Source organism: Arthrobacter rhizosphaerae (assembly GCF_023062595.1).
Taxonomy (GTDB): domain Bacteria; phylum Actinomycetota; class Actinomycetes; order Actinomycetales; family Micrococcaceae; genus Arthrobacter; species Arthrobacter rhizosphaerae.
Window position 1 is genome coordinate 359618 of sequence record NZ_JALLAN010000002.1, and the last position, 56745, is coordinate 416362.

The window sequence follows — 56745 nt, forward strand, 5'->3', positions numbered from 1 at the left end:
GAAGGTTCCGTCGATTGGCTGTGCCTCCCACGGTTTGACTCCCCGGCGTGCTTCAACGCCTTGCTGGATACCCCTGCCGCCGGCCGCTGGCTCCTGGCACCCGTGAACGGCGGGAAATGCACCCGGCGCCGATACCAGCCAGGGACGCTCATCCTTGAGTCGGAGTGGGACACGCCGGACGGTCAAGTCCGCATCATCGACTTCATGCCACCCCGTGACGAAGTGGCCGACATCGTCCGGATCGTGGTGGGTGTCAGCGGACAGGTCAGGATACGCGGCGAACTGGCCTTGAGGTTTGACTACGGCCACATTGTTCCATGGGTACGCCGTGACCACTACGGGGTGCATGCCATTGCCGGCCCCGATGCAGCGTACCTCGTGACCCAGGCGCCCTTGCGGGGTGAGAAGTTCCAGACGGTCAGCGACTTCACGGTGCACGAGGGGGAACGCATCCCCTTTGTGCTGACGTGGGCGCCCAGCCATGTCCGGAGACCCCGCTCTGTTGACGCTGAACAGGTGCTCCAGGCCACCGAGGAGTTCTGGCTGGAATGGACGGAGAAGTGCCCGGTCAATGGACCCTATGCAGAGGCGGTACAGCGCTCGCTCATCACCCTCAAGGCACTGACCTATGCGCCAACCGGTGGAATCGTCGCAGCGGTTACCACCTCTTTGCCTGAGCAGTTGGGCGGTCCGCGGAACTGGGACTACCGCTACTGCTGGCTGCGGGACGCCACCTTGACCCTGCAGGCCCTGCTCGCCGCCGGCTACACGGAGGAAGCGGCTGCCTGGCGGGACTGGCTGCTGCGGGCTGTTGCCGGGGACCCGGCGGACCTTCAGATTATGTACGGAATCCATGGTGAACGCCGGCTGCCTGAGATGCAGCTTCCCTGGCTCGCGGGGTACGAGAACTCCAAACCGGTGCGGATCGGGAATGCGGCAGCAGACCAACTGCAGTTGGATGTGTGGGGCGAGGTGCTTGACTGCCTGTCCTTGACGCGGAACTCGTTGCTCCGCCACACCGATGAGGCGTGGGATGTCCAGATCGCCCTGATGGAGTACCTCGAGGGTGCCTGGGACCAGCCTGACAACGGGTTGTGGGAAATGCGTGGGCCCCGCCGCCACTTCACGCACTCCAAGGTCATGGCCTGGGTGGCTGCGGACCGAATGGTCAAGGGTGTCAGGGAGTCAGGCCTGCCCGGGCCGGCGGACCGTTGGGAAGTCCTTCGGGACACGATTCACCACGAGGTGATGACCAAGGGTTTCGACGTCGAACGCAACACGTTCACGCAGTCCTATGGGCGGCCGGAGCTGGATGCAAGCCTGCTGTTGATTCCACGCGTAGGCTTCCTGCCTCCCGACCACCCACGGGTTATTGGCACGATTGATGCCATTCAGCGTGAACTGTCGCGGGATGGTTTCCTGCTCCGCTATCAGCCCGAACACAGCGATGACGGTCTGCCCGGGGACGAAGGAGTGTTCCTGGCCTGTTCATTCTGGATGGTGGAGGCACTGCTGGGAGCGGGGAGGCATTCCGAAGCCAAGGACCTCTTCGAAAGGCTCCTGGCGCTGCGCAACGACGTAGGCCTGCTCAGTGAAGAGTTCCATGTGGGCGATGGCAGGCATCTGGGAAATACTCCCCAGGCCTTCAGCCACTTCGCCATGGTGTTGAGCGCCTTGGAACTCGAAGAAGACACCATGCACCGCAGTGATACGCCATTGCGGGGAAGTTGATCGGCAGCCAAGAGGCATCCTTCCGTTTTCCTCTCAGGCATCGGTAAGTATACTTACTACTACGTCACGACGCCGTGAAGTATGGAGGAGATGCAATGTCTGGATATTTCGAACTCGTAGACGCACCCGACGGCGGATACCGCATCAGGTTGCTGGACGGAACCGGGGCCCTCATGGCCGTCTCCATTACCTTCCCGACGAAGAAGGCAGCAGTGGCAGGTATTGCCAAGGCTCGCGAAATCGCAGGCACAGGCCTGATCCGTGACCGCAGCCATGACCAGCAGCCCGCACGCCCGAGACAGCAGAGCATCAAACAGCACGTCAAAGCGACCAGGAAGTCTACGGCCGGCGGGGGGCACGGTCAGTTGGTAGCCGCAGGAAGGCGCACCGGCATCGGCCACTGATGCTCAACGGCAAACCCCGCGGGGGGCATCGGGCAGCGGTTCTGTTTGACGTGGACGGGACACTCGTGGACTCGTCGTACCTGCACGCCATGGCCTGGTGGCACGCCTTCCGAGGAGCAGGTTTCGATGTGCCCATGGCTTCGATCCACCGGGCGGTGGGCATGGGCGGGGACAAGCTGGTAGCGCATCTTTTGCCCGCGGAACGTGACAGAAGCCAAGACGCCTCGGTGATGGATGCCCACGCCGCCATTTTCTCGACCTACTGGCCATTCCTGCGGGCCTTCGACGGCGCCCGCGACCTTCTGTTTCAATGCCGCGAAGGCGGGCTCGCCGTCGCGCTGGCCTCTTCCGCGCGTGAGCGGGACCTGAAGATGCTCAGGTCAGCCCTTAATTCGGACCCCTACATCCACGCGGCCACGAGCGCCAACGATGCCAAGGAAAGCAAGCCTGAACCGGACATCCTCTTGGCCGCCCTGGAAGCCGTCGGCGTGAGTGCCCATGATGCCGTGTATGTGGGCGATGCAGTGTGGGATGTGTATGCGGCCGCCAAAATCGGAGTACCCACCATTGGAGTGACTTGCGGGGGTACCAGCGAGGCTGAACTCAGGGATGCAGGTGCGATCGAAATCTATTCGGGACCGAGGGAGCTATTGGGCAATCTCAGGGACAGCGCCATCGGAAAGCTCCTTCAAAGCAAAGCGTTCCGCTAAGGCCCCAACTGCCGGTTGCTGCTTATTCAATCGGTGCCTTATCAGGCAGTTGCTCAGATTCCACGCCACTCGTCGTCGGGCAGCTTGGCTCCGGCCGTCGGACCCATCTGGAGCATCCCGCCGTCCACCACCCACGACGCACCTGTGACATAGCTCGACGCCGGCGAGGCGAGGAACGCGATGACGGCCGCGATCTCCTGGGCGCGGCCCGATCGCCCCAGCGGAACCCCGGGCTTGTTCCGTGGTTGGGGGTCGTCGCCCTCCTGTCCGGACATAGGAGTCGAGATGGCGCCCGGAGCGACGGAATTCGCTGTGATGCCGTGGCTGGACAGTTCCAGGGCAATCGTCTTAATCAGCCCGCCCAGCCCGTGCTTGGCTGCCACATAAGCCGAGGAGCCTACTTTGGGCTGAGTTTCATGGACGCTTGTCACCGCGATGATCCTGCCGCCCTTCCCGGCCCGGACCATGCTGCGGGCTGCAGCCTGGATGCAGAGGAAAGCCCCGTTGAGGTCCACATCCATGGTGTCGGCCCAGCTGTCGTATCCAAGATCCAGGAACGGTGTGCCTTCACCTATTCCGGCGTTGTTGACAAAAACATCCACCCCGCCGAGTTCCGCCGCGAGTTCATCCACCACGCCGGAACATGCCGGAATATCAGAGGTGTCCAGTTGCCGGACCACCGCAGTCCTCCCGGCCTCCCGGACCTGCGAGGCGGTGTGTTCCGCGCCCGCCTGGTCCGTGTGCCACGTGATGCCGATATCCAGGCCGTTCCTGGCCAGGGCCACGGCGGTGGCCCTGCCGATGCCTGAATCGCTGCCCGTGACGATTGCGGTTCGGGGGGAAAACTCCCGTGGTGAAGATTCCATAGTGTCTACGCCCCGCTCGCATCCACGACGCAAAAACGGTTGCCTTCGGGATCTGCGAGCACTATGAAGTCCGCGTCGTCGGGGTAGAGATCCCAATCAACGCGTTCGGCTCCCAGGTCCAAAAGCCGCTGGACCTCCGCTTCCTGGTTGTCCGCCCAGAGGTCGAGATGGATCCGCGGGTGCAATTGAACAGGAGTCTCGCTGAGCATCAGCGCCAGCCGGGCGCCGTCGCCCTTTTGCGGATTCAGGATGACCCACGTGTCGTCCCCGTTATCCTGGGGCGCATAGTCAAGGGCGGCAGTCCAGAATGCGGTAGCCCTGGCGACATCACCGACGCCAAGGACAGTGGTTCCGACTGTCAGCATTCCTACACGGCCTGACCTGTGGCGGCCTCGTTGGCAGTCTCATCCTTCCGCCAGGCCACGAATACGCGGACTGAGCCGTCGTCGTTTCGCTCCACTTCCGTTACGATGTCCGCCACGCTTGCCCCCATGCCCATCAACTTTGCCCGATAGGTGGTGACCAGCTCTTCAAGGCTGGATTCGGTCCATTCTCCCGGCCGCATTCTGGTGGAAATCTCGACGGGCTCGGGCTGGTATAGCGTCATGATGCTGCCTTTCCTTGGGGGACTGGGGCACCTTCAACGCTAGTGAGTTTGCACTCCGGGAGGCAAGGGATTTGATCAGGTTGCTTAGTTTTTCTCCGAAACAAAACTGATAAGCATGCTGATCTTCACAGGAAACTGATTCGGCGCTACGGTCAAAGTACCCCCGGAGGGTTGTGCGCCATCACCTCAAACGGGGGACCAATTCCATATCCATTCCGGGCAGGGGAGCGCCGCCCGGAGGACTTTGTGAGGAGTGATCAGTATGCCAAAGGCACGCGATTTTATGACTCCGGGCGCTGAATGCATCGGAGAAAAGGAAACCCTGGAGGCGGCGGCCCGCAAGATGAAATCGCTCAACGTGGGTGCACTTCCCATCTGCGGAGAGGATCAGCGGCTCAAAGGAATGGTCACTGACAGGGACATAGTCATCAAATGCCTGGCTGAGGGCGGAGACCCCCGCAGTGCCACGGCGGGAGAGATGGCTGAGGGGAAACCGGTCACGATTGGTGCCGATGACTCCATTGAGGAAGCCATCAGGACCATGCAGGAACACCAGGTCCGGCGCCTTCCGGTGATTGACGGACATGACCTCGTAGGCATGCTCAGCCAGGCTGATATTGCCCGCAACTATCCCGAGGACCGCGTGGGTGAACTCGTGGAGTTCATTTCCTACTGATCCTACGGACCCCTTACCGTCCGGCTACGGCTACCCGGTTCCCATCGCGTTGAGAGGCAAACGATGAAGGCACTCACCTGGCAAGGCAAACGATCCGTCAGCGTCGAGGAGGTTCCTGATCCCGTGATCCAGGAACCCACGGACGCGATCATCCGGATCACCTCCACTGCCATCTGCGGATCCGACCTCCACCTCTACGAAGTGCTGGGCCCGTATATGCATAAGGGTGATGTGATTGGCCATGAGCCGATGGGCATCGTCGTGGAGGTGGGCAGTTCGGTGACCAACCTGACGGTGGGAGACCGCGTCGTCATCCCGTTCGGTATAGCCTGCGGCCAATGCTTCATGTGCCGGCGAGGGTTGCAGTCTCAATGCGAGACCACCCAGGTCAAGGAGAAGGGCTCCGGAGCGGCCCTGTTCGGCTACTCCGAGCTCTACGGTTCCGTGCCGGGCGGACAGGCCGAGTATCTGCGGGTTCCCTTCGCAGACTACGGCCCGGTCAAAGTGGGAACCGAGTTGCCTGATGAGAGGTATCTGTTCCTGTCCGACATCCTCCCCACGGCCTGGCAGGGGGTCAAGTATGCCGACGTCCCTGATGGGGGGACGCTCGCTGTTTTTGGCCTTGGGCCTGTCGGACAGTTCGGGTCAAGGATCGGGCGCTATCTGGGGCAGCGGGTCATTGGCATTGATCCCGTTCCGGAGCGGCGGGCAATGGCCGCGAGGCACGGTGTGGAAACGCTCGACTACTCCAAGACCGTGGCAGATGAACTGCGCGATATGACGGAGGGCCGCGGCCCCGACGCCGTGCTCGATGCGGTGGGGATGGAAGCCCACGGCTCGCCTGTCACAGGGTTTGCGCATCAGGCGTTGGGACTGCTGCCAGACAAGCTCGCGCAGAAGGCGATGGAAACGGCGGGAGTGGACCGGCTTGCCGCCCTCCACGCGGCGCTTCATGCTGTGCGTCGGGGTGGCACGGTTTCCCTCAGCGGCGTCTATGGGGGCCAGGCCAGCCCGATGCCCATGCTCTCGATGTTTGACAAGCAGATCCAGCTGCGGATGGGGCAATGCAATGTTCGGAACTGGACGGATGAACTGCTTCCGCTGGTGGAGGACGACGCCGATCCGCTGGGGGTGATGGACCTCGTCACCCACCGTGCCGGCTTGGGAGAGGCGCCTGCCCTCTACGAGAAGTTCCAGAAGAAGCAGGACGGCTGCATCAAAGTGGTGCTGAACCCGTAGCCGCCGCGTTTCGCTTAAGGGAAACCCTTCCATGCCTTGAAGAACTCCTTCTCGGCTTCGTCAGCGCGTCGTTCTTCCAAGGCATGCAGGCGACCGAAGGTAAAGTCGCTGTCTCCGTCGGACTTTGATCCCAGCCCTGATTTTGTTCCGAGTCGCAGAAGCTGCTCCCTGGCCACGACACTGTCCTGGTGCTGGCCAAGGATCTTTTGGATCGTGTGGGCTGCCTCCTCGATCCGGTCAGCGGATTTGGCCTTTGCCAGGGAGGCGGCCTCGGCGATGTAACGCACCCGTTTGGCTGCTTTCCGCACGTCGTGGAAAGCTACGTTCCGGGAGTCCGGGTCTGAACCTGAGTCTGCACCCGCGTCTCCCGGCTTTCGTGGCCCCACTGCAGCGACCTTCCGGCGCAGCCTCCGTACATCTTTCTTGGCCACCTTCGCGAGACCTTTCCGGGCCGGCCGCTCAGCCTTATCACCCGAAAGCGGTGTCTCCGGAAGTGATTCCAAGGCCTCAACCAGGCGGGCATAGCGGTCGCTGCCGAATGCCTTCAATACCTCTTCACGGGCTTCCCGGCCTGCTGCTGCGAGAGCCTGCTGTATCCGCTCTGCCGCAGGGCCCACAAGCAGGGCGTCCGGCTGCTCGGCCATAAGGGCAGTCAACCGGTCCCGGATCACCTCCGGATCCCGGGCCTTGCCCAGCACCCCGGAGAGCCACTTCAGTTCAGCACGCAGCTCAGAACACGACAGGTTCCGGCTGCTGCCGTCTACAAGAGCGAGGCCCGGCTCGAGGATCGACCTGGCAGACCTCAGCACGGCGCGGAGACGCCGGGCCGACATTCTCATCTGATGAACCGAGTCGGGCTCGTTGTCCCGGACACGCGGCGCCTGCTGCTGGAGTTCGGCGACCTGGCGTCGCAGGTACTCCAGCAGGACTTCACCGGAGGTCGGATTGGACGACGTCTCCGCAGGTTCCAGGCTGCTCGCCATGCTTCACTCTACGGCCGGAAGGCTGGCGATATACAGCCCCGGGCGGGGCTACAGTTGGCTCATGAATTCAATGGGGGATGGGCTGGGCAGCTCACGGGCAAAACGAATAATAGGGGTCGCGCTATCGGCGGCACTGGTGCTGCTGCTCCTGGGAGGGCTGGTGCTTGTCTTGCTTCCGAGCACTGAAACGTACGGCTGGTTTGCCTATGCGCCACTGTCCCAGCAGTACTTCGTGCCCGATGGACTCGTGTTTCTTGGGGCCCGGGCCAGGGTTGGCATCGCGCTCATTGTGGTGGCTCTGCTGGGAGCTGCTTTCTGGGCCGGCTTCTGGCTGGGCCGCCGGCGCGAGGATCAAACCACGAGCGTGAATCCGTAGCCTGGCGGAATAAATCCTCGACCGTACACAGCTACCGAACGACTGATTTTCCGCCCCGCAACTCCTGAGACAATCTACAGGTGGCAATGGAAGATCCCCGCTCTGTTATCGCCGCTGGGCGTCGGCACTCCCTGGGCGTGACCGCGGAGGGCTCGGTGCTGAGCGCCGGTATCTCTACTGCGGAGGAGTGTCGGGTCGATGGGTGGAGCGGCATCGTCGCAGTAGCAGCCGGAAACGTCCACACGGCGTCTAACACTGGCCGATCCCACACAGTGGGACTGCGCGCGGACGGTACTGTCCTCGCTGCGGGCTGGAACAATGACGGGCAGTGCGACGTCGACGACTGGAGGAGCGTCGTGAGTATCGCCGCCGGTTGGCGTCGCACACTCGCGGTTTTGGCAGACGGGACGGCTCGCGCGACGGGCCGGCGTGGCGAAGGAGCGTGCAATGTTGATACGTGGAATGAGCTGGTTGCCGTCGCAGCGGGAGACTGGCACTCCGTCGGGCTCCGGGCAGATGGCACGGCCGTGGCTGTGGGAAACAACCGCAAGGGGCAGTGTGAGGTATCAGGGTGGCGGGACCTCTGCGCCATCGCGGCAGGCTATCTGCAGACCATCGCCCTTACCGCGGACGGGCGTGTGCTCGCCACCGGTTCCCGAGCGTCCGGCGTCCAGGAGGTATCCGCTTGGCGCGAGGTCATCGCCATTTCAGCGGGGAGCCATCACTCCGTCGGCGTCGTCGCAGGAGGCCGTGTGCTTGCCGTCGGTGACAACAGTCACGGGCAGTGCGAGGTCTCGTTGTGGAGGGACGTCGTGGCGGTCGCGGCAGGCTCCACTCATACATTGGGACTTCGCGCGGATGGGTCCGTCCTGGCAGCCGGCAACAACGACGATGGTCAGTGCGACACCGCGCGCTGGCACCTCTTCCCGAGCAGCTGAGCCAAAACCTGGACTGAATCTTAGGTGAGGCGGATCTGCCGGTTGACGTCCTTGTACAGCAGGTAGCGGAAAGGACCAGGACCGCCGGCGTAGCAGGCCTGTGGGCAGAAGGCCCGAAGCCACATGAAGTCGCCGGCTTCCACCTCCACCCAATCGTCGTTGAGGCGGTAAACGGCCTTGCCCTCCAACACGAAAAGTCCATGCTCCATCACGTGCGTTTCGGCGAAGGGGATGGTGCCGCCAGGCTGGAACGTGACGATGTTGACATGCATGTCGTGGGCGAGGTCGTCCGGGTCCACAAACCTGCTGGTGGCCCATGCCCCGTTGGTACCAGGCATGGGACGGGGTTCAACAGCCTGATCACTGGTCACGAAGGATTTAGCCTGGAAACCCTCCAACTGCTCGTACGCCTTGCGGATCCACTGGAAAGTGGCGGTTTCCCCGGAACTGTTCCTGACGGACCAGTCCGCGCCGGCTGCCAGGTAGGCGTAGCCTCCGGCTTCAAGATGGTGGATATCGCCGTCGAGCGTCAGGGCCAGCTGGCCCTGCGTCAGGAAGATGACGCCTTCGACGCCGGATTCGGCCTCCGGTTTCTGCGAGCCTCCCCCCGGGGCTACTTCAACGATCAGCTGCGAAAACGTGGTGGCGAAGCCTGCGATGGGACGCGCAATAATCCAGGCACGGCTCTGGTTCCAGCCGGGGAGGTTGCTCGTGACGATATCCCGCAGCACGCCCTTGGGGATGACGGTGTAAGCCTCTTTGACGATTGCGCGGTCGGTGAGGAGCTGGGTCTGCGGTGGAAGGCCGCCTTCGGGAGAAAAGTAGCTGCTCATGGGTTTGCTCCTGGCGAGGTGGACGAATGGGGTGAGCTGTTGGTGGTTTGTGGGTGGGCCAGGGACCGGAGCCGGGGGAGTTCCAAGCCCGCGAGCAGCTTCACTTCCGCGCTGCCGACAGCGCCGCACTGCAATCCGCGGAGCACGAAGGCTGCGAGGGCACGGGCGCTGGCGGGCTCGTCCATCACACCCTTTTGCGTGCTCTGCACATAGTTCCGGAGCCGCGTGGCAGCGGGGATAAGCCCCTGCCGGTAAAAGGCATAAGTAGCTGCAAAGCGGCTGGGAAGCTGTGCCGGATGAAGATCCCACCCCTGGTAGTAGCCGCGCTCCAAGGAACGCCGCACCAGCCGCCCGTGCAGGACCCACGCCGCCTCGACGTTCTCACCCACCGGAATGATGTTTGTTGAGCCGTCTGAAAGCCGGATCCCTGTCCCGGCCACTGCGAGCTGCATGACCTCTTTGGCGAAATCCGCCACAGGATGCTCCATGGACTGATACTCGGCAGAAATCTGGAGCGACGCCGAATAGTCGTAGGTGCCGTAGTGCAGGCCGCTGATTCGTCCCGGGATCACGTGCGGCAGCTGCGCCACCGGCGAGGTGCCGTCAGGCCCGAGGATGAGCTGGGGCGTCTCCACCTGCACCTCGAACCGCAACCTTCCGGAGGGGAGCGAATGGATCTCCTCCAGCCGGGACACCGCAAACTCCAGAGCCTGCACCTGGGCCACAGTGGTTACTTTTGGCAGCGTCAGCCTGAGCCCGGCCGGAAGCTCACCCGCTTCCGCCAACCCGGAGATGAAGAGGTCCAGGGTCCGCAGCCCGCGGGCGCGGGTGGGTTCCTCCAACCCCTTAAAGCGGATGCCGATGAACGGGGGAGCGCTCCCGCCTGCAACCGCCTCGGCCACGGCGCGAGCGGCTGCAACAGCGTCAGCGTCCTCGACGTCGTCGCCCCTGTCCCCGTACCCGTCCTCAAAGTCGAGGCGGAGATCCTCGATGGGCTCGCTGTGCAACTTCGCTTCCACCCTGGTGGCGACCGCCGTTGCCAAAGCACGTTCCTGGCCCAGCAGGTGCCCGAGGTGGACCAGGCCGCCATGGGCGTCGGCCGCTGCAAGCGCCTGGGCACCCCAGTCGGCGGCAAGTGACGGGGTGAACTTGTCTGCCGGTACGTAGGCAGTCTGAACCGGTTGGCGCGAGCCGTCGTCGCCCGGGTAGTTCTGCACCAGCATCCGGTCGGTGGTGGCGAGGCGCGAATCGATCTGGGCCAGGTCAGCGCTCGAAAGCGATCCCCGGGGCGCTCCCTTCACGCGTCAGCCCACCAGGTCATACGCAGGGGTGGTGAGGAAGTCTGTGTATTCCTCGGACAGGCAGATATCGGCAATAAGGTTACTGGCCGGCTGGTAGTACTTTTCGAACGCCTCATCACCTGCTTCGGTGCGCAGCCGCTCAGTCTCTTCCGCCAGGATCCGGGCCACTAGTTCACGGGTCACCGTATTGCCCGTGTCGGCCAGGACCACCCCGTTGCGGATCTGCTGCCAGACCTGGGACCGGGAAATTTCGGCCGTGGCAGCATCCTCCATCAGGTTGTGGATAGCCACTGCACCGTTGCCGGAGATCCAGACGGCGGTGTAGGCGACGGCGACGTAAAGGTTCAGCCGCAGCCCGGCTTCAGTGACCTGGCCACCTGCTGAGGCAATGTCCAGGAGCTGGTCAGCGGTGACGGAAACCTCCGGGCGCTGCTTGTCGAGCTGGTTGGGGCGCTCCCCGAGCACGCCGTCAAAGACCTCTTGGCAGACGGGAACAAGGTCGGGGTGTGCCACCCAGGAGCCGTCGAAGCCATCGGTCACTTCGCGGGTCTTGTCCGCCCGTACCTTCTCGAAGGCCTGGGCCGTTACCTCCGGTTCGCGCCGGTTTGGAATGACTGCTGCCATCCCGCCCATCGCGAAGGCGCCGCGGTGGTGACAGGTTTTGACCAGCAATTCCGTGTAGGCGCGCATGAACGGGGCAGTCATGGCAACTGATGCACGATCCGGCAGGACGAAGGTGGGACCAGCATCCCGGAAGTATTTGATGATGCTGAAGAGGTAGTCCCAGCGCCCCGCGTTCAGCCCGGACGCGTGGTCCCGCAGCTCGTAGAGGATCTCGTCCATTTCAAAAGCCGCTGGAATGGTTTCTATCAGCACTGTAGCCCGGATGCTCCTCTGCGGAAGCCCCAGATAGTCCTGCGCGAAGACGAAGACCTCGTTCCAGAGACGCGCCTCGAGATGGCTCTCCATCTTGGGCAGGTAGTAGTAGGGTCCCTGACCGTTGCGGAGCAATTGTTCGGCCACGTGGAAGAAGTGGAGTCCAAAGTCCACCAGCGCGCCAGCGGTGGGTTCGCCGTCGGCCAGCAGGTGCCGTTCATCCATGTGCCAGCCGCGGGGGCGGGCCACCACCACGGCCAGCGGGGCGTCGGTGCGAAGGGTGTACTCCTTGCCTTCGGGGGAGGTGTAGCTCAAGGTACCGCGGGCCGCGTCGCGAAGGTTCAGGATAGAGTCGATCACGTTGTGCCAGGTGGGTGTGCTGGCATCCTCCAAGTCAGCGAGCCACACCTTGGCGCCGGAGTTCAGGGCGTTAATGGCCATCTTCGCCGGAGAAGCAGGGCCGGTCATCTCTACACGCCTGTCCTGGAGCGCGGCCGGGGCAGGAGCAACTTTCCAGTCACCGGAGCGGACATCTGCGGTCTCGGCCAGGAAATCCAGCTTCCCGGTCCGCGCAACCTGCTCACGCTTGACCACACGGGCCTTCAGCAGCTCAGCACGGGTTGCAGCGAACCGCTGGTGAAGCTCCTCAATGAAGGCGAGCGCCTCTGGCGTGAGGATTTCCCCGGCCCTTGAAACGGGTTGGGGATCGGTGACTGTGAGGGCCATCGAGTGTCCTTTCCTAGGCAGCTGAGGCTGCGTTTGAGGCTACGTGAGCTGCGGCTGCGGCGGCAGCGTCCGCTGCCGTGATTCGGGGCGAAGAACCTGTGGTCAATCTAACCGGCATTGGGTCATGCCGTCAGCAAAAGCCGGCGATGCCGGTCCAGGCGGGGTCAGCTGGTACGGCATCTTCACGCAGCACCGTGGCTTCTATCAGGCCGTAGGGGCGGTCTGCCGCGAAGAAAACCTCGTTGGGGTTGTCCAGGCCGAACGGGGCGAGGTCCACCAGGAAGTGATGCTTGTTTGGCATGGAGAACCGGATCTCGTCGATCTCGCTGTGGGCTTCCAGCACCTTGGTGCCCATGTCGAACAGTGTCTGCTGCAGGGCATGGGAGTACTTCTCAGCGAAACCCTCCAGCAGGAGCCGCCTGACGTCGTCGTAATTCCTGTTGAAGTCAAAGGCGCGTACGTCGAGGGCAGGGTTGAAACGCCAGCGGGCCGTGACATCGGTAGCCAGGATCCGGTCCGTGGTCTCGGGGAGGGTGGTGTATTTGTCCTTGGGGTAGCCCGTGAAGCCTGACTGTGTCGATTTCAGGACCGTGAGGTCCCTGAGACCCGAGATGACGTGGACGGCCGCGCCTTCCCTGACCAGCACAGCGGTGCGAACTTCACGGCCGTTGCGCACGAACGAATGATGGTGGTCCTTGCCCGCGACTTGAATCCGGTCCCAGCTGTAGGACTCCGCTTCCCAGCGGCCGCCGCTGACCCAGTCGAAGCTCGAGGTGAAGTGCTCGCCAAGCCTCGCGAGGAAGGCTTCGGGGGAACCGATGCCTTCCCGGGCGAAGGCATAGATGGTGTTCTTCTGGGTGTCGGTGGCCACGACGTGCGCGTTGTTGCCTTCCAGATGCGCGGCAGCAAAGTCCCCGCGCAGTTGGGAGGTGACGTTGAGGTCTTCGATCTCGTGACGTTTGGTATCCCGGGTGATTTTGACGAGGCGGACTTCGGCCTTGCCGTACTGGTTGCTGCCGAGGACTATCTTCCCGCTCATGGTCTGTTTCCCAACTTCCGGTCGCTGGAACCAAGGTGGCACAGCGAAATTAACAGCATGTTTCCTGCCCTGTCCCAAACGTACTGCCTGTCCCAAAAAGTACTGCGTACAAAACGAGCCGGCATCAAAGTGATGCCAGTGAAGGACACCAGATTCAGGAACAGGGCGGCGGGGCTTGCTTCCTTCGGCGGAGAACAGGCAGCAGAATGGACAACACCGCGGCGAGGGACGTGCCCGGGACGAAGGGAGAGCCGCATGCTGAACTTATTGCCTTCCGTCAGGGACTGGCAGCCTGCGGTTTCCGGCCAGCCCTGTGCTGTGGCCACCGTGGTGGGGGCGACAGGATCTGTGCCGCGGCCCGTGGGTACGTCGATGATCGTGTCCGCCGCGGGCGAGGTGCTGGGAAGCCTGTCTGGCGGGTGCGTCGAGGGGGCTGTGGTGGAGGCGGCACTGCAGACACTGCACGACGGCGGCACTCGCCGTGAGTCGTTCGGCTACAGCGCCGATGACGCGTTTGCGGCAGGCCTCACCTGTGGCGGGCGCCTTGACGTTCACATCGAGCAGTTTGAATTCGGGCCCTCCGGGCCGTTGTGGATGAAACTGCAGGAGCCCCGACTTCCGGATCGGACAGCCCTGGCGCTGATCCGCAGGCTTGACCGGGAGGGGAAGGACGCGGTGGTGATCCACGATCCGGCGCACTTTAGCGTCACTGCCTCGGCTGAAATTTCCGCGCTTCTGGACATCAGCTCGTCACAGCATTCCGCCCTGCGCGCCGCTGCGGCCCACCTGGAGCCGCTGGTTCGCGGAGGCCGGTCAGGACTTGTCAGGCTGGCTCCTCAGGAGGGCTGTTTATCTGGGGCTGGCCAAACCCTGCCCGCATCTGGCCAGAACCAGCCCAATACCGGCCAGACCGTGCCGGAGCCTGTCACCCTGCTGGTGGAGAGCCGCCTTCCGCCGGCCCGGATGCTGATCTTCGGGGCCAACGACTTCAGTGCAGCCCTCCTGCCCGCCGCCAGACTGTTGGATTATCGCGTAACCGTGTGCGATGCCCGCCAGGTTTTTGCCCATCAGAAGAGATTCACGGAAGCGGACGAAGTCATCACGGACTGGCCCCACCGCTATCTGGCAGCGGAGGTGGAGGCCGGGCGGATCGACTCCAGGACTGCAGTCTGCATCCTTACGCACGACCCCAAGTTCGATGTCCCGCTCCTTGCCACGGCTCTTCAGCTGGAGCTGGCGTACGTAGGGGCCATGGGGTCACGGCAGAGCCACCACGGGCGGGTGGAGTCCCTGCTTGCGGAGGGTGTGACCTCGGAATCACTGTCACGGCTGCATTCACCCATAGGCCTTGACCTGGGAGCTGTCACTCCCGCTGAGGTTGCGGTCTCCATCATGGCCGAGCTGGTCGCAACCCTGAACCGCGGCAACCAGGCCACCCCCGCCTCCCTGAAAGACGGAGTCTCCCTTAAAGACGGAGCCGGTCCCATCCACTGGCGCCCAGCCTCGACAAAAGACTCCACAGAAGAACATCACCGGGAGGGCGCGTGGACCTGAACACGGTTGAGGCCGTCATTCCCACCGCCGATCCCGGGCAATGGCGGCCGGGTGATGCCTGGCTGGCCGGCGGTACGGTGCTTTTTTCCGACGGAGGCCCCGCCGTTGATGAGCAACCGCTGAAACGCCTGCTGGACCTCGGTTCCACAGGCTGGCCAGCCATCACCGTGACAGGGGAAGGGATCGAACTCGCCGCGACCTGCACCGTTGCCGAGCTCTACGATCTTCCCGCTGATCTCAATAAACCCGGCGATTTGAACGACGGGTCCGCCACTGCCGCCGGACCGGCTGACTGGCCCTCGCTTGCACTCATCCGCCCCTGCTGCGACTCCTTCGTGGCCTCGTTCAAGGTCTGGAACATGTCCACCGTGGGAGGCAATCTGTGTACCGCACTGCCCGCGGGACCGATGATCTCGCTGTTCGCCGCCCTCGATGGGCTGGCCACCGTGCTCGCCGCCGGGGGTATCAGCCGGACGGTGCCTGTGGCCGACTTCGTCACCGGTGACGGGCAGAATTGCCTGGCGCCAGGGGAATTGCTGCGCAGCATCAGCCTGCCGGCCGCAGCCCTGCGCTCGCGGGTGGCGTTCCGGAGGCTTTCGTTGAGCAATCTGGGAAGGTCTGGGGTACTCCTGATCGGAAGGCTCGACGCCGATGCCGGCTTTGTCCTGACCGTCACGGCCGCCACCAGGCGTCCCGTCCAGCTGCGTTTCGGGTCAGGTTCCGGCGTCCCACAGCCAGCGGTTCTGCAAAGGGCCATTGACGATGCCATTCCGGACCGGCTCTACCACGACGACGTCCACGGACTCCCAGCCTGGCGCAAGGACATGACGTATCGCCTTGCCGAGGAAATCAGGGTTGAGCTGGCGGCAGCCCCGGACGAAGGCATCCAACCGTACGTTTCGGGGGACTTTTGGCCACCAGCCGGGCAGGGGTGGTGACTGTGGTTATCGGGATCAACGGGAACCAGTCGGAGTCCCAGCCAAGGCCGGGCCAATGCCTGAGGACCTTCCTCCGGGAGCAAGGGAATCTTGGGGTGAAAAAGGGTTGCGACGCCGGTGATTGCGGCGCCTGCACAGTACACGTGGACGGGATCCCCGTACACAGCTGCATCTACCCGGCAGTCCGGGCCCAGGGAAAAGAAGTCACCACCATCGAAGGCCTTGCGGGAGCCCCAAACGGAGCTTCAACCGAAGCAGGGCTTCATCCCATGCAGCAGCAGTTCCTGGACCGCCAAGGCTTCCAATGCGGCTTCTGCACGGCAGGGATGATCATGACGGCGGCCACCTTTGACCAGGCACAAAAAGAGAACCTGGACCGCAGCCTCAAAGGCAACCTGTGCCGTTGTACGGGATACCGCTCCATCGAGGATGCGGTGTGCGGGCACGAAGGCTACCCTGACCCGGGGGCTCAAACCTCAGGTGTCGGCGGCCGGGAACAGCCCGATCCCAGGCCAGGACAGCTCGGCGATGACGCTCCCGCACCCGCCAGCCTCGGAGTGGTCACCGGTTCCGCCCCGTACGCGCTTGATGTCCCGCCCGGGGAACTGCATGGCCTCCTGCACCTGAAGCTGCTTCGTTCCCCGCATGCCCACGCCCGGGTCCTGAACATTGACGCGACAACTGCTTTGAAGATCCCGGGCGTGGTGGCGGTCTTCACCCATGAGGACTCACCGGAGCAGTTGTTCTCCAGCGCCCAGCATGAGCTCTACACCGACGACCCCGATGACACCCGTGTCCTGGATGACGTGGTGAGGTTCATCGGGCAGCGGGTGGCCGCCGTCGTCGCCGATTCGGTGGGCGCAGCGGAAGCCGGGACGCGCGCTCTGAAAGTCGAGTACGACGTCCTGGACGCGGTCTTCACACCGCAGGACGCCGTCCTCCCCGGGGCGCCGGTCCTCCACGGCGATAAGGATGCCGAGACCTCGCGCATAGCCCGTCCGCTTCAGAACGTGGCGGCCGAACTGCACTCCGAGCTCGGCGACGTTGCCGCAGGATTCGCCAAGGCCGATTTCATCCACGAACATACGTACCGGACCCAGCGGGTGCAGCACGTAGCCATGGAGACGCATGCGTCCATCGCGTCCTCCGACGACGACGGCCGCCTCACCGTCCGCACCTCCAGCCAGGTCCCGTTCCTGGCCCGGCGTACCCTGGCGCGTGTCTTCGGCCTGCCCGAGGAGCAAGTGCGGGTCGTAGCCGGACGGGTGGGAGGAGGCTTCGGCGGCAAACAGGAAGTCCTGACCGAGGACATCGTGGCGCTCGCGGCCCTGAAGCTGCAGCGGCCGGTGCAGCTTGAGTTCACCAGGACGGAACAATTCACCTCCTCCACTGTCAGGCACCCGTTCACCGTCCGCCTCAAGGCCGGAGCCACCCGGGAAGGGGAACTGACAGCCCTGCAACTGGAGGTCCTGACCAACACAGGCGCGTACGGCAACCACGCCCCCGGCGTCATGTTCCACGGCTGCGGGGAATCCCTGGGCGTGTACAAGTGCCGCAACAAGAAGGTGGACGCACAGGCCGTGTACACCAACACAGTCCCGTCAGGCGCCTTCCGCGGGTATGGGCTGAGCCAGATGATCTTCGCCATTGAATCGGGCATGGATGAACTGGCAATCGGCATCGGAATGGACCCCCTGGAGTTCCGCAGCCGGAACATGGTCCGGGAAGGGGACCAGATGCTCTCCACCCATCCGGAGCCCCAGGAGGACGTGCACTACGGCAGTTACGGCCTGGACCAATGCATCCGCCTGGTGAGGGGCGCTCTTGACCGCGGCCGTGAACGGTACCGCGCCGCAGGGCTGGAGGACGCCGGCCCTGGTTGGGTCACTGGCGAGGGATCTGCTCTTTCCATGATCGATACCGCTCCTCCCCGGGGGCACTTTGCCCACTCCGTCGTCAGGCTCCTTCCGGACGGTACGTATGCCGCCGACGTCGGCACCGCAGAATTCGGCAATGGAACCTCAACCGTCCACGCCCAGCTCGCGGCAACAGCCCTGTCCACCACGTCCAGCCGCATAACCATCCGGCAATCGGACACGGACCTGGTGCCGCACGATTCCGGAGCCTTCGGCTCCACAGGAACTGTGGTGGCAGGCAAGGCGACCCTGGCCGCCGCCGAAGACCTTGCGGTGCGGATCCGTGCCTTCGCTGCCGGCATCCGTCGGGTCCAGTCGTCAGGCTGCGTCCTGGAGGGGGACTCGGTGATCTGTGAAGGAACCAGAGTGCCGCTGACTGAAATTTTCGACGCCGCTGCCCAGGCCGGCGTCGAACTCTCGGCTGATGGGCAGTGGGGCGGGACACCGCGCTCTGTGGCCTTCAATGTGCACGGCTTCAGGGTGGCCGTCAACACCGGAACCGGTGAGCTGCGCATCCTGCAAAGCGTGCAAGCGGCGGACGCAGGTGTGGTGGTCAACCCGAGGCAGTGCCGCGGCCAGATCGAGGGCGGAATAGCGCAGGCCATTGGTGCGGCTCTGCATGAGGAAGTGCACGTGGACGATGCCGGGAAGGTCACCACGGATGTTCTTCGGCAGTACCACATCCCCACGTTTGCGGACGTTCCGCGGAGTGAGGTCTACTTTGCCGACACGAATGACAAGCTGGGGCCGCTGGGGGCAAAATCCATGAGCGAGAGTCCCTTCAATCCCGTTGCTCCGGCCCTTGCCAACGCCATCAGGAATGCCACGGGGATCCGCTTCGGCGAGTTGCCGATGCGCCGGGACCTGTTGTATCTGCGCATGAAGGAAGCGCGCATGCCCCGGTAACTCCGGTACGGCGCCTGTAGCGGCCGCCATCCTCGGTGCTTTCGACATGCCATTGGTGGCGCAGATTCGTCTTGCACAACAGGAACTTGAGCACGATGCTCTCCCATCCGAAACACGGTACCCCCACAGGGCGCCTCGATTCGTTCCCGCGTTCGTATCATCCCGGAAAAGAGCATGTACCTGCTCCCCCCATGAGAGCAGGTACATGCCTACGGTGCCTTGTTGCCGGTGCGTCCCCAGAAACCGGTCAGGAACCCGTGTACCCGTGCCGAGATTCTTGCCGGTGCGTCCCCAGAAACCGGTCAGGAACCCGTGTACCCGTGCCGAGATTCTTGCCGTCCACCGTCAAGAGTTCCCAAGTTTCGTCACAGGATTTCTGAAGGAATGCTGGAGAAGGATTCATTTTTGGCTTCGAAGAGAGCCACGAGGAGGTGATGGACTTCCCTGTTCGACAACGGCCGAGAACCCTCGACGATAAATAGGCCGGTCCGTTCCCTGCACCGATCATCGAACGTCGATGCAGGTCCGTATACGTGGCCCAACGGTCTGAAATAGCTGTTGTCCATACATCGGGCGTCATCGGAAGCGGGAGGCCATCATGGCTGAAGGAACAAGGGAAGACCCATGGACCCTGGTGGACTGGGTTCCACTGGGGGCCGCCGATGAATTGAAGCCAGCCCAGGTGGGCAGCGTCGAAGCCTGGGGACGGGACCCCGCCAATCCGGTGGGAGGGTACGGCCTGCGGAAGGGCTACCGTGGCCGGTTCGGCATGTACCTTCCGCCGCTTTTGGAAGCCCTTGGATTGCAGAGCTGACACACGAAAAGCGCAACAACAGTGTGCGCGCCCTCAAACCTGGTTCTTAGGCATCTCTCTGGGTATGGCTGAATGAAGCCCAGATCCGGCAGGATCAGCTCACAGAGCGCAAGAATCCGGTTACATTCTGTTGGGTCAATTGCATTCAAGGATCGTCGCTGATGAATGCCCGTCGAGCCGTCAGATCCGACCCGGCCGAAAGTCCGATGTGGACCTTGATGATCGCCGGAAGATCGGGGAGTTTTACGACTTGCTCCTGAACTCGTCGTCGAGCGCATCAAAGGCATTAAGAGCCTCCATACGCAGCCATGAGTGGACGAAGGATTGCACCCGTCAACGTGATGAGCGCGTTGATCGGCGATGCACGGATAGGTTTCGACATGCCATTGGTGGCGCAGATTCGTTTTGCACAGCAGGAACTTGAGCATGATGCTCTCCCATGCGAAGCACGGTTAACCGCAAAAGGGCCACCGACTCCAGCCTATGTCCGGCCTTTCGCCGCGGCTACTGAGAGTAGCGGCTCGGTGACGGACCTCTTGCTTAAGCAGCCCGTCTGTGACGGCGTGTTGAGTTGCATTCAAATGCCCACAGCAATAAATGTCAGACCCTGCTGAGATGCTTTTCTTATGGAAGGCATGGGGGCTTGGACAGCTGGGACCGGGGAGGCTTTAGAGGGCCCCGTCGGGCTTGATGCTGCCGGGGCCCTGGCTGCTGTTGCTGCGTCCGTGGCTGTTATCGGCCGCCTCATCGAACCCGGTTTCCATGGCCAAAGTGCTGGCCTTGACGTTGATAGAAACCCTGACATTGATCCGTTGCGGCGCCGGCTCGATGCCTGCCTGGACGCTTTGGCCGAGGTCGCCCGGTTCGAAGCCAAGACTGCGGCGCTGAAAGTACAGCTGGCCGCCAAGTACGCCGAAGCGGCGGAGTCCATCGCCTCCCCTGCTGCCACCGCCCAGGACGCCACGGCGCAGGAAATGTCCACCATTGCCGAACTCGCCTGCGTCCTCACCGTGAGCGAGCGAACCGCCGCGGCGCTCCTTGACCACTCCCGCCACCTGACCACCCAGCTGCCGCTCACCCTCACCGCACTCCAGCACGGGTCGATTTCGTGGCAGCACGCCCGCATCATGTGCGACGAAACCAGCAACCTGGACCCGGCCGGGGCAGCCGCACTGGAAACACACTTCCTTGACCCCGGCTCCCCTGACACCGCGCGGGGCTGCCCCATGGGCGAGCTGGTCCCATCCAGGTTCCGCGCCAAAGCCCGCACCTGGCGCGAACGCCACCACCCCGACAGCATTGAAATCCGTCACCGCAAGAGTGCCCTGGACCGGCGGCTGGAATACACCCCGGACCATGACGGCATGGCATGGCTCTCGGCCTACCTGCCAGCCGCGACCGCCGCCGGAATCTGGGAGCGGACCACCACCGCAGCCAGAGCGCTCCAAGGCCCCACAGAGCGCCGGACACTCACCCAAATCCGCGCCGACATCGCCGCCACCTGGCTCCTCAGCAACCCAAGGGCCGACGGCGATACCTGCACCCCGGGCTACACCGACGTTACGGACCCGGTGGGCGTTCCGTCTCCCCGGGCCCAAGTGCTGGTCACCGTCCCCGTCCTCTCCCTCCTTGGAGCCACCGACGAACCGGCAATGTTGGACGGGTATGGACCCATCCCGGCATCCATGGCCCGGGACCTCGTCGCCAACGGGGCCGATTCCTTCCACCGCGTCCTGATCGATCCCCGCGACGGGGCACCCCTGGAAATCGGCCGCACCAGCTACCGGATCCCCAAAACCATGCGCCAATGGCTGCGTCTGCGCGATGCCAAGTGCCCCTTCCCGGGCTGCAGCAACCACTCCCTCGATAACGAAGCCGATCACCTCCTGGCCTGGGCCCACGGCGGCACCACCGGCATCAGCAACCTGGGCCAACCCTGCCGGAAACACCACCACCTCAAACACAGCACCTCCTGGACACCATCCCCAGCCACCGAACACCAAACACCCGGCTGGACCGCACCCTCAGGCCGGCACTACCCCAGCGAACAACAAGACTGGCAACCACCCACCTGGCCCGACCACACCGGTTTACCCGACCCCAACCCGGACCCGGATCTGGACCCGGATCTGGATCTGGACCCGGAGTTGGAATTGGATCCGGAATTGGATCTAGGCCTGGACCTGGACCTGCCTATGCCCGTGGACCCTTTCCCAGAATGGTTCCTCCTACAACCGGCATAGTTCCAACGCGGGTTCAGTCCGGCAAACGCGAGAGGTGATAGCGCTAACGGACGCAGGGCAAGCTCGGGTGAGCTGTGCCTGAAGGAGCATCTATAGTCGCATTATGGAACAACGCACATTAGGCAAAACCGGCCAGAAGGTCTCCGTTATCGGCCTCGGAACATGGCAGCTCGGGGCCGACTGGGGCAACGTCGATCCCGCTCAGGCCCAGGCCATCCTCGCAGCATCGGTGGAGGCCGGAGTCACCTTCTTCGATACCGCTGACGTATATGGCGATGGCCGCAGCGAGCAGGCCATCGGTTCTTTCCTTGCTGACAACCCGGGGCTGGACATTACCGTGGCAACCAAGATGGGCCGCCGACTGGATCAGCTGCCCGAAAACTACAACTTGTCCAACTTCCGGGAGTGGACGGACCGTTCGCGGCGCAACCTGGGCACGGACTGCCTGGACCTGGTCCAGTTGCATTGCCCGCCCACTTCCGTCTACAGCAACGCTGAAGTCTACGACGCCCTGGATACACTGGTGGCTGAAGGGGTAATCCGCAATTACGGTGTCAGCGTGGAACGCGTCGATGAAGCCCTGGAGGCCATGCGCCACGAGGGAACCGCGACCGTTCAGATCATCCTGAACGCCTTCCGCCTCAAGCCGCTCGACGCCGTGCTTCCTGCTGCCCAGGCCGCCGGTGTGGGCATCATCGCCCGCGTGCCCCTCGCGTCCGGATTGCTGTCCGGCAAGTACACGCTGGACACGCAGTTTGCCAAGGACGACCACCGAAACTACAACCGCTCCGGCGACTCGTTCGACGTCGGCGAGACCTTCTCGGGAGTGGACTACGAACGGGGCCTCCAGGCCGTAACGGAGTTTGAGGAACTGGTGCCCGACGGCGTCAGCACCGCCCAGGCTGCTCTTGCCTGGATCGCGGCCCAGGACGGTGTAAGCACTGTGATCCCCGGTGCCCGCAACGTGGAGCAGGCGCGGGCCAATGCTGAGGCTGCGGACGTCCCCGGCATCGATGCAACGTTCGACGTCGGCGTCCACGAGATCTATAACCGGTACTTCCGCGAGGCCATCCACCCGCGCTGGTAGCGCTGGCAAGCCAAGCCGTCCTATCGCAGCAGGTCCAACTGGTCCGGGGTGTCGAGGTCCTCGCCCCCGGACTGGTCGCTGCAGTCCACAAGGTCAATCAGCCCTGGGTTGGCCTTGAGGAACAGCCGGGCTCCGGCATCGCCGCTTGCGGACCTTGCTGCTGCCTCCTTAAGCGAAGCGTCAAGCAGTAAGGGATGCCGGCGGATTAGTGCCCCACCTGGCTCCCCGTATCCAGCGGCGGTGACGCGTCCCGGACGGTGGGCAGAGACCAGCCTCGCCACGCTATCGGAGGTAAGGCCCGGCTGGTCCACGAGGGCAACCAAAACATGATCCAAGGGCGCTACGGAATCCACGCCAAGCCGGAATGAGCTGCCCATACCCGACTGCCAGTCCGGGTTCACCACCACCTTGTGCCGGTCCAGATCCACGGTGGCCAGCACCCGGGATGCTTCGGCACCCAGAACTACCACCACTTGGTGGCAGCCACCCTGCCGGAGCACGTCGGCCAGGACCTCCACCAGCGTCCGGCCGCGGAAGGGGAGAAGAGCCTTGGGCCCCAATCCCAGCCGTGAGCCCGAGCCCGCCGCCAACAGCACACCGGCAGTGGGCCCGGAATCCGCCCGCACTATCCCACTGGAGTCTGCCGCGCTGGGGTCCGGCCCATTCGGGGTGCTCATAGGACCACCCTAAGCGCGCATGCTCGGGTTGTTCGGAGCTGTCACTGCTGATTCAGGTTGCGGTATGCGTAACAATCCAGTGCGGCTCTCAAAAAGTTTTTGCAGACCGTCTCTACTGAGCCGTTGGTGCCCTCTGTCATGCGGAGTCACGCTGCGTAGCCTTGGTGCCATACTCCGGCGGAGAGCCCCCTTTCGGGCCGACCTAAAGGCTCTGAGCGTCCCCCTGCGACAAACGTCTTACGCAGTGTTTCCCTCCATTTCCGCCGCGCTGAATTCCGTTGATGAGTTCAAAAGACGACGCCGTTACGTCCCGTTTCCTTCCATGAATCCGGCCCTTATGGCCCCCGTTCTTCTCTGCTTCGATGGGTGACACAAGCCGGCCAGCCCGGTCCATGTGCATCACGACAGACCGCATCCAAGCCAGAGAGAATCCGTCATGAAAAACCGCCTCTTACCCGCAGGACTTATCTCCGCCACAGCCCTCACTGCCGCTGTGGCGACCATGCTGCTGGTGTCCGGCTGCGGGGGCCTGGCGTCGGCTGGAGCGGCCGGAAGCGGTTCCGAAGTAAAGGAACTCCGCTATGAAGGCGCAGCCAACAGCGTCGTCCTCCCGGAGCTGGCGGCAGACCTCGGCTACCTGGAAGACGTCAAGCTGAACTGGGTGGGCAACTCCACCAGCGGGCCTGCGAGCATCCAATCTGCAGCCACGGGGGCAACGGACTTCGGTGGGGCGTTCTCCGGGGCGGTAGTGAAGCTCATTGAAGCCGGCGCACCGGTGAAAGCGGTCATCAACTACTACGGCGAAGATGAAAAAACGTTCACCGGATTCTACGTCACCGAGGACAGCCCCATTCGGACGCCGAGGGATCTGATCGGCAAGAAGATCGCGGTGAACACCTTGGGTGCGCACTCCGACGCCGTTATCAACACCTACCTCAAGAAAAACGGACTCAGCCAGGACGAGATCCGCCAGGTGCAGCTGGTGGTTGTTCCACCGAACGACACCGAAGAAGCCGTCCGTCGCGGCCAGGTGGATGTGGGATCACTGAGTGGGGTGCTGCAGGATAACGCCAAGGCAAAGGGCGGGCTCCGTGCGCTGTTCAGCGACTACGAGCTTTTCGGCACCTTCGCTGGCGGCCAGTACGTCTTGAGGAACGACTTTATCCAGCAAAATCCAGGCACTACCAGGATCTTCACCACGGGGGTAGCCAAGGCCATTGAATGGCTCCGGAAAACACCCCGTGAGGAAGTGATTGCCCGGTTCAAGAAGATCATCGACGCGCGCCAGCGCTCCGAAAGCACCGAAACCTTGAAGTACTGGAAGAGCGTGGGTGTGCCCGCCAAGGGTGCCATCACCGACGAAGACTTCAGCAAGTGGTCCGCCTGGTTGAAGGACACCGGGATCGTCACCACCGACATCACGCCCTCCAAGTACTACACCAATGAATTCAACGATCTGCTGAAAGGAAATGCCCAGTGAGCGTCGAGACCAGCCAGCCACCGAAAATCAGCCTTCAGAACGTGGGCAAGCAGTTCGCAGTCCGGCCCACTAAGGAAAACCCCGAAGGCTCCACCCTGACCGCCCTTGAAGGTATCACCCTGGACGTTGCAGCCGGCGAGTTCCTGACGCTGGTAGGCCCGAGCGGATCAGGCAAGACCACACTGCTTGACCTGTTGGCGGGGCTGACGAAACCAGACACCGGAAAGATCCTTGTGGACGGAAAGGAGGTCACTGGGCCGGGAAAGGACCGCGCAGTCGTTTTCCAGCAGTACGCTCTCTTCCCCTGGCGGACAGCTTCCTCCAACGTCTCATTCGGACTGGAAGGATCCGGAAACCGGGGCGACGGACGAACCAACAGGCTCAGCCGTAAGGAACGGGCGGAAAAGGCGCGTCACTACCTGGACCTCGTTGGCTTGTCCGGCTTCGAGGACCGTTACCCCCACGAACTCTCCGGAGGCATGAAGCAACGGGTGGCTATCGCCCGGAGCCTTGCCTATGAGCCGGACATCCTGCTGATGGATGAACCCTTCGCAGCCCTTGACGCGCAGACTCGTGAGCAACTCCAGGAAGAACTGCTGAGGATCTGGAGCTCCACCGGAAAGACCATCATCTTCATCACCCACGGAATCGATGAGGCCGTCTACCTGGGCCAACGGGTGGCCGTGCTCAGTTCCAGGCCGGGCAGGCTCAAGGAGATCGTCGATATCAATCTGGGAGACCGGACGGGTGGGGGTGACGTCCGCTCCAACGCAACGTTCGTCGAGCACCGCCACAAGGTCTGGTCCCTACTGCACGGTGAAGTCCGCCGGGCGCAGGAAGCCGGCCATGCCAAAATCCAGCCGGACGGCTCGGCACCCGACGAAACCCGCCTCGCCGGAGCAGGAAAGGCAGCATAATGACCACGTCAACACTGACCCCAGGCCAAGTCACCGCCAGCACAACGGCAACCACACCACAGCCCGCCGATGCCGCTGCAGCTGAAACAGCCGTCGAAGACACAACCCAGCGGCAGATCACCAAGGTCGGGTCCGGAAGGGCCTCCCTCTTCCGGGCGGGTGCCCGGAGGACGGGCAGGATCGTGTGGGGCTCCGGCGCCATCCTGCTGTTCCTTCTGCTGTGGGAACTCGGCCCCCTGTACCTGGCCCCGCCGTCGACCAGAGTGTTCCTGCCGCCGCTGCATGAAGTGCTCGCGGCCCTGGGGGCGCTCATCGCCAAGGGCCAACTGCAGAACCACCTGGCCGCCAGCCTCACCCGGTCGGCGAGCGGTTTTGGCATCGCTGTGGTGGCGGCCGTGGCCCTGGGACTTTTGGTGGCCTGGTACCGCGCCCTTGACCGCTTCCTGAACCCGTTGCTGGAAGTTTTCCGCAACACGGCCGCTTTGGCCCTGCTGCCCGTGTTCACGCTGTTGCTGGGAATCGGCGAGACCTCAAAGATCAGCATTGTGGCCTACGCGGCCTTCTTCCCGGTGCTGCTCAACACCATCGCCGGTGTAAGGACGGTGGACCCCCTGCTGATCCGTGCGGCACGGTCACTGGGCCTGTCGAACTTCCAGCTGTTCCAGAAGGTCATCCTTCCATCAGCCGTGCCCACCATTTTCACGGGTATCCGGATGGCCGGCACGTCCTCCATCCTCGTCCTGATCGCGGCGGAAATGGTGGGGGCCAAGGCCGGCCTTGGGTACCTGATCGTCAATTCGCAAAGCAGTTTCCTGATCCCTGACATGTATGCCGGGATCCTCACCGTGTCGCTGCTTGGCCTGCTGGTCAACTACCTGCTGGTCGCCGTCGAACGTCATTTCTCCGGCTGGCGCACCGCCGTCGGATCCCAATCGCTGTAAGCGACCATCTCGAATACTGAAGGAGCAAGATTATGACCACCATCTCCGAAACCAAGCTCGAGTTCCGCAAGCTGGGCGCCCGAATCGGCGCTGAGATCCGCGGCCTGGACCTCAGCCAGGACCTCCGTCAGGGTGTTATTGACCAGATCCGGGAAGCGCTGAACGAGCACAAGGCCCTGGTGTTCCGTCAGGCAAACGTGCACGACGACGACACTCAGGTCCGCTTTGCCAGCAGGTTCGGTCCCCTCACCCAGGCGCACCCCACCGTGGCATCCGTCGCCGGAAAGCCCGCCGTGCTGCCGGTAGACAGTGAAAACGGCAGCGCCAACACCTGGCACACGGACGTGACGTTCGTGGTGAACCCGCCGCAGGCCTCCACCCTGCGAAGCATCACCCTTCCGGCCTACGGCGGAGAGACCCTGATCGCCTCCGCCGCGGCCGCCTACCGCGACCTCCCGGACGAACTGCGCAATTTCGCGGACACCCTGTGGGCCATCCACACCAACGACTATGACTACTCTGTCCCGAAGAACCTGGAGCATGAGAACGCCAGTGAGCGGCGGAAGGAATTCACCCGCATCCACTTCGAGACGGCACACCCTGTAGTGCGCGTCCACCCGTTGACCGGCGAGCGCGGACTCTTCATCGGAGGCTTTGCGCAGCGGCTGCGGATCGTAGGCCTGTCCAATACCGAGTCCCGGGATATCCTGCGGCTCCTGCAGTCCTATGTGACTCGGCCGGAGAACGTGGTCCGGGTCAACTGGGAGCCGGACCAGCTGGTTCTCTTCGACAACCGGATCACCCAGCACTACGCCCCGGACAACTATGACGGCCAGCCGCGGCAGCTCAACCGCGTCACCATTGGAGGAGACATTCCGCAGGGCATCGACGGCCGCCGCAGTTCGCCGATCAAGGGCGATTCCTCGACTTACTCCGAGACCGTTGTTTTGGGACACACCGCCGGAGGCAGCGGCTTCGGGGCCATTAGTTTCGGGGCCACCGAATGAGCGGCGGGCGGCAGCTTCACCTCAACGCGTTCCTCATGAGCACGGGGCATCATGAAGCCTCGTGGCGTCTCCCGGAAAGCAACGCTTTCGCAGGAACAGAGATTGCCCACTTCCAGCAGCTGGCCGCCACGGCGGAACGGGGAGCCTTTGACTCCATTTTCTTCGCCGATTCTCCGGTGCTTCACGGGGATGTGGGCCAGCGGCCGTACGGCTCGCTGGAACCGACTGTGCTGCTGGCCGCGATTGCGGCTGTCACTTCGAAGATCGGCCTGATCGCAACGGCCTCCACCACCTACAACGATCCCTACAACCTGGCCAGGCGCTTCGCCTCCCTTGATCACATCAGCGGCGGCAGGGCAGGCTGGAACGTCGTTACCACGGCAGGGGAGGCAGCGGCCCGGAACTTCTCGCTTCTGGACCAGCCGGCTCACGGGCGCCGTTATGAACGTGCCGCCGAGTTCCTCGACGTGGCGAAGAAGCTTTGGGACAGTTGGGAGGACGACGCGCCGGTGGGGGACAAGGCTGCCGGAACCTGGGCGGACAGCTCGCGGGTGCACCGGGTGAACCACGCCGGCCGCAACTTCCGGATCCAAGGGCCGCTCGATGTGCCCCGATCGGCGCAGGGACATCCGCTGATCGTGCAGGCTGGGTCTTCAGAGGACGGAAAGGAGTTCGCTGCACGTTACGCAGAGGCCGTTTTCACGGCGCAGCAGACGCTGGGGGACGCCCAGCGTTTCTACGCGGATCTGAAGGCCAGGACTGCCGCCGTCGGCCGGGATCCGGAATCCATCAAGGTGCTGCCGGGAATCGTCCCGGTTATAGCGTCCACCGAGTCGAAGGCCCGGCAGGTGGAGCAGGAACTGGACGAGCTGATCCACCCGTTGCATGCCAGGAACCAGCTGGCGGGTCTGCTGCGCGTAGCGCCGGAGTCGTTGCCGTTGGACGCACAGCTTCCGGAGGATCTGCCGGATGAGGACCAGATCGAGGGCGCCAAGAGCAGATACACCCTGATCGTGGACCTCGCCAGGCGGGAACACCTCACGGTGCGGCAACTCATCGGCAGGCTCGGCGGGGGCCGTGGCCACCGGACGTTTTCGGGAACGCCTGAGCAGGTTGCCGATGCCATCCAAGGCTGGTTTGAGGGCGGCGCCGCTGACGGCTTCAACATCATGCCGCCAGTGCTGCCATCCGGACTGGAGCTGTTCGTGGATCACGTCATCCCCATCCTTCGAAAGCGGGGACTGTTCAGGAAGGCCTACAGCGGCAGCACCCTGCGTGAGCACTACGGTCTCCCGCGGCCAACGAACGTCTTTGAATCCGGGCGCCTGCTGAACCAGCAAGACCAGCAGCTCCAGCAGGCGCTGCAGGACCAGGAGCCGCAAGCGATTCCGGTGGTTACCCTTCAACCGGTGGGAGGAGTCAGCTGATGCTCAGGGACGATCTGGAACCCAGCGTGTTGCGCACGGTCTTTGGCCAGTATCCCTCCGGTGTGGCGGCCCTTTGCGGGTTCGTGGACGGGGCGCCCGAAGGGATCGTGGCCTCGACCTTCACCGTGGGCGTGTCCCTGGACCCTCCGCTCGTGTTGTTTGCAGCCCAAAACTCGTCGCTCACCTGGCCGCTGCTGCGGAGAAGGGACAGGATCGGTGTTTCTGTACTGGCCTCGGGGCAGGGCGACGTGTGCCGGCAAATTGCATCAAGATCGGGGGACCGCTTTTCCGGGGTTGCGGTGACTAGCACTGCAACCGGAGCGGTTTTCCTCGACGACGCAGGGCTGTGGCTCGATTGCTCGCTGGAAAGTGAAACCGCTGCCGGCGACCACACCGTGGCGTTGCTGAGGGTTCACGGCTATGAAACCAGGGCCAACAGCGTTGATCCACTGATTTTCCATGGATCAGCCTTCCACGGTCTTCGGGTCCCAAGCTTCGCCTGAGGGGGTTGACTGAGGGGCCACGCAAACAGCCACCCCGGAAGGGTTAGAGCGGTAGCAGCGCTGAGAGGTCGGCCCGCAGCCCGGAAGCCATCACACGGCCGCCTGCTACCGCCTCGGCCCAGCTCAACTGTCCGGTAACCATGGCCAGCCAGGTGGCGGCGTCGCACTCGATCACGTTGGGGGGAGTGCCGCGCGTGTGGCGGGGCCCTTCCACGCACTGGGTGACGCCAAAGGGTGGAACCCGCACCTCGACGGAGTTTCCGGGAGCGCGGGCGGTGACCTCCTCAAGCGTGTACCTCACCGCAGTCGCTGTTACTGTCCGGGGTACTGCGGCAGGGGAGTCGTTAGAGTCCGATGACGGCGCGCTGGCTTCCAGCCAGGCGGCAAGTGCCGCACGGCCCTCGTCCAGCGGAATTCGTCGCCGGGATACAGCCATGTCTGGGCTCCTGGAGGGGTCTAAAGCTGGTTTACGAAGGGCGGTTTCAACCTTACGTCAGGTTGGTGGTGCACCTAAGATTCCTCAGTCAAGCAGCGCTGAAACAGCGTGGCCGAGCCGGATCTTGCCAACGGGACGGCCACCTCCCAGCACGGGCTCAACCACCTTTTCCAGGACGCTGGAAACGCCGGGAATGTCCACGGCGCCCGCGGCTGCCAGGACAGTGAGGCCCACCAGGGTGGTTGCCCGGAGGTTCCCGTCGAGCATCTTGATGGCTACGGAAACGCCCTGCGATGTCGCCATGACCAGCACGCCCTCGGCGCCCACCTTGGCAATGATTTCCAGTTCATCCATCACGATGGTGTTCGCTTCACCCCGCCCCTGGACCGCCCAAGGATAGTCCAGCATGGAGGTGGCAATCGTGGCGGCGCGGGCGTTGGAGCTCTTGTCCCCAGGCGCTTTGGCGAGCAAAGAGAAGGCGCGCGCCAGACCTGTCAGTGAAATGGCGGCAACCGGGGCTCCGCAGCCATCAATGCCGAGGTGAGCAATGCGTTCCCCGGAGTATTCCTCAATCACTGACCGGATTTGCTGCTGCAGGGGATGGTTGGGCTCGAGGTAGCTGTGGATGTCCCAGCCGTTCTCGATGCACGCCCAAAGGAACGAGGCATGCTTTCCGGAGCAGTTGTGGGCCAGCCGTGATTTGCCTTGGTCCGAACGGACCAGCCAGTTCCGGGCTGTTTCATCCTGCGGCCAGGCGGCGGGGCACTGAAGGTTCTCCTCTTTGAGGCCCGCTGCCTTGAGCATGCCTTCCACCACATCCATATGGTCCAGAGACCCGGTGTGGCTGCCGCAGGCGAGTGCTACCTGCGCGCCGCGCAACGGCACACCGGACTGCATGGCGGCCAGTGCCTGCAGCGGCTTGAGCGACGAGCGCGCGTAGATGGGTGTTGTGATGTCCCCCAGCTGTGTGACGACGGTTCCGTCCGCGGCCAAAACCACGGCGGAACCGATGTGCCGGGATTCGACGAAGCCGCTGCGTTCCACCACTGCCAGTTCGACGGCGGAGTCCACGGAAAAGGTGGCATGCGAATTTTCTGGCATGGCTAAAGTCTAGGGCGCAGGCCTTGGAATACCCGGCTACTCCACGGTGACCATGAGCGATTGCCAGCCGGACGCGCCGTCGGGCACCGGGTCCGCCCGCTGGTCCGTCTGCACCTCACCGGTTCCGTCGGTGGCGCGGACCTTGATGTAATGAGGACCCGGAGTCGCTTCCCAGTCAAATGACCATTGCCGCCACGTGATGACGGATGCTTCAGCGGAGAGCGTGGCCTCGGCCCACTCGTCGTTGTCGATCTGGACTTCAACCTTCGTGATTCCCCTCGTTTGTGCCCACGCCGTCCCGCCGACTGCCACCCGCCCCGCGGGCACCTTGGCAAAGGACCTTGGCACTTCCACCCGTGTCATGGTCTTAATGGGGCCACGTTCCGACCATCCACGCTGCGTCCAATAGGCCTTGCTGTCAGCGAACCGGGTGACTTCAAGATCCACCACCCACTTCGTGGCGGACACAAAACCGTACAACCCCGGCACCACCATCCGGACAGGGTAGCCGTGCTCCAGCGGCAGCGGCTCTCCGTTCATGGCGATGGCGAGCATGGCGTCGCGGTCATCCTGCAGGACCTCCAGCGGGGTGGATGCGCTGAAGCCGTCCTCCGACGTCGATAGCACCATGTCCGCTCCCGGCCGGGGGCGGGCCATCCTCAGCACATCCCTGAGGGGCACGCCCAGCCACTTGGCGTTTCCGGCCAGGTTGCCGCCCACGGGATTGGATACACAGGTGAGGGTCACATGGGACTCGATCAATTCGGCGTCGAGCAGGTCCTGGAACGTCAGCCGGATTTCCTCTTCCACGAGTCCGTGGACCCGCAGCTCCCAGTCCTCTACCTTGATTTCCGGAACGCTGAGGGCTGTATCAATGCGGTAGAAATCGTTGTTGGGCGTGATCCACGGGGTGACTCCCTGCACCGGGGACTGGACGCCTGCAGGAATGGCTGGCGCCGCCGATGCTGGTTTGGGCAGTTGCAGCGATTGTCTGGCCTGCGCGATGTTGCTCCGGGCGGCACCGAGAAGCCGGCCGCCGCCTGCCGCGATGACCGAGGCTACAGCAGTGATCCCCGTGGCAGCGAAGAACGCCCGCCGGGTCGAAGCCGGGCGCCCGGCGCGGTCGGCAGCGGCACGATCGGCAGGCGCTTTGGCCAACTCGTTACTCCCGCCGATCCGCCACAGCTGCTTCGTCAGGAGCCTCAGCACCACCGCCCCAGCGATGGTGCCGAAGAGGGTGGGCAGGGCATCGACGGGTTTCACCCCGGCGCGCGTGACAACGCTGGCCACAATCACCGCACCCATCAGCAGAACGCCGGCCACCCCCAGAACCCACCTTCGGTACGCCACCACGCCCAGGACCGCTGCAAGTGCTGCGATGGTCAGTCCCATTCCAGCGAAAAGGGCGGCCTTGTCGTTGGTGCCGAACGTTGCAATGGCAAAATCCTTCATCCACGGCGGAGTGAAGTCGATGAAAGTCGATCCCAAAGCAATAAGCGGAGTCGCACGCGCCGTGAAGAAGGCGCCCGTCAGCTCCGCAACGGAAAGTACGACGGCGGCCGCGGCCATTCCAGCCAGGGCGGCCAGCGCCGCCGGGCTTCCCAAGCGGGATCTAAGGTTCGTCATACCCTTCGTTCGTAGCCGCTCGCCCCGCGGATTTGTCCGACAGCGGTGGGCGTTGCCCGGCAGGGAAGAGCGGGTACAGGTTAGGGAACCTCGATGACAATGCTCGGCAGCCCCTGCCCTGAGCCTTGCGCTGCTCCTGCCTCGCCCCCGACTGAAGCGACACGGGAGACGCAGCAACAGATTTTCTCGGCGGCTTTTTGCTGGCGCTCGCTGTAGAACACGTCCCGGTGGTCAATGGCGCCGTCGAGGCGGAGCACCCGGACCTCACACAGCCCGCATTCGCCCTTCCGGCAGTCGAACATCATGTCTGCCCCGGCGTCCTCCAAGGCCTCCAGCATGGAACGGTCGGGACCAACAGTCGCTTCAATGCCCAGCCGTGGAATCCGCACAGTGAATTCCTGCGGCGCATACCAGCCGCTGTTGCCGAAGGTCTCGAAGCGCAAGTTGGCCGGGTTGAGCCGTCGCTCCAGCCAGTTCCGCCGGACCGAGTCCATGAGCCGGATAGGTCCGCACATATACAGCTCCGTGTCGGGAGCCAGTGCGCCCACCACGGACGCGACCTCCAGGTTTGTGCCTTCGTCATTGATGTGCGCGACCAGCCTGTCGCCATGAAGCTCCTGCAGTTCGTTGAGGTAGGCCATGTCCGCCCTGCTGCGCCCCGCATAGACCAGGGTGTAGTCCGCATGAAGCTCCCGCAGGACGCGGGCCATGGCCGCGATGGCCGTAATGCCGATGCCGCCGGCCAGCAGGAGATACCGTGGTGCGCCGATGCGTAGGGGGAAGTTCTGCAGCGGCTGCGTGATCTGAAGTGTGTCTCCCACTCTCAGCGCGTGCATGGCTAGCGATCCGCCGCGGGAGGAGGGGGCGCGGAAGACGCTGATGGTGAGTCGGGCGCCGTCGTCCGCTGATTCCACCACTGAATAGGAGCGCTTGAGGACTTCATCCTGCAGGGAAGCGGCCCCGTTCAGAAGCTTCACATCGATGTGGGAGCCCGGGTCCGCTCTCCGTGGGAGGTCCGGCCGCAGAACGATCCGTTGGATCTGCTCGGTCACGGCAGCGGTTTCAACTACTGTTGCCTGCTGCCAAACTTCTATATTCGTCGCTGCCATTGGCTGAATCCTTGACTGTGTTGATTCCGGCGGTGTTCGGGCGTGTTTTCGGGCGTCCCTACGCGAACGGGACGAGGCGTCCCTCGGCCGCCAGTTGGCGTTCGATGAGGCGCCGGACCCACATGCCGCCGGCGTCGATGTTCAGGTTGTAGAACTCGTAGTCCGGATTGGCGTCGATGGCAGCCTGCTGTGCCTCCAGCATGTCTTCGTCCTCCTTGAACACCCGTGACACCCGGTCGCGGAGCTGGGTGGTGATGAGCTGGCTCTCGAGCCGATAGTTACGCATAAACGCCCAGAAATAGTGGCAGGTTTTGGCGGTCTCGGGGGAGATGGTGTTCATGACATAACCGTTGACCCCCTGGCTGCGGTCGCCGCCGGGAGCGCCGGTGCCGGCTTTCGCCACGCCGACGTCAATGCAGATCGTCGAGGGGGACTCGAAATGGATGATCTGCCAGCGGTCCACCTTTCCCTCGTACCCCGGAAACTTGTCCTGGATGTTTTTGCGCCAGAACGGTGGTGCGTCGATGTCGAGCATCCATCGGGTCACTGTGACCGTGTTGCCCTCGTGGGTCACCACAAAGTCGGACTCACTGAGCTCCTCCTGCCCGATGCTCGAACCATGCACGAATTCCTCGTGCGTCAGGTCCATCAGGTTGTCGAGAACCAGTTGGAAGTTGCAGTTGACCGGGATGGTCAGCCCGTCGCCGGCCCAGGCAGGGTCGGTCATCTGGCGCATGTCCGGGATCAGTTCCGGATCGGCCTTCGTGGCGTCGCCAAGCCAGACCCAGACGTAGCGGTAACGCTCGACGACGGGAAAGGAGGGCACCGTGGCGCTCGGGTTGATGGTTTCCTGGGCGGGCATGGAGACACAGCGGCCCGCGGAGTTGTAGATGATGCCGTGATAGGGGCACTGGATCTGGTCGCCGGCCAAAGTCTTGCCCAGTGACAGCGGTGCCAGGCGGTGCCAGCAGGCGTCGGCAAGGGCGACGGCCCGGCCGTCTTCCGCCCGGTACAGCGCCAAAGGCCGGTCCGCAATACGCCGGGACATCGGTTTGCGGGTGACCTCATAATCCCAAGCCGCCACATACCAGGCGTTGAGGGGATATCCGAGAACCTTGTTCGTGGTGCTGGACGCATTGCTGGTGCGGGGGGCGCTCTTTACGGCGGTGCTGTCTACAACGGGGGCGATGCTCACAGTGACTTCCTTCCAAACGGGCCGGACTATCTACATTGATAGATAGTGAGCTGGACCACAGACTATCTATGGATATAGTTATTGGCAACACCGAATGCAAAGGAAACACTGTGAGCCTCCGCTATGCCTTGCTGGCGCTGCTGACTGTCGAGCCGATGACCGGATATGACCTGTTCAAGCACTTCGAGTCCTCCGTGGGGTACGTCTGGCATGCTCCTGACTCGCAGATCTACCCGGAGCTGCGGCGGATGGAGAGCGACGGCCTGCTCGAGGGCCGGGAGGTTCCGTGGGGTCCGCGCGGCAAGAAGACGGAGTACCGGATCACCGACGAGGGCGTGGAGACGTTCCGGGCCTGGATGAACACGGACCTGGAGTACAGCAGGGAACGGGACCCGGCGCACCTCAAGGCCGCGTACCTTGAGTGGGCGGAGCCGGAGGCGGCCCGGAGCCAGATGCAAGCCCATATCACCCACTACCGGGCGCGGCTGGAGCAGTGGACTGAAAAGATCAGGGAAATCGACGACGGCGCCAGTCCCATGCTGAATAAGCGTTTGTCCGGAATACCCGCCGAGGAGCACCAGAAAACGGTGGCTTTCAAAAGGTTCACGTATGAAGGGCTTATCGCCCGGGCGGAACATGAAATCGCCTGGGCGGAGCGGGGACTGGACCTGATCTCCGAGCTTTACCGCACTCCCTGACCGTGTGCTGTCCGCCAAAACCGTGGGCTTCGAAGGTCACGGCTTAGGAGTGCACCGGGTCCACAAAGTACCCTTGGAGACTGTGAAGGTACTCGTCATTGGCCCTGGTGGCCGCGAACACGCCATTGTCCGCTCCCTGCTTGCAGACCCCAACGTCTCCGAAGTCCACGCGGCTCCGGGCAACGCCGGAATCAGCAAGCTGGTCCCAACGCATGCGATCGACGCCAATGATCCTGACGCCGTCGCCGCTTTGGCCGCACGCCTGACTGCCGACCTCGTGGTGGTCGGCCCCGAAGCCCCGCTGGCCGCAGGCGTGTCCGACGCCGTGCGTGCGGCGGGCATTCCCGTATTCGGGCCCAGCAAGGCCGCCGCGCAGCTGGAGGCATCCAAGGCCTTCGCCAAGCAGGTCATGGCCGAGGCCGGCGTTCCAACAGCCATGGCTTTGGTTGCCGCCAACGCAGAGGAAGCTGAAGCCGCCCTTGATACGTTCGGCGCCCCCTACGTGGTGAAGGATGACGGACTTGCCGCAGGCAAGGGAGTTGTGGTCACCCACGACCGTAATGCTGCCCTCGCCCACGCCCAAAGCTGCTTCGACGCCGGCGGAACCGTGGTTATCGAAGAGTTCCTGGACGGCCCGGAAGTTTCGGTCTTTGTGCTGTGCGACGGGCACAACACGGTGGCCCTGTCCCCGGCGCAGGACTTCAAGCGCATTTTCGACAACGATGAAGGCCCCAACACCGGTGGAATGGGTGCCTACACGCCGCTGGATTGGGCACCCGAGGGACTGGTGCAGGAGGTCATCGACAGGGTGGCACAGCCCACCGTCAACGAGATGGCCGCCCGCGGCACACCCTTCGTTGGTGTCCTGTTCGTCGGGCTCGCCCTGACTTCCCGCGGCACGCGTGTCATCGAATTCAACGTCCGGTTCGGCGATCCGGAAACACAGGCCGTGCTGGCCCGGTTGAAGACCCCCCTCGGATCCCTGTTGCTTTCCGCTGCGAAGGGCGAACTGGACAAGGCCGAAGAGCTGCGGTGGGCCAGGGAAACCGCGGTTGCCGTCGTCGTGGCTTCCGAAAACTATCCTGACACCCCCCGCACCGGAGACCGTATCCGCGGGCTCAAGAAGGTAGATGAGCTAGAAGGCGTGCACGTCATCCACGCAGGGACCGCGCTCGACGACGACGGCAAGGTCATCTCCGCAGGTGGCCGGGTGCTCGCCGTCGTCGCGCTGGGAACCGACCTCGTGGAGGCGCGGGAACGGGCGTACGACGGCGTGGAGCTGGTTCAGCTGGAAGGCTCACAGTTCCGAACGGATATCGGCCGCAAGGCTGCCCGCGGCGAGATCCGCGTAGCAGCCTCAGGGGTCACCGCAGCCTCGAAGGCAAAGGCATGAGCATGGTGGATTTGAACGAGACCGGAACTCCGGCCGGAGGACTCCAGACCCAGGCGCCTCAGCTGCCGGGCTGGAAGCACGTTTACTCCGGGAAGGTCCGGGATCTCTACGTGCCACTCGATGAAGCCATCAAGGACCAGCTCCACCAGGATTGCGTCCTGGTGGTGGCCAGCGACCGGATCAGCGCATTCGACCACGTCCTCAGCAGCGAGATTCCGGACAAGGGACGCATCCTCACGCAGCTGAGCCTCTGGTGGTTTGAGCAGCTCGATGTGGAGCATCACGTCCTCGCGTCCACTGTGGAAGGCGGCGTCCCCGCAGCGGTGAGGGGCAGGGCCATGATTTGCAAGAAACTGGACATGTTCCCGGTGGAATGCATCGCGCGCGGCTACCTCACAGGCTCGGGACTGGCCGAGTACAAAGAGTCGCGTACCGTCTGCAGCATTCCGCTGCCCGAGGGCCTCGTTGACGGGTCACGCCTCGAGGAAGCGATCTTCACACCATCCGCGAAGGCAGAGGTGGGGGAGCACGACGAAAACATCACCTATGCCGCCGTGGTGGACATGGTGGGCGTGGACGTTGCCGAGCGGCTGCGTGAGCTCACCCTGAAGATCTACAGCCGGGCCGAGGAAGTGGCCCGCGGACGGGGGATCATCCTCGCCGACACCAAGGTGGAGTTCGGGTTCGATGTGGTCACCGGTGCCATTACCCTCGGGGATGAGGTGCTGACCCCTGACTCCTCGCGTTTCTGGGATGCCGCCACATACGAACCAGGAAAGGCCCAGCCGTCCTTTGACAAGCAGTACGTCCGGGACTGGCTGACCTCTCCGGAGTCCGGCTGGGACAGGGCCTCGGATACACCGCCGCCGGCGCTTCCGGCCGAGGTTGTGGACCGCACGCGCGGCCGCTATGTCGAGGCGTATGAGAGACTCACTGGCCGGAGATTCGTTTAAGCGGCCGGTTATCAGCCGGCTGTATCAGCTGAGCCGCCCGACGCCGCAGCAGCGCGGCGTTCGGCGAGCTTGATTTCCAGGATGGCGTCCATGGCCTGCTGCAGCCGGTCCGAAGCCCCCGCTGAGCTGAACTCTTTCCGGGCCTCTTCCAGGTGCTCCAAAGCCTCCGCGGTCTCTCCCGCCACCTTGAGTGACTTCCCCAGCAGGAGCGACACCTCGCCCGCCGTGTGCTTGCCCAGTGCCTTCCGTTCCGCGTGGATCTCGCGGAGCTTGTTGACAGCTGCCACGATGTCGCCGGTGAGGTAGAGCCACCGGGCCCGGATGAACGCAACCTCGAGCCGATCGGTCTTGTTTCCTCCGACGATAGAGAGCGCCAGTTCGGCACGCTCGATGGCTGACAGCGTTTCCGGCTCCACTATGCCGGAGGACAGGCGGACTGCGGCCGAGGCTTTGTTGAACCGTGCCCAAAGCTCGATGTCGTTCGCAGGTGAGAGCAACCTGGCCGCGCGTTCGTGGTGCTTGATGCCCTCCTGGTAGTCGTGGCGCATAAACGCCACGTTTCCGATCACCCAGGCCACTTCTCCGGCGAGTTGGGACATGGAGTTCTCGTCAGTTTGCTCATTCATGAGCTGGCAGTACTTCCAGGCCTCCTCAAGCCTGCCGCTTTCGGCCAGGGCGCCGATCAGCGCGCGCATCGCACCGATGATCAACGTGGAACCCTGGGGCAGTTGCGCACAGAGCCTTACAGCTTCCTGCGCGTGCCCGACGGCGTCAGTGAGCTGACCTTGGCCGTGGCACACCGCGGCGAGCATCTGCCGTGCCCTGACGCCCAGGCCCACCGATTCGGCGGCCATGGGGTGCTCCAAAAGGTGCTGGATGATTTTTTGGCATTCAGCCAGGTGGCCCTGCTTCATGAGGCACTCGGCCTGCATGTACGTCATGTTCCACCAGGCGCTGGTGTTCCGGCCTTCGAGGGCTATTTGCGCCGCGGTTGCGGCATGGCTGGCGGCAAGCGGATAGTCCCTGAGGTCCCAGGCCTGGCGGGCATAAAGACCGGCCAACACGTACTCGGCGTCGCTGATGGACACCGGCTGGCTCCAAGCCTCGAGGGCTTTGGGGGCCATTTCCAGCCGCCTGGCCAGCTCTTCAATGACCTCGGCAGTTGGCTCACGGCGCCCGGTTTCGAGCAGGGAAATGTAGCTGGGGGAGTAGAGGTCCTTCCCGAGTTCGGCTTGAGTCAGCCCCCGTTCGAGACGCTCCGCACGGAGCTTCTCGCCGAATCCGTTCCCCACCGGTTCCTCCTCATTTTGGACAGTCTTAAAGGAAATGCTTGACAGCCTCTGTGGAAAACATTTTACAATGTATGTCAACAAGTGCTGTGCACGCTTTGTAACGAATCCGACTCGTATTGAGGAACATCCATGTTCAAGAAGATTGCTGCTTCCGTTGCCATGGCCGGGGCAGTGGCTTTCGCGTTCGCCGCTCCAGGCGTCGTCTCCGCCGCCGCCGCTGAGTCCTCGATTGTAGCGATCGGCAACTGGCCGGATCCCATGAGCGCACCGCAGGCGATTGGTGGCATGCTCGCTCCAATGGGCATCGGCAACTGGCCCGATCCGATGTAAATAGACGTCAGCCCGAAAGGGACCATCCAGAGCCCCGGGTCTATGCCAAGCGCATGGACCCGGGGCTCGAGACTTTAAGTCGCTATTTCTTTCAGGCCCCGAGGGGAATCAACGCTTTGGAAACGCGAAAGAGGGCCTTCCGTTTGGAAGACCCTCTTACTGTTTGGTCGGGATGACAGGATTTGAACCTGCGACCTCTTCGTCCCGAACGAAGCGCGCTACCAAGCTGCGCTACATCCCGATCCGCTGCAAAAGCAACTTTACAAGAATAGCGGATCGGGGCTCCGGATGCGAAATCACCGGACTCCCGGTGCGGCCCCTCGACCGGGAATCAGACCAGCGAGTCCTTCCACGCTCCATGGAGCTGGGCGAAGCGCCCGCCGCCACTGATCAGATCCTCGGGACTGCCGTCTTCCACCACCCGTCCGTCGTGGACCACCAGCACGCGGTCCGCCGTCTCCACCGTGGAGAGGCGGTGCGCGATGATGAGCGCGGTGCGGCCGGACTCCTTCCCGGCAACCCCTTCCAGAAGCCCTGCCAGGCCCTGCTGTACCAAGCGTTCCGAAGGGACATCGAGCGACGACGTTGCCTCATCGAGGATCAGGACAGCCGGCTTCGCCAGGAAGGCGCGGGCAAAACTGATGAGCTGGCGTTGCCCGGAGGATACCCGCCCGCCGCGCTTGTTGACGTCGGTGTCGTAGCCTTCCGGCAGCTCAAGGATAAATTCGTGAGCTCCTACAGCCTTGGCCGCTTCCTCTATTTCCTCCCGTGAGGCCTCCGGGCGTCCCAAGGCAATGTTGTCCGCCACGGAACCGCTGAAGAGGAAGGCTTCCTGGGTGACCATCACCACGTTGCGGCGAAGATCTGTGGTGCTCAGGTCCCTGAGGTCCACTCCATCCAGGGTGAGCGTTCCGGAGGACACGTCGTAAAACCTGGCGATCAGCTTGGCGAAGGTCGATTTCCCTGCACCGGTCTGCCCGACGAGGGCCACTGTCTGTCCGGCGGGAACGTGGAGATCCAGTTTGGGAATGATGACGGGACCGTCGCCGTACCGGAACTCCACTCCCTTGAACTCGATGGTGCCGCGTGCGTCCTTGAGCGGTACAGGGTTCCTGGGTGGCCGGACTGTGGGGACCTCCTCCAGGAGACCTGAGACCTTTTCGAGGGCCGCCTGCGCGCTCTGGAAGGAGTTGTAGAACATGGCCATCTGGTCCACCGGCTGGAAGAAGCGCTTGGCGGACAGCATCAAGGCCAGCAGGACCCCCACCTCCAGATCACCGCCCAGAACCCGGAACCCGCCGAAGAGCAGGACGACCGCCACACAGACGTTGCCGATCAGCACCAGGCCCGGCTGGAAAATGCCGTTGAGGTTGATGGAGCGGACGGTGACTTTGCGGTAGTTCTCAGAGAGCTCGGTGTACCTCTGGGCGTTCTCCCGTTCCTTGCGGAAGGCCTTGACCGCGCGGATTCCGGTCATGGATTCGACGAAATGAACGATCAGCCGTGCTGACACCACCCGGGATTCCCGGAAGACAATCTGGGAGTGCTTCTGGTACCAGCGGGAGAGGAAGTACATCGGGACGCCCGCGCCCAACAGGATCAGGCCGCTTCGCCAGTCGAGGGCAAATACGGTGACGGCTGTGAACACCATAAAGAGCATTCCTGAGGCCAGGGAGCTCACGCCGGAATCGAGGAGTTCCCTGAGTGCTTCCAGATCGGAAGTCTGCCGGGCAATGATGCGGCCGGAGGTGTACTTCTCGTGGAACTCGAGGCTGAGACGCTGGGTGTGCCGGAACACCCTGAGCCGCAGGTCCAGGAGCATCGCCTGACTGAGCTTCGCCGTCGACGTGACATACAGTGCGGTGAGGGCCGCCGTCGTGATCGCTGCCGCCAGATAGGCGACGCCGGTCAGTATCAGGGGGACGTTGTCCCCGTCATGCAAGGCCGGGAGGGCATGGTCGATGCCGAAGGCGATCAGGACCGGCCCCGCGACCCTTGCGAGCTGGGAGAGGATCACGGTGGCCAGGGTGAGCCAGAACCGGAGCCGGACCGGACGGATCAGGGACCCGAGCAGCGCGAGCGACCGCCGTCGGACCGTCCTGCTGTCACTTTTGCTGAGGAAGGCGTTGTCCTCGTTGGCTGTACCGAATGTGGTGGTGGTCATCGGGACATCTCCTCCGCCTCGGCGTCGAGTTCTGACAACTCTGAATCGAGGTCCCGCGGTTCCGCCACCAGGTTCGCAATCACGTACCGGTAGTGGTCGTTGGCAGCGAGCAGTTCAGTATGGGTTCCGACGGCGGTGATTCGGCCGTCCTCAAGCAAAGCCACCCGGTCCGCCAGCGCGACAGTGGACGGGCGGTGCGCAACGATCAGCGTTGTGGTTTCTGCGAGAACTTCCCGAAGCCTCGCTTCCACGAGCTCTTCTGTGTGGACATCCAAGGCAGACAACGGGTCATCGAGCACCAGGACCTTGGGTTTGGCAGCGATTGCCCGGGCCAGCGCGATCCGCTGGCGCTGGCCTCCGGACAGGCTGAGCCCTTCCTCCCCGATCAGCGTATCCACGCCGTCAGGAAGGGAGTACGCGAAGTGGGCCTGCGCGACGTCCAGCGATTCGTGGAGGAGTTCCTCGGTCCGCTCCGCAGCCCCTAGCAGTACGTTGTCCCGGACTGAGCTGGAGAACAAGGTGGTGTCCTCGAAAGCCATTCCTACTACGCGTCGGAGTTCTTCAACGTCGAAATCTCGGAGATCAACGCCGTCAATGGTGATGGACCCGTCCGTAACGTCGTAGAGGCGGGGGACCAATTGCAGCATGGCGCTCTTCCCGCTGCCCGTGATGCCCACCAATGCCAGGGTCTCTCCGGGCCTGACCTCCAGGGAGATGCCGCGAAGGATGGGGTGTTCCGGCGCGTCCTCAAACGCGAAGGAAGCGGTGTTGAAAGTCAGAGCGCCCTTTACCTCCTGCGGCTTCCGGGGTGACTCCGGGGTAGTGATGGTGTTGACCGAGTCCATGACTTCGAAGTGCCGGTCCACGGCGGTCTTAGCGGTGAGGGCCATGGCAAGGAGCATCCCGGAGAACTCCACGGGCGCCGCGACCACCGCAGCGGTGGCAAAGAAGGCAACCAGCGCGCCAATGCCCAGCTCGCCGCTCGCCGCGAGCATCACTCCCACCACCAGGCCGGCGCCGAGGGCAAGCTCGGGGAGGAGCGTGACCACCATGGTGAACGTGGCCTGGTGCTTGGCCTTGGCGATTTCGGTCTGCCGCAGCACTTCAGCCTGCTCGTTGAAGTTCTCCAGCGCTTCCCGGCTCCTGCCGAAGGCCTTCAGGACGCGGATGCCGTGCACCGACTCCTCAACCGTTGTGGCGAGGTCCCCGGCCTGATCCTGGCTTTGCCGCGTGACCTTGCTGAAGCTCGTACGGAACCGGAAGCCATAAATCATGATGGGAAGGGCGGCGCCGAGGAAGATCAGTGCCAGCTGCCAGCTCATGGTGAACATCACGACGACGCCGATCACCACAGTCAGGGTGGTCACAACCAGCATGATGGCGCCGAAGGCCATCCAGCGGCGAAGGAAATTCAGGTCCGTCATGGCGCGGGAGAGCAGCTGGCCGGAACCCCAGCGGTCGTGGAACGCAACGGGGAGGTCCTGCAGGTGGTGGTAGAGCGAGGTCCGCATCCGGGTTTCCACCGTGGTGGCGGGGTTGATAACGAACTGCCGGCGCAGGGCAACGAGTCCCGCCTCGGCGATACCGAGCACAAGAATGGTCAGCGATGCCATCAGCACTGATTCGGTGGCTCCGCCGGGCTGGAGGGATTCATTGACCAGCACCCGCAGTACCTGAGGAATTGCCAAAGCCACGACGCTGGCCAAAAGGGCACAAAGAAGCCCCAGGAAAAGCCTGGGGAGGATGGGCTTCATGTGCGGATAGAGACGGCTGATGGATTGGAAGAATGAGGTCTGCTTGGTCATGCCCGCTTCTTAGCGCTCAACTGCGTATGTGGTGTCCCGTAGCAACTACCTTATTCCATGGCCTGACACGTTTGACGGAATTCCGGGAGAGACGTTGAGCTTGGGCAGTTATTGCAATACGCAATGCTTGGCGTTGAGAGCCTGCTCTAGCCCTTTGCGGTCAGCGTGAGCAGCACGGCTTCGGGGCGGCAGGCGATGCGAACCGGTGCGAACCGTGAGGTGCCTATGCCTCCCGAGACGTTTACCGGCGTCGTGCTTCCGTTGCTGTGCCAGTCGTTGAGGCCTTTTGCCCGCCACGTGGGGAGGTCGCAGTTTGAGACAAGCGCGCCGTAGCCGGGGATACAGATCTGCCCGCCGTGGGTGTGGCCGGCCAGGAGGAGATCGGCACCGTCCTCGGTGAAGTGGTCCAGGACGCGTTGGTAGGGGGCATGGATCACCCCTACGCGAAGATGCGGCGTGATGTCCTGGTTCTTCGTCCCCCGGGGCCAGCCAGCGTACCGTTCCAGGCCAAGATGGGGATCGTCGACGCCGGAGAAATCAAAGCGGAGTCCCTTGAGTACCAGGGACTGGGCGCGGTTGGTCAGGTCCAACCAGCCACCCATGCCGAAGCCTGCACGCAGGCGCGGCCAGTCCAGCTCCAGCTGATTGCGGTCTGCCTGGGATGGCCTGAGGAGATACATGGCCGGGTTTTTCAGCCGCGGGGCGAAATAGTCGTTGGAGCCCGGGACGAAGACGCCGGGGAATTCCATCAGCGGCTCCAACGCTTCGAGGAGCGGGTCGATGGCCTTCACATGGCTGAGGTTGTCACCTGTGTTGACCACCAAGTCCGGTTTCAAGGCTGCCAAAGACCTCAACCATTGGGCTTTGAGATTCTGGCCGGGGACAAAGTGGATGTCGCTGAGGTGCAGGACGCGAAAAGGACCGAATCCGTTGGGGAGGATGGGCAGCGTCTCTTCACGCAGCTCAAACTGGTTCTTTTCCCATATCCCGTAGCTTGCGGCCGCAAGCCCTGCGGTAGCCCCGACGGCGGCTGTGACGGCAAAACCGCGCCCGACGGCGCGGGCGCGGTCTGCCAATGCGGAGAAATCGGCCATCGGCAGGCTATCCGTTCCCGCGGCCCTTGTCGTCCGACCCCGTCGGGGCCGGAGCAGGGGCCTGGGTGGGGGCCTGTGCCGGAGAGGTGCTTTGGGTTGTTGGCCGAGGGGCGGGCGCACCATTAATCATGTTCGACGGCGGTGCAGGGAATGGATTGGTGCCGTAGGACGGGGCGACTTGCAGCATGTAGTTGGCGAACTGCGGGCCCGCGATCATGTAGCCGTCGATTCCCGGGTAGAACTTGCCGTTGATGGTGACGTTCTGGCCGGCACGGTTTTGGCTGCCCAAGGGGTCACCGAACCAAGTGGCAGTCGCCAGGCCACTGGTATAGCCAACCACCCAGGTGGAACTGTTGTTGTCGTTGGTCCCCGTCTTGGCTGCGACAGGGAAATTGGTCTTTGTTGAAATGCGCGGTTGGATCCAGAAGCCTGAACCAACGTTCAGCACATCCTGCATCGCGTATGCCACTCCGCGTGCCACCTCTGGTTTCACTGCGTCCCGGCAGTTAGCTGCTTGGGCAGGGAGCTGGGCTCCCGTCTGATCCGTTACAGAAGTGATTGCGACGGGTTCACAGTACTTTCCGTCAGCAGCGAACGTCGCAAAGGCGCTTGCCAAGGTCAGCGGGGATGTTTGGGTGGCGCCGATGAGGTTGGAGAGGCGGGTCATGTTCACCTGCGGGTTGGGTCCCTCAGGGCTTGGCAGGCCGCTGTGAATACCCACGGCGTCAACAATTTTCTGGATGCCGCAGAGGTCCACCTGGGCCGCGGATGCGAACGTAATGGTGTTGATCGAGTTCGCCAGACCGTCGAGGACGGACATGTACTTGTAGTGATCCTTGTCGGCATTCTGGAGGTCCGTGGTGCCCCTGCTGCTGTCGTAAGAGTCGGTCACGGGCGTGGGACACGTGTTCTTCCATGGGAAGCCCGCTGGGTAGCGCCGCGTTGCACCATTCAACTGGGTGTTCATTGACTTGCCCTCATTGAGCCACTGCGCAAATGTGAAGGGTTTCATGGTGGAACCGGGCTGGAAGCCACCCAGACCGTTCAGGTCGTTGCCGTCTTTGTCCTGGACATCCACGTTGAAATTCTGGGTCTGATCCCATTTTCCTTCTGCCGGGAGCCAGACCGTATTTTGGGCCATCGAGACTATCTTGCCCGTGTTCGGCTGCACAGAAACCAGTGAAGCGCCCCAACGGTCTGGATTGGCGCCTGCGGATGCATCCACCTGGGCCTGGGCCACATTCTGGGCGTTGGGATCGAGCGTGGTTGTAATGGTCAAGCCGCCACGGAAAATCTTCTTTTCACGTTCATCAACGGTCGCACCGTATGCGGGGTCGTTCAACAACAGATGGACTACGTAGTCGCAGAAGTAGGCTGCAGTTGCGGAATAGGGACAACCCTGCCGGGCGGGAGTGACTTTGGTTTCCACAGGCGTAGCAACAGCAGCATCGTACTCGGCCTGCTTGATCTTGTTTTGGCTAAGCATGGACTTCAGAACCAGATCCCGCCGGTTCTTTGCGTTCTCCGGATTGGTGACCGGGTCATAGAAGGAAGGGCTGTTCACAACACCGGCCAGCAGTGCTGCTTGCGGAAGGGTCAAATCTTTGGCATTTGTGCTGAAGAAAAGCCGTGAGGCTGCCTCAATCCCATATGCGTCCCGGTTGAAGAAGACAATGTTGAGGTAGCCCTCGAGGATCTGCTCCTTGCTGAACTTCTTCTCCAAGGCGATGGCGAGCTTCATTTCACGCAGCTTGTCACCAACACCCTTGTTCACGCCGTTGAGCTTGATGTCATCTTCTTTGCCCTCGGCGGCGAGGTTATTGTTCAGGATGTTGTTGACGTACTGCTGGGTGATGGTCGAAGCGCCCTGCTTGTTTCCCCGGGCTGTACTGACCAGGGCCCGCATGATGCCGGTGGTGTCCACCCCGCCGTGCTCATAGAACCGGCTGTCCTCGATCGCGATCACGGCATCTTTGATGTATGGCGACATCTGATCCAACGCAACCCGCGTACGGTTTTCAGCAAAGAGGTTGGCGATGACACTGCCGTCATTTGCCAGAATTTTGGTGGACTGGCTCGGCGGGTCCACCTGCAACTCGGCCGGAAGAGTGTCAAAAAACTCAATGGATCCGCTGGCTGTGCTGCCCGAAACGGCAGCAGCCGGAACCAGCAAACCTGCCACCAAGACACCACAAATGGCACTCACACCCAGGAATCCGAGGATCTTTCCGAGGGTAGTGGCCGTGTCAAATAAAGGGTTCTTACCAGTCGCCATGTTTTCCACTTTAGCGGGTAGGACTAGTCTTTCTCTCATGACCAAATGGGAGTACGCCACGATTCCGCTCATTATTCACGCCACAAAGCAGATCCTTGACCAGTGGGGAGACGACGGCTGGGAGCTGGTCCAAGTTGTTCCAGGTCCTGAAGGTAACGGCCTGGTTGCCTACCTGAAAAGGGAGAAGCAGTAGCATGACAAGCCCCGCAAACACTGACGCCGCGGCATCTGACGCACCGGCATCCGCCGTCGAGCAACGACTCGCCGAGCTGGGACTGACCCTGCCCGAGGTGGCTGCCCCGGTGGCCGCCTACGTCCCGGCCCTGATCTCCGGCAACCACGTCTACACCTCCGGCCAGCTGCCCTTTATTAACGGCAAACTCGAAGCTACGGGCAAAGTGTCCACCGGTTCGGAGGGCTACGCCGACGAACCGACAGTCTCCCCGGAAGACGCCAAGCACTACGCTGCAGTGTGCGCAGTCAACGCGCTCGCCGCCGTCAAAAGCGTCATCGGTGACCTTGACCGCATCACACGGATCGTCAAGGTTGTCGGCTACGTCTCGTCAGACCCGTCCTTCACTGGCCAGCCGGGAGTCATCAACGGTGCCTCCGAACTGCTGGGGAAAGTCTTCGGCGAGGCGGGGCAGCACGCACGCGCCGCCGTCGGTGTTTCAGTCCTACCCCTTGACTCTCCGGTTGAAGTGGACCTGATTGCCGAGTTCGCCTAAGGCCGGTCGTTCCCTTTGCCGCAGTTAGCCCGTCGCCTGTTTGTGTTGCCCCCGGAACTTGAGGGGGCAGCACGCAGCTGGCTCGAACATGGCGAGCGGACGCCACGTGCGCCCCGCCTCGCCTCATCCGTCGTCCTGCTCAGGGATTCGCCCACCGGCCTGGAGACCTGGCTGGGCTACCGTCCAGGGTCTTCACCTCTTGGAGTGCTCGCCTTCCCGGGCGGCTCCCTTGACACCTTCGACGACGACCCCCTCGGCTGGCTAGGCCCCTCACCGCAGCATTGGGCCGAGCAGATGGGAACGGACGACGTCGGACTCGCCCGCCGTCACATCGTCGGCGCCATCCGCGAACTTTTCGAGGAAACCGGCGTGCTGTTGGCCGGTCCTGACCTTTCCACCACTGTCGAAGCAAATTCCACTCCGGAATGGATGCGGGCACGTGAAGCTGTGGCAAACCAGGAAAAGTCCTTCACGGAAGTCCTCGCCAAGCGTGGGCTGTCCCTGCGGACGGACCTGCTGAAGCCCCTCGTCAACTGGCTCAGCCCGGATTTTGCCCATCACCGTTTCAACACACGCTATTTTGCCGCGACTGTGCCTGTGAATCAGCAGCCCACACTCTTGGAAAGCAAGGGCGTGTGGGGCCGCTGGGTGTGCGCCAAACGGGTCATCGAAGAGCGCGAAACCACGGCGCTCGGTGATGAAGTAGGTCAGGAAAACACCGTGGGCCTGACCCTCGGAGAGCTCCTGGTGCCGGGGTCGGAGATCATGCTCGAGAAAATGGCGGCGGCGAATGGCTGCATCGCCTACCTGAGCTACAAGCGCAAGCCACACGTGTATCAGCCAAAGCTCGTGGAAGAGGGCGGGAAGCTCATGCTCGAAGTCGAGGCAGCAAAGACGGTAGCCGGGGAGCCTCAGCGGGAGCGGTAAGTCTTTGGCTTGCGCCGGCCGCCCTGCTCGTACTTGGCCCGAAGCCCGACATCCTCCGCGTGCTCGCTCGTTCCTCGCTTGGACGCACGCTTCCGGATGCCGGACCTTCGGGCCTTTTGCGTTCGATAGCAGGAGGCAAGATCGGCACAAGGCGGCCAGCGGTCTTTCGCGTAGGAGCGCATCGAGGTCGATCGCGGCACATAGGTCGCCCAGCGACCGGAGTGGCGCCTATCGAGCGTGTCTAAGCGACGGCGAAAGGCTGCTTGCCGGCGAACCCTAGACCAGTAAGGACTAGCGTTCGACGGCGAAAGGCTGCTTGCCGGCGAACCCTAGACCAGTAAGGACTAGCGGGAGCGCTGGCGGAGGCGCTGCATGTCCAGGATTACGACGGCGCGCGCTTCCAGGCGCAACCAGCCACGCTGCACGAATTCGGCCAGAGCCTTGTTCACGGTTTCGCGGGAAGCGCCGACAAGCTGGGCGAGTTCTTCCTGCGTGAGTTCGTGGGCCACCAGTACGCCGTCGGTTGCCGGACGGCCGAAGCGGTCAGCGAGATCCAGGAGGGCCTTAGCCACGCGGCCGGGGACATCCGAGAAGACGAGGTCTGAGAGGGAGTCGTTGGTGCGGCGGAGCCGGCGGGCAAGGGCCTGCAGCAGCTGGGCCGAAACCTCTGGACGGGTGCGAAGGAGGGCGTTGAGGCTTTCATTCCTCAACCCTGCCAGCCGTGTTTCAGAGACAGCCGTGGCCGTTGCTGTGCGCGGGCTCGGGTCAAACAGGGCCATTTCGCCGAAAAGCTCGCCCGGGCCAAGGATCGCCAACAGGGACTCGCGGCCGTCGGGGGAGGTGCGGCCGAGCTTTACCTTGCCCGAGACGATGAAGTACAGCTGGTCACCCTGGTCGCCTTCGCGGAAGACCGACGCTCCGCGCGACAGGTCCACCTCGGTGAGTTCGTCCGTCAGCAGACGGAAAGCTTCGTCGTCGAGCGTGGCGAAAAGGGGTGCGCGGCGCAATACCTCGATGTCCATGAAATCTCCTGAGTAAAAGTGTCGGCTGTGGGCGCTTTTGCCATTGTTCCAGAATTTTGGCGGTTCTGTGACGTACTTGGCACGGGAAACGCCCGGAACGGCGCTGAAGAGAGCCCGGCGGAGGGCCGGATGGACGAGGATCGACTGCCCGGCGGCGTCCGCCGGGGTCACCCCATTGAAGGCAAACTGTCAGACTTCGCCAGTAGAATCGGATCCTAACTGTATGTAAGGAGCCTTGGTGTTCGGCTTGACCGTTTTGGACCTGGCGCTGATTCTGACGCTCTTGTCCTATCTGATCTATGGTCTGCGCAACGGCTTTCTGGTAACCCTCGGTGGAATTGCCGGATTCGCGGTAGGGGCAGTTGCGGCCTTTGTCTCCATACCCCTCGTCAGTGATTTCGTTGAGGACACCGGTTGGCGGCTCACAGCGGTCATTGGCACCGCCGTCGTCCTCATGGTTTTGGGGCATGCACTGGGGACGGCTATCGGCCGGAGAGTCCGCAGCGCCGTGCGAATTCAGCCTTTGCGGGCTGTCGACCGCGGGGTAGGCGGCGCCGTCAACGTTGTGGTGGCGGCTCTCGTTATGTCCATGCTTGCGTTCAGCATCAGTGCACTGGGTGTCCCGTTTGTCTCGCAGCAACTGGCCGAGTCCAAGGTGATCAGATTCATCGACGGCCTGACGCCGACGCCTGTCAAAGCCACAATGGCGCAGCTGCGTTCCACTGTCATAGGCAATGGCATTCCCACCCTGATCGAGGGCTTCGGCCAAGGCCAACCAGTCCAGGTTCCGAATGCCAGCACCGACACTCCGGGACTGAACCGGGCCGCCCAGTCCGTCCTGAAAATTGCCGGAACCGCCTACCAATGCGGGCAGAACCAGACCGGTACCGGCTTTGTTGTTTCGCCCGGCAGGGTAGTGACGAACGCCCATGTCGTGGCGGGCGTGTCGCAGCCTGTTGTGGAGCTGCCCGACGGCGGGGCGTACCCCGGGCGGGTGGTGTACTTCGACGGCCAGCGTGACCTCGCCGTCCTGGCAGTTGAGGGACTGCCCTCGGCGCCGCTGGGGCTGAGCCCCGACCTTCCCAACGGCAGCCCGGCGGCGTTTGCCGGCTACCCCCATGGCGGCCCGTTCCAGTCCAAACCGGCCACGGTCCAGGACATTGCCACTGTGCTGGTGCCCGATATCTACGGCAATAATCCAACGCCCGACGACGTCTATCGGCTCGCCGGGGACGTCCAGCCAGGTAATTCAGGCGGCCCGCTCCTGACCGTTGACGGACAGGTGGCAGGAGTAATCTTCGCCAAGGCGACGTCGGACGCCGCATTGGGCTTCGCGATTCCCATGGATGACCTCAATCCCGTGGCCGCCCAGGCGCCCTCGCTCACCGATGCCGTATCCCCGGGCCAGTGCATCCAGAAGTAGCGTCCTCAGCGTGAGCTAGAGCCATTCGAGGCTTTGACCGTGCGGACCGGCGATGGCAACCGGCTCACTGTTATGTGAGACCAGGAAACGCCCTTTGAGCCGGGCCTCGTCAATGCTCGGAACAACGCTTGATCCGTCCTCTTGCTCGATGACGGTGTTGCCCTCGTTGGACAGCCAATGACTGCCACGCGCCGTGAGGTTTGCCATGATTGCCTGGAACTGAGCCCTCTCCCTGCTGCTCAGATAGCCCATGACGGCGCTGTGGAAAACCACGAGCGCTGCATCTGCCGGAGCCTGGTCAACAAGGGTCTGCAGTTGCTCATTCAGATGCCCGGCCAGCAGCAAAGGAGGCTCCAGCTGGGCGATGGCAATGGCCTGGTGCAGGCGTTCGCGACGGAATTCCTGCTCAGGCCAGACGAGGGCTTCAAGCCAGGCAACGTCGTCAGGATTGCGGACGTCCAACGGGTTCAGGTCAATCCCTGCGCGCCACACCACAGTGGGCAGTTGCGGGGGTAAGGGCACCGGGCCCGCGGTGGCACACCTCAGGAGCGGGCTGTTTGCAAGGCTGGCTCCCGGACCCGTTGGCGAAAGGCGCGCGACCTGGGTCCCGGCGTCGAACTCGTAACGGTATTTGTCCGGAAACAAAGCCAACCCGGCGGAGGCGCCCACCTCGATCAGGGCCAAAGGCCGCTCTTCCTGGCTCGCGATCAGGCCCAGCGATGGCAGCAGCGTGGCGCAACGACCTACCTCATTGGTCTGCGTGGCGCGGGACAGCACCGTCCGTGTCACCTCGGACCAGTGGGACTCCAGGAAGTTCCGGAATTGGGGGTACGGGCTCACGTCAGCGCCGAGGAAGCGTGCAGCGGCAAATAGCAGCAGCGGTTGACGCTTCGTGTGTGGCAGTTCGTCAATGAGCCGGATCAGTTCCGGATCCCGCGCCACCCCCAAGGCCCATTCCGCGTAGCAGTCGGAGGAACCCGGGGCATCAACGGTCCCGAAGGTCCTGTACCAGTCAGCAGTTGCAGAACCGCCGGAAGCCATTGTCAGGCGTTTCCGGAACCAAGCGCTGCCAGGTACTCGACGGCGAACCGGTAGCCCATGATCCCGGCACCGGCAATCACCGCTTTGCTGACATCCGAGAGGTAGGAGTGGTGCCTGAAGGCCTCGCGGGCATGGACGTTGGTGATATGGACCTCAACGGTGGGCAGGTGCACCGCAGAGATCGCATCCCGGATGGCCACCGACGTGTGCGTGTACGCTCCGGCGTTCAGCACGATCCCTACGGCCTTGCCTCGGGCAGCATGGATGGCGTCCACCAGTGCGCCTTCGTGGTTGGACTGGAAGCATTCGACGTCCAGGCCATGGGCGGCAGCTGTGTCTTTGGCGAGCTGCTCGATGTCAGCGAGCGTCGCGGTACCGTACTTTTCAGGTTCCCGGGTTCCGAGCAGATTCAGGTTGGGCCCATTGAGAATGAGGATGGTTCCGCGGCTGCGTCCGTTGGCTGGCTGTGCGTCGTTCATGCCCCAACTCTAGGGGATGTTGGTTCCCGGCTTCGGTGGTCCCGCCGAGATGAAGATTTTTTCACAGGCGTTTCATGGGAGCTTCATGAGCGGCTGACACGATGAGTACATGGAAATGATGCGACGGGCTCTATTGATGGCAGCGGTGCTGGTAGCGCCGGTGCTTCTTGCCTTGGGGGGAAGCCTGTTGGCAGCGCCCGCCGGTCCTCCCGATGTGGATGCCAAACCCGTGAAACTCGGTTCCGTGCCCGGCGCGCCTCCTGTGCCTGCTTTGGAACCGCAACAAGGGCCGGGCCCAGCCCCGGCGCCAACGCCGGCGCCAACGCCGGCGCCAACGCCGGCGCCAACGCCATCTGGCGTCCCGGCGCCAGGTCAACCTGAACCCGCTCCCGTCCCGGCCCCGGAGCCGCCGCCCGCGGCTCCGGGGCCAGCACCGGTGGTGCCGCCGGTTGTCATAGATGACGACGACGTCGAAGACGGAGATGACTGATGGCGGTGCGGGGGGACGTGAACCGAACTGTGGAGGCTGACCAAAGACTCGACGTACCCGGAGCTGCCGATACCGTGGAAGCGCCCGGCCCGACTGAGCCGCCGTCGCCCGCCGAGCCGCCGTCGCCCGCCGGGCCGCCTTCGCCCGCCGGGGAGACAGCCCGCGGCAGCGGGAATGTCCGCGGGCAGAGGCTCGGCTCGAGGGTGCCGGCACGTTGGCGTATCGCGGGTTGGATTCTCTTCACAACCGCTCTGACGCTGTTGGCTGTGCTGCTCACTGTGCGCTCGCTGATGGTGAACCATGCACGGACCGAGGCCCATGAGGCCATCGCACAGGAGCTCAGTGAATTCCGGGCGTTCTCGGCGGAAGGTGTCGATCCAACCACCGCCAAGCCATTCACCAGCATCGAGAAGATGCTCGAACGGTATCTGAGCCGCCAATCGGCAGCCCAGGATGAAGTGATCCTTGGCAGCGTGGACCGGCGCGTTCTCTATACGCCCACGGGGGCACTCCACTCCTCGTCGATCAGCCATCGGCTTCCGGAGGACAAGGCCCTCATTGATTCCATCCGGACAGGGACTGCTTCTTCCGGAATTGCCCAGACCACAGGCGGCGAGCTCCACTGGGCCAGGTTGCCCATTGTCTCGGGGCCGGAAACAGGCTACTTGATTGTCGGCTACTACATGGCTCCCCGGCTGGCCGGAGTAGCGGCTACCACTCTCATCATCTTCTTCGTGTCCCTCGGTGGCTTGGCCGTCACCGCCGGAATGGCATGGCTGGTGGCAGGCCAGATCCTGCGTCCTGTCCGGGAGGTCCGGCGCGTGGCCGCGGACATCTCCGAGAGCGACCTCACGGCCCGCGTCCCCGTGCAGGGAAATGACGACATCTCGGCCCTGGCCGTCACGTTCAACACAATGCTTGACCGTCTGGAGGTGGCATACAGGACCCAACGGGCCTTCGTGGATGATGCGTCACATGAGCTGCGGACGCCAATAACGGTTATCAGGGGCCATCTGGAACTGATGGAAGACAACCCGAATGACAGGCAGAGGACCTTGGCGCTCGTTGATGATGAGCTGGCCAGGATGGGACGGATCGTGACTGACCTGCTCCTCCTGGCGAAGGTGGACAGGCCCGGCTTCACCAGGCTGCAGGATGTTGACGCCGCATCGTTGCTTCTGGACATTGAAGCGAAGGCCCAGACCCTTGGACACCGGGGATGGCCGATTCTGGAGATCGCAGAGGGCAATCTGAAGGCGGATCCGCAGCGCATCACACAGGCTGTACTGCAGCTGGCTACCAACGCCTGCCAATACTCGGAAGAGGGATCCACGGTCTCATTGGGCTCTTCCTTTGCCGGGGAGGGGGCGGGAAGAACGTTCTCCATCTGGGTTGCGGACAAGGGCATGGGAGTGGCTGAGGATGAAGCAGCGGCAATTTTTGGACGGTTTCACCGCGGGGAAGCCTCACGGACGTCTCCACGCTCCAGGCCAGGAGCCGGCCTCGGGCTGGCCATTGTGCTCAGTATCGCTGAGGCACACCACGGGACCGCGTGGCTGCGCAGCAGCGCAGGGAAAGGTGCCACTTTCGGTCTGACTATTCCTGCTCCGGACCAGCCGGAACACGACCAACATGACCACGAATCAGTCACGAGCCCCGCTGATGGGTCACGAGCTGATGTCTCACGAAAGGGGCAGGCATGAGCAGGATCCTTGTTGCCGAAGACGATCCACGCATCGCCGGGTTCATCGAGAAGGGCCTCAGCGCCGCAGCTTACTCATGCCTTGTGGTGGATGACGGCGCCAGCGCACTTCTGCTTGCCAGATCTGGTGAGTTCGACATGTTGATCCTCGACATCGGGCTGCCCACCCTGAACGGTTTTGAGGTTCTGGCCCAGCTCCGGGGCGAAGGCTCCAAGACCCCGGTGATTGTGCTCACGGCCAGCGATTCGGTCTCAGACACTGTGTACGGGCTGGAAAGCGGCGCCAATGACTACATGACCAAGCCATTCCAGTTCGCGGAGCTTCTGGCCCGGATCCGGCTCCGGCTCCAGGACGACGCCCAACCGGGCATGACGATGGCGCTCCAACATGGCGACCTTGAGCTGGACCTCCGCAGCCGCCGCGTACGCTGCGGTGACACGGACACCGATCTGACGGCAAGGGAGTTCTCCTTGCTGGAAGTTTTCCTCCGACATCCCGGGCAGGTGCTTACACGGGAGCAGCTCATATCCCACGCCTGGAACCTTGATTTTGATCCTGCCTCCAACGTCGTGGACGTCTACGTACGTGCCCTGCGGGGGAAAATCGGAGCGGACAGGCTCGAAACCCTCCGCGGAGCGGGTTACCGGCTGCGATGAAAACCATCTATTTCGAATCGACTGCGCCCTCCTCGGTGGAACGCACCGTCAGGGAAATGAACAAGTGGCGTCCCTCCGGCGTCCTTTCCCTGGCGTCGGCGATATCGCTTCTCGTTGCACTTGGTGCCATGGCCGGGCTGACTGCCACCGTGCTGTACGGGCAGGGCCTCAGCGCCCACGCTGCTATCACTTTGTGCATCTTCGTTGGAGCCGTGTGGTTCTGGATTTTCACGAAGGTGGAGGACACCTATGTTGCCCTCGGCGCCGCCGTCGCTCTGGTGATCAGCGGAACTTTGCCCACGCAGAGCCTCTTCCACGCCCTCGGTGAAGAATCCATCTGGCTGTTGATGGCCGCCTTTGTCATCGCCAGCGCGGTAGCCTCGACAGGGCTTGCCGCCCGCGGCGCGGCCTTTGTAATCACGGGAGCCCGTAATGTACGGCAGTTGGCTCACCTGACTTCCCTTGGACTCGTAGTGACGGCCTTCGCGATTCCTGCGACATCCGGACGGGCCGCGCTGGCCCTTCCCATCTTCCTTGCGCTGCGTGGGTCCCTGCGGGACCGGCCGAACGTGACGAAAATGCTGTCGATTCTTTTCCCGACGGTGATTCTGTTGTCGGCCGTGAGTTCCTTCCTAGGGGCCGGAGCACACCTGATTACCAGCCAGGTCCTCGAATCGGCAGGACTCCGGGGCTTCGACTTCGCGTCCTGGCTGCTTCTTGGGCTCCCTCTGGCCATGGTCTCGTCCGTGCTGGCCACCGAGCTCGTACTCCGGCTTTTCACCAGCAAAAGCGATCAGTCCCAGGGCCTCCGCGTCAACATCGGCCAGCTCCAGGAGCAATCTGTAACCAGGCTGAAGGGTCCACTGGATCTGGACGAGCACCGATCGCTCTTGCTGCTCGGCGCTGTTGTGGTCCTTTGGTGCACCGAACCCATCCACGGACTGGAGCCTGCACTCGTAGCCCTGATCGGTGCGCTGGTGGTGTCCTCGCCGTACTACGGCTCAGTCAAACTGGGTGCCGCTCTCAAGAAAGTGCCCTGGTCCATGCTCATTTTTATGGCCGCCACCCTTGCCTTGGGATCCAGCCTCGT

53 protein-coding genes and 1 tRNA gene (2 of these 54 only partly in view) are annotated in these 56745 nt (G+C 63.2%); 31 read left to right on the top strand and 23 right to left on the bottom strand.

All coding sequences use genetic code 11. From position 1 onward, the window contains the following. The 3 genes from MU551_RS04300 to MU551_RS04310 form a co-directional block, all read left to right on the top strand. Positions 1-1731 carry the 3' portion of a glycoside hydrolase family 15 protein gene (locus MU551_RS04300; protein WP_247040917.1) on the top strand. It extends 63 nt beyond the left edge of the window, so only the last 1731 of its 1794 coding nucleotides appear in the window; the start codon falls outside the window, past its left edge; the stop codon is at positions 1729-1731. Between the two features lie 95 nt (positions 1732-1826). Then, positions 1827-2135 carry a YegP family protein gene (locus tag MU551_RS04305; RefSeq protein WP_247040918.1) on the top strand — a complete coding sequence of 103 codons (309 nt, stop codon included), beginning with the start codon at positions 1827-1829 and terminating at the stop codon, positions 2133-2135. Beyond that, positions 2135-2845, top strand: a complete 711-nt coding sequence (locus MU551_RS04310; protein WP_247040919.1) for an HAD family hydrolase — start codon at positions 2135-2137, stop codon at positions 2843-2845. Before MU551_RS04305 ends, MU551_RS04310 begins: the two co-directional genes overlap by 1 nt. A gap of 53 nt (positions 2846-2898) precedes the next feature. On the opposite strand, the gene MU551_RS04315 is transcribed toward MU551_RS04310, so the two are convergent. The 3 genes from MU551_RS04315 to MU551_RS04325 are packed head-to-tail and all read right to left on the bottom strand — an operon-like array spanning position 2899 to position 4318. Next, positions 2899-3711, bottom strand: a complete 813-nt coding sequence (locus MU551_RS04315) for an SDR family oxidoreductase (protein ID WP_247040920.1) — start codon at positions 3709-3711, stop codon at positions 2899-2901. A gap of 5 nt (positions 3712-3716) precedes the next feature. Next, complete coding sequence (locus tag MU551_RS04320) at positions 3717-4076, bottom strand: VOC family protein (protein WP_247040921.1); 360 nt, start codon at positions 4074-4076, stop codon at positions 3717-3719. A 2-nt stretch (positions 4077-4078) separates the two neighbouring features. After that, entirely contained in the window at positions 4079-4318 is a 240-nt protein-coding gene (locus MU551_RS04325) for a hypothetical protein (protein WP_247040922.1), read from the bottom strand. 262 nt (positions 4319-4580) lie between these two features. Here MU551_RS04325 and MU551_RS04330 point away from each other — a divergent pair, with 262 nt between their 5' ends. After that, entirely contained in the window at positions 4581-4994 is a 414-nt protein-coding gene (locus MU551_RS04330; RefSeq protein WP_247040923.1) for a CBS domain-containing protein, read from the top strand. A gap of 63 nt (positions 4995-5057) precedes the next feature. Continuing rightward, positions 5058-6233 (top strand): zinc-dependent alcohol dehydrogenase, encoded by a 1176-nt coding sequence (locus MU551_RS04335; RefSeq protein ID WP_247040924.1) that lies wholly within the window; start codon positions 5058-5060, stop codon positions 6231-6233. Between the two features lie 14 nt (positions 6234-6247). Here the strand turns inward: MU551_RS04335 and MU551_RS04340 are convergent, their stop codons facing one another. Then, positions 6248-7216: a CHAD domain-containing protein gene (locus MU551_RS04340; protein ID WP_247040925.1), complete on the bottom strand. Its 969-nt coding sequence runs from the start codon at positions 7214-7216 to the stop codon at positions 6248-6250. Between the two features lie 61 nt (positions 7217-7277). Between MU551_RS04340 and MU551_RS04345 the strand changes: the two genes are divergently transcribed. After that, the gene (locus MU551_RS04345) at positions 7278-7592 is read left to right on the top strand and encodes a hypothetical protein (RefSeq protein ID WP_247040926.1); all 315 of its coding nucleotides are present in this window, start codon (positions 7278-7280) and stop codon (positions 7590-7592) included. Between the two features lie 86 nt (positions 7593-7678). Continuing rightward, complete coding sequence (locus MU551_RS04350) at positions 7679-8530, top strand: RCC1 domain-containing protein (RefSeq protein ID WP_247041119.1); 852 nt, start codon at positions 7679-7681, stop codon at positions 8528-8530. A gap of 20 nt (positions 8531-8550) precedes the next feature. Here the strand turns inward: MU551_RS04350 and MU551_RS04355 are convergent, their stop codons facing one another. The 4 genes from MU551_RS04355 to pucL form a co-directional block, all read right to left on the bottom strand. Further along, positions 8551-9363 carry a bifunctional allantoicase/(S)-ureidoglycine aminohydrolase gene (locus tag MU551_RS04355; protein ID WP_247040927.1) on the bottom strand — a complete coding sequence of 271 codons (813 nt, stop codon included), beginning with the start codon at positions 9361-9363 and terminating at the stop codon, positions 8551-8553. Beyond that, positions 9360-10664, bottom strand: coding sequence for a DUF6986 family protein (locus MU551_RS04360; RefSeq protein ID WP_247040928.1), 1305 nt, complete (start codon positions 10662-10664; stop codon positions 9360-9362). The genes MU551_RS04355 and MU551_RS04360 overlap by 4 nt, the downstream gene beginning before the upstream one ends. A gap of 3 nt (positions 10665-10667) precedes the next feature. Continuing rightward, a complete protein-coding gene (gene aceB, locus MU551_RS04365; protein ID WP_247040929.1) occupies positions 10668-12266 on the bottom strand; it encodes a malate synthase A in 1599 nt (532 codons plus the stop codon). Between the two features lie 130 nt (positions 12267-12396). Next, the gene (gene pucL / locus MU551_RS04370) at positions 12397-13305 is read right to left on the bottom strand and encodes a factor-independent urate hydroxylase (protein ID WP_247040930.1); all 909 of its coding nucleotides are present in this window, start codon (positions 13303-13305) and stop codon (positions 12397-12399) included. A gap of 255 nt (positions 13306-13560) precedes the next feature. Between pucL and MU551_RS04375 the strand changes: the two genes are divergently transcribed. The 6 genes from MU551_RS04375 (at position 13561) to MU551_RS04400 (ending at position 22763) form a co-directional block, all read left to right on the top strand. Beyond that, entirely contained in the window at positions 13561-14859 is a 1299-nt protein-coding gene (locus MU551_RS04375; RefSeq protein ID WP_247040931.1) for an XdhC family protein, read from the top strand. Next, the gene (locus MU551_RS04380; protein ID WP_247040934.1) at positions 14850-15797 is read left to right on the top strand and encodes an FAD binding domain-containing protein; all 948 of its coding nucleotides are present in this window, start codon (positions 14850-14852) and stop codon (positions 15795-15797) included. The genes MU551_RS04375 and MU551_RS04380 overlap by 10 nt, the downstream gene beginning before the upstream one ends. Positions 15798-15799: 2 nt before the next feature. After that, positions 15800-18619: a molybdopterin-dependent oxidoreductase gene (locus MU551_RS04385; RefSeq protein ID WP_247041120.1), complete on the top strand. Its 2820-nt coding sequence runs from the start codon at positions 15800-15802 to the stop codon at positions 18617-18619. 598 nt (positions 18620-19217) lie between these two features. Then, positions 19218-19433 carry a DUF6855 family protein gene (locus MU551_RS04390; protein WP_247040936.1) on the top strand — a complete coding sequence of 72 codons (216 nt, stop codon included), beginning with the start codon at positions 19218-19220 and terminating at the stop codon, positions 19431-19433. Between the two features lie 635 nt (positions 19434-20068). Continuing rightward, positions 20069-21676, top strand: coding sequence for an HNH endonuclease signature motif containing protein (locus tag MU551_RS04395; RefSeq protein WP_247040938.1), 1608 nt, complete (start codon positions 20069-20071; stop codon positions 21674-21676). 103 nt (positions 21677-21779) lie between these two features. Beyond that, positions 21780-22763, top strand: coding sequence for an aldo/keto reductase (locus MU551_RS04400; protein WP_247040944.1), 984 nt, complete (start codon positions 21780-21782; stop codon positions 22761-22763). Between the two features lie 20 nt (positions 22764-22783). Here the strand turns inward: MU551_RS04400 and nboR are convergent, their stop codons facing one another. Then, the gene (gene nboR, locus MU551_RS04405; protein ID WP_247040946.1) at positions 22784-23440 is read right to left on the bottom strand and encodes a nicotine blue oxidoreductase; all 657 of its coding nucleotides are present in this window, start codon (positions 23438-23440) and stop codon (positions 22784-22786) included. A 436-nt stretch (positions 23441-23876) separates the two neighbouring features. Here nboR and MU551_RS04410 point away from each other — a divergent pair, with 436 nt between their 5' ends. From MU551_RS04410 to MU551_RS04435, 6 genes are read left to right on the top strand one after another with little or no spacing between them, the layout of a single operon-like run. Next, complete coding sequence (locus MU551_RS04410) at positions 23877-24920, top strand: ABC transporter substrate-binding protein (RefSeq protein ID WP_247040948.1); 1044 nt, start codon at positions 23877-23879, stop codon at positions 24918-24920. Continuing rightward, positions 24917-25837, top strand: a complete 921-nt coding sequence (locus MU551_RS04415) for an ABC transporter ATP-binding protein (protein ID WP_247040949.1) — start codon at positions 24917-24919, stop codon at positions 25835-25837. The genes MU551_RS04410 and MU551_RS04415 overlap by 4 nt, the downstream gene beginning before the upstream one ends. Further along, on the top strand, positions 25837-26778 hold the full coding sequence (locus tag MU551_RS04420; RefSeq protein WP_247040952.1) for an ABC transporter permease: 942 nt from the start codon (positions 25837-25839) through the stop codon (positions 26776-26778). The genes MU551_RS04415 and MU551_RS04420 overlap by 1 nt, the downstream gene beginning before the upstream one ends. A 32-nt stretch (positions 26779-26810) precedes the next feature. Next, on the top strand, positions 26811-27785 hold the full coding sequence (locus tag MU551_RS04425) for a TauD/TfdA dioxygenase family protein (RefSeq protein ID WP_247040954.1): 975 nt from the start codon (positions 26811-26813) through the stop codon (positions 27783-27785). Continuing rightward, the gene (locus tag MU551_RS04430; protein ID WP_281506864.1) at positions 27782-29212 is read left to right on the top strand and encodes an LLM class flavin-dependent oxidoreductase; all 1431 of its coding nucleotides are present in this window, start codon (positions 27782-27784) and stop codon (positions 29210-29212) included. The genes MU551_RS04425 and MU551_RS04430 overlap by 4 nt, the downstream gene beginning before the upstream one ends. Further along, the gene (locus tag MU551_RS04435; RefSeq protein ID WP_247040957.1) at positions 29212-29715 is read left to right on the top strand and encodes a flavin reductase family protein; all 504 of its coding nucleotides are present in this window, start codon (positions 29212-29214) and stop codon (positions 29713-29715) included. The genes MU551_RS04430 and MU551_RS04435 overlap by 1 nt, the downstream gene beginning before the upstream one ends. A 43-nt stretch (positions 29716-29758) precedes the next feature. On the opposite strand, the gene MU551_RS04440 is transcribed toward MU551_RS04435, so the two are convergent. From MU551_RS04440 to MU551_RS04460, 5 genes are all read right to left on the bottom strand, one after another. After that, positions 29759-30151 carry a sterol carrier family protein gene (locus MU551_RS04440; RefSeq protein WP_247040959.1) on the bottom strand — a complete coding sequence of 131 codons (393 nt, stop codon included), beginning with the start codon at positions 30149-30151 and terminating at the stop codon, positions 29759-29761. Between the two features lie 84 nt (positions 30152-30235). Next, entirely contained in the window at positions 30236-31252 is a 1017-nt protein-coding gene (locus MU551_RS04445; protein WP_247040961.1) for an asparaginase, read from the bottom strand. A 36-nt stretch (positions 31253-31288) separates the two neighbouring features. Next, complete coding sequence (locus MU551_RS04450) at positions 31289-32878, bottom strand: molybdopterin-dependent oxidoreductase (RefSeq protein WP_247040963.1); 1590 nt, start codon at positions 32876-32878, stop codon at positions 31289-31291. Between the two features lie 80 nt (positions 32879-32958). Beyond that, the gene (locus MU551_RS04455; protein ID WP_247040964.1) at positions 32959-33987 is read right to left on the bottom strand and encodes a PDR/VanB family oxidoreductase; all 1029 of its coding nucleotides are present in this window, start codon (positions 33985-33987) and stop codon (positions 32959-32961) included. A gap of 58 nt (positions 33988-34045) precedes the next feature. Beyond that, entirely contained in the window at positions 34046-35071 is a 1026-nt protein-coding gene (locus MU551_RS04460; RefSeq protein ID WP_372489792.1) for an aromatic ring-hydroxylating oxygenase subunit alpha, read from the bottom strand. Between the two features lie 221 nt (positions 35072-35292). Here MU551_RS04460 and MU551_RS04465 point away from each other — a divergent pair, with 221 nt between their 5' ends. The 3 genes from MU551_RS04465 (at position 35293) to MU551_RS04475 (ending at position 38226) form a co-directional block, all read left to right on the top strand. Further along, a complete protein-coding gene (locus MU551_RS04465; protein WP_247041122.1) occupies positions 35293-35880 on the top strand; it encodes a helix-turn-helix transcriptional regulator in 588 nt (195 codons plus the stop codon). Positions 35881-35962: 82 nt separating this feature from the next. Next, the gene (purD, locus tag MU551_RS04470) at positions 35963-37273 is read left to right on the top strand and encodes a phosphoribosylamine--glycine ligase (RefSeq protein WP_247041123.1); all 1311 of its coding nucleotides are present in this window, start codon (positions 35963-35965) and stop codon (positions 37271-37273) included. A gap of 2 nt (positions 37274-37275) precedes the next feature. Continuing rightward, positions 37276-38226 (top strand): phosphoribosylaminoimidazolesuccinocarboxamide synthase, encoded by a 951-nt coding sequence (locus tag MU551_RS04475; RefSeq protein WP_247041125.1) that lies wholly within the window; start codon positions 37276-37278, stop codon positions 38224-38226. 11 nt (positions 38227-38237) lie between these two features. Here the strand turns inward: MU551_RS04475 and MU551_RS04480 are convergent, their stop codons facing one another. Then, a complete protein-coding gene (locus MU551_RS04480) occupies positions 38238-39518 on the bottom strand; it encodes a helix-turn-helix domain-containing protein (protein ID WP_247040965.1) in 1281 nt (426 codons plus the stop codon). Between the two features lie 129 nt (positions 39519-39647). On the opposite strand from MU551_RS04480, the gene MU551_RS04485 reads away from it, so the two are divergent. Then, positions 39648-39848, top strand: coding sequence for a hypothetical protein (locus MU551_RS04485; protein ID WP_247040966.1), 201 nt, complete (start codon positions 39648-39650; stop codon positions 39846-39848). A 164-nt stretch (positions 39849-40012) separates the two neighbouring features. On the opposite strand, the gene MU551_RS04490 is transcribed toward MU551_RS04485, so the two are convergent. The 5 genes from MU551_RS04490 to MU551_RS04510 all read right to left on the bottom strand — a co-directional run bounded on the left by MU551_RS04490 (position 40013) and on the right by MU551_RS04510 (position 47186). Next, a tRNA-Pro gene (locus tag MU551_RS04490) sits at positions 40013-40089 on the bottom strand. A gap of 90 nt (positions 40090-40179) precedes the next feature. Next, a complete protein-coding gene (locus MU551_RS04495; RefSeq protein WP_247040967.1) occupies positions 40180-42012 on the bottom strand; it encodes an ABC transporter ATP-binding protein in 1833 nt (610 codons plus the stop codon). Then, a complete protein-coding gene (locus MU551_RS04500) occupies positions 42009-43817 on the bottom strand; it encodes an ABC transporter ATP-binding protein (protein WP_247040968.1) in 1809 nt (602 codons plus the stop codon). Before MU551_RS04500 ends, MU551_RS04495 begins: the two co-directional genes overlap by 4 nt. Before the next feature lie 146 nt (positions 43818-43963). Beyond that, on the bottom strand, positions 43964-44911 hold the full coding sequence (locus MU551_RS04505; protein ID WP_247040970.1) for a metallophosphoesterase: 948 nt from the start codon (positions 44909-44911) through the stop codon (positions 43964-43966). Positions 44912-44918: 7 nt separating this feature from the next. After that, positions 44919-47186, bottom strand: a complete 2268-nt coding sequence (locus tag MU551_RS04510) for a transglycosylase domain-containing protein (RefSeq protein ID WP_247040972.1) — start codon at positions 47184-47186, stop codon at positions 44919-44921. A gap of 37 nt (positions 47187-47223) precedes the next feature. Here MU551_RS04510 and sp36 point away from each other — a divergent pair, with 37 nt between their 5' ends. Genes sp36 through MU551_RS04525 form a run of 3 tightly spaced genes read left to right on the top strand, consistent with a single transcriptional unit; the run spans position 47224 to position 48841 of the window. Next, complete coding sequence (gene sp36, locus MU551_RS04515; protein WP_144671455.1) at positions 47224-47379, top strand: Sp36 family protein; 156 nt, start codon at positions 47224-47226, stop codon at positions 47377-47379. 1 nt (position 47380) lies between these two features. After that, positions 47381-47914 carry a RidA family protein gene (locus tag MU551_RS04520; RefSeq protein ID WP_247040974.1) on the top strand — a complete coding sequence of 178 codons (534 nt, stop codon included), beginning with the start codon at positions 47381-47383 and terminating at the stop codon, positions 47912-47914. Positions 47915-47929: 15 nt separating this feature from the next. Next, positions 47930-48841, top strand: a complete 912-nt coding sequence (locus tag MU551_RS04525) for an NUDIX hydrolase (protein ID WP_247040976.1) — start codon at positions 47930-47932, stop codon at positions 48839-48841. A gap of 344 nt (positions 48842-49185) precedes the next feature. On the opposite strand, the gene MU551_RS04530 is transcribed toward MU551_RS04525, so the two are convergent. Then, positions 49186-49863, bottom strand: coding sequence for a Crp/Fnr family transcriptional regulator (locus MU551_RS04530; protein WP_214961308.1), 678 nt, complete (start codon positions 49861-49863; stop codon positions 49186-49188). Between the two features lie 238 nt (positions 49864-50101). On the opposite strand from MU551_RS04530, the gene MU551_RS04535 reads away from it, so the two are divergent. After that, entirely contained in the window at positions 50102-51286 is a 1185-nt protein-coding gene (locus tag MU551_RS04535; protein WP_247040978.1) for a MarP family serine protease, read from the top strand. Between the two features lie 15 nt (positions 51287-51301). Here the strand turns inward: MU551_RS04535 and MU551_RS04540 are convergent, their stop codons facing one another. Both MU551_RS04540 and aroQ read right to left on the bottom strand, forming a co-directional pair. Beyond that, positions 51302-52327, bottom strand: a complete 1026-nt coding sequence (locus tag MU551_RS04540; protein ID WP_247040980.1) for a DUF2332 domain-containing protein — start codon at positions 52325-52327, stop codon at positions 51302-51304. Positions 52328-52329: 2 nt separating this feature from the next. Further along, a complete protein-coding gene (gene aroQ, locus MU551_RS04545; RefSeq protein WP_247040982.1) occupies positions 52330-52806 on the bottom strand; it encodes a type II 3-dehydroquinate dehydratase in 477 nt (158 codons plus the stop codon). Positions 52807-52915: 109 nt separating this feature from the next. On the opposite strand from aroQ, the gene MU551_RS04550 reads away from it, so the two are divergent. The 4 genes in view from MU551_RS04550 to MU551_RS04565 are tightly spaced (at most 17 nt apart) and all read left to right on the top strand, a layout consistent with a single transcriptional unit that may run on beyond the window. Beyond that, a complete protein-coding gene (locus MU551_RS04550) occupies positions 52916-53296 on the top strand; it encodes a hypothetical protein (protein ID WP_247040984.1) in 381 nt (126 codons plus the stop codon). A gap of 17 nt (positions 53297-53313) precedes the next feature. Beyond that, positions 53314-54999 carry a sensor histidine kinase gene (locus tag MU551_RS23470; RefSeq protein ID WP_247040985.1) on the top strand — a complete coding sequence of 562 codons (1686 nt, stop codon included), beginning with the start codon at positions 53314-53316 and terminating at the stop codon, positions 54997-54999. Next, entirely contained in the window at positions 54996-55655 is a 660-nt protein-coding gene (locus MU551_RS04560; protein WP_247040986.1) for a response regulator transcription factor, read from the top strand. The genes MU551_RS23470 and MU551_RS04560 overlap by 4 nt, the downstream gene beginning before the upstream one ends. Then, positions 55652-56745, top strand: the 5' portion of a protein-coding gene (locus MU551_RS04565; protein WP_247040987.1) for an SLC13 family permease. The gene runs 430 nt beyond the window's last position; only the first 1094 of its 1524 coding nucleotides appear in the window; the start codon lies at positions 55652-55654; its stop codon lies off the right edge, out of view. The genes MU551_RS04560 and MU551_RS04565 overlap by 4 nt, the downstream gene beginning before the upstream one ends.

Excerpts from the sequence above, each read along its gene's own strand:
- nboR (WP_247040946.1), bottom strand. The coding sequence starts at position 23,440 with ATGAGCACCCCGAATGGGCCGGACCCCAGCGCGGCAGACTCCAGTGGG.
- MU551_RS04455 (WP_247040964.1), bottom strand. The coding sequence starts at position 33,987 with ATGGCAGCGACGAATATAGAAGTTTGGCAGCAGGCAACAGTAGTTGAA.
- MU551_RS04540 (WP_247040980.1), bottom strand. The coding sequence starts at position 52,327 with ATGGCTTCCGGCGGTTCTGCAACTGCTGACTGGTACAGGACCTTCGGG.
- MU551_RS04530 (WP_214961308.1), bottom strand. The coding sequence starts at position 49,863 with ATGGACATCGAGGTATTGCGCCGCGCACCCCTTTTCGCCACGCTCGAC.
- MU551_RS04410 (WP_247040948.1), top strand. The coding sequence starts at position 23,877 with ATGAAAAACCGCCTCTTACCCGCAGGACTTATCTCCGCCACAGCCCTC.
- MU551_RS04395 (WP_247040938.1), top strand. The coding sequence starts at position 20,069 with ATGGGGGCTTGGACAGCTGGGACCGGGGAGGCTTTAGAGGGCCCCGTC.
- sp36 (WP_144671455.1), top strand. The coding sequence starts at position 47,224 with ATGACCAAATGGGAGTACGCCACGATTCCGCTCATTATTCACGCCACA.
- aroQ (WP_247040982.1), bottom strand. The coding sequence starts at position 52,806 with ATGAACGACGCACAGCCAGCCAACGGACGCAGCCGCGGAACCATCCTC.
- MU551_RS04325 (WP_247040922.1), bottom strand. The coding sequence starts at position 4,318 with ATGACGCTATACCAGCCCGAGCCCGTCGAGATTTCCACCAGAATGCGG.
- MU551_RS04550 (WP_247040984.1), top strand. The coding sequence starts at position 52,916 with ATGGAAATGATGCGACGGGCTCTATTGATGGCAGCGGTGCTGGTAGCG.
- MU551_RS04440 (WP_247040959.1), bottom strand. The coding sequence starts at position 30,151 with ATGGCTGTATCCCGGCGACGAATTCCGCTGGACGAGGGCCGTGCGGCA.
- MU551_RS04505 (WP_247040970.1), bottom strand. The coding sequence starts at position 44,911 with ATGGCCGATTTCTCCGCATTGGCAGACCGCGCCCGCGCCGTCGGGCGC.
- MU551_RS04400 (WP_247040944.1), top strand. The coding sequence starts at position 21,780 with ATGGAACAACGCACATTAGGCAAAACCGGCCAGAAGGTCTCCGTTATC.
- MU551_RS04425 (WP_247040954.1), top strand. The coding sequence starts at position 26,811 with ATGACCACCATCTCCGAAACCAAGCTCGAGTTCCGCAAGCTGGGCGCC.
- MU551_RS04485 (WP_247040966.1), top strand. The coding sequence starts at position 39,648 with ATGTTCAAGAAGATTGCTGCTTCCGTTGCCATGGCCGGGGCAGTGGCT.
- MU551_RS04320 (WP_247040921.1), bottom strand. The coding sequence starts at position 4,076 with ATGCTGACAGTCGGAACCACTGTCCTTGGCGTCGGTGATGTCGCCAGG.
- MU551_RS04350 (WP_247041119.1), top strand. The coding sequence starts at position 7,679 with ATGGAAGATCCCCGCTCTGTTATCGCCGCTGGGCGTCGGCACTCCCTG.
- MU551_RS04305 (WP_247040918.1), top strand. The coding sequence starts at position 1,827 with ATGTCTGGATATTTCGAACTCGTAGACGCACCCGACGGCGGATACCGC.
- MU551_RS04310 (WP_247040919.1), top strand. The coding sequence starts at position 2,135 with ATGCTCAACGGCAAACCCCGCGGGGGGCATCGGGCAGCGGTTCTGTTT.
- MU551_RS04475 (WP_247041125.1), top strand. The coding sequence starts at position 37,276 with ATGGTGGATTTGAACGAGACCGGAACTCCGGCCGGAGGACTCCAGACC.
- MU551_RS04345 (WP_247040926.1), top strand. The coding sequence starts at position 7,278 with ATGAATTCAATGGGGGATGGGCTGGGCAGCTCACGGGCAAAACGAATA.
- MU551_RS04500 (WP_247040968.1), bottom strand. The coding sequence starts at position 43,817 with ATGACCAAGCAGACCTCATTCTTCCAATCCATCAGCCGTCTCTATCCG.
- MU551_RS04430 (WP_281506864.1), top strand. The coding sequence starts at position 27,782 with ATGAGCGGCGGGCGGCAGCTTCACCTCAACGCGTTCCTCATGAGCACG.
- MU551_RS04375 (WP_247040931.1), top strand. The coding sequence starts at position 13,561 with ATGCTGAACTTATTGCCTTCCGTCAGGGACTGGCAGCCTGCGGTTTCC.
- MU551_RS04435 (WP_247040957.1), top strand. The coding sequence starts at position 29,212 with ATGCTCAGGGACGATCTGGAACCCAGCGTGTTGCGCACGGTCTTTGGC.
- MU551_RS04520 (WP_247040974.1), top strand. The coding sequence starts at position 47,381 with ATGACAAGCCCCGCAAACACTGACGCCGCGGCATCTGACGCACCGGCA.
- MU551_RS04510 (WP_247040972.1), bottom strand. The coding sequence starts at position 47,186 with ATGGCGACTGGTAAGAACCCTTTATTTGACACGGCCACTACCCTCGGA.
- MU551_RS04495 (WP_247040967.1), bottom strand. The coding sequence starts at position 42,012 with ATGACCACCACCACATTCGGTACAGCCAACGAGGACAACGCCTTCCTC.
- MU551_RS04390 (WP_247040936.1), top strand. The coding sequence starts at position 19,218 with ATGGCTGAAGGAACAAGGGAAGACCCATGGACCCTGGTGGACTGGGTT.
- MU551_RS04445 (WP_247040961.1), bottom strand. The coding sequence starts at position 31,252 with ATGCCAGAAAATTCGCATGCCACCTTTTCCGTGGACTCCGCCGTCGAA.
- MU551_RS04330 (WP_247040923.1), top strand. The coding sequence starts at position 4,581 with ATGCCAAAGGCACGCGATTTTATGACTCCGGGCGCTGAATGCATCGGA.
- MU551_RS04335 (WP_247040924.1), top strand. The coding sequence starts at position 5,058 with ATGAAGGCACTCACCTGGCAAGGCAAACGATCCGTCAGCGTCGAGGAG.
- pucL (WP_247040930.1), bottom strand. The coding sequence starts at position 13,305 with ATGAGCGGGAAGATAGTCCTCGGCAGCAACCAGTACGGCAAGGCCGAA.
- MU551_RS04420 (WP_247040952.1), top strand. The coding sequence starts at position 25,837 with ATGACCACGTCAACACTGACCCCAGGCCAAGTCACCGCCAGCACAACG.
- aceB (WP_247040929.1), bottom strand. The coding sequence starts at position 12,266 with ATGGCCCTCACAGTCACCGATCCCCAACCCGTTTCAAGGGCCGGGGAA.
- MU551_RS04450 (WP_247040963.1), bottom strand. The coding sequence starts at position 32,878 with ATGACGAACCTTAGATCCCGCTTGGGAAGCCCGGCGGCGCTGGCCGCC.
- MU551_RS04340 (WP_247040925.1), bottom strand. The coding sequence starts at position 7,216 with ATGGCGAGCAGCCTGGAACCTGCGGAGACGTCGTCCAATCCGACCTCC.
- MU551_RS04315 (WP_247040920.1), bottom strand. The coding sequence starts at position 3,711 with ATGGAATCTTCACCACGGGAGTTTTCCCCCCGAACCGCAATCGTCACG.
- MU551_RS04355 (WP_247040927.1), bottom strand. The coding sequence starts at position 9,363 with ATGAGCAGCTACTTTTCTCCCGAAGGCGGCCTTCCACCGCAGACCCAG.
- MU551_RS04560 (WP_247040986.1), top strand. The coding sequence starts at position 54,996 with ATGAGCAGGATCCTTGTTGCCGAAGACGATCCACGCATCGCCGGGTTC.